Raw genomic sequence first — 56,628 nt, forward strand, 5'->3', positions numbered from 1 at the left:
CGTTTGGCGGCATGGGCATAGGCGGCGCGGGGCGAATGCCCCTCTTGCAGGCGGCGGTCGGCAAGTTCGGTGGTCACGATGGCCCCGTCCACCAGCATCCCCACCACGAGGATGAGCGAAAAGAGCACGACGAGGTTCATCGTATAGCCCATGACCCAAAGCGCCGTGACCCCGGCCAAGAAGGCCCCCGGAATGGCCAAGCCCACCAGCAGGGCCGAGCGGACGCCCAAGGCCCAGACAATCACGATCATCACAAGGATTACCGCCGCGATGACATTGGCCTCGAGATCGCTGAGCATGTCTTGGACCTGCTCGGATTCGTCTTGGGTGTATTTGACGGTGATGCTGTCGGGCCATTCCGCGCGCATCTCGTCAATCAATTCGCGCACCGCCGCGACTGTCTCGATGATATTCGCGCCCGAGCGTTTCTTGATCTCAAGCGCCAGCGCGGGCTGGCCGTCGATCCGGGCGAAGCCAGTCGGGTCTTTGAAGGTTCGGCGGATCGTGGCTACATCGGCAAAGGTCACCACCGTATCGCCGCGTACCTTGATCGGCAGCGACATGACATCTTCGACATTCTCGATCAGCCCCGGCACCTTGAGCACCAGCCGCCCCGCGCCGCTTTCAATCGCCCCCGCCGCGATCAGGCGGTTGTTGCGGTTGATCTGGCTGATCAGCTCTTCGAAAGAGATATTATAGGTCTCAAAGACCGTAGGGTCGATCAGCACCTCCAAAAGCTCGGTCCGCTCCCCCCCGACATCGACTTCAAGCACGCCGGACAGCCCTTCGATCGCGTCCTTCAACTCTTCGGAAATGGAGTTGAGCGTCCTTTCCGGCACCGGGCCCGAGAGGATCGCGGTCAGGATCGGGAAGAGCGCCGTGTTGATCTCGGTCACGACCGGGTCGGTGGCGTCTTCGGGCAGGTCCGACTTGGCCCGGTCCACGCCCTCGCGCACCTTGTCGAGCGCCTCATCGGAATCGAACCCCGGCTCGAACTCCAATTGCACCGAGGCATGGCCCTCGGCCCCGTTCGAGGTGATCTGTTTCAACCCGGTGATGGCGCTGAGTTCGGTCTCAAGCGGCTCAACGAGCAGCCGCTCGCTGTCCTCGGGCGAGATGCCTTCGAGAGAGGTGGAGACATAGAGCGTCGGGATCGGAATCTCGGGCGAGCTTTCCTTGGGGATGCCAACATAGGCATAGGCCCCGACCGCCAAGATCATCACCAAGCTCAGGATCACCACGCGGGCGCGGCTGAAAGCGGCGTCGATCAGCGTGTTCATTCCACTTGCTCCGGCTGGGCGGCTTCGGCGCTGCCGGTGATCTGGCCGTTGCCGGTTGGCTGGTCTTCCAACTCGTCAATCTCGGGCACACCCGTCATGGGCTGCGCTTCCCCTTCATTGTCGCCGCCGGTTTCGGGCTGCGGATTGACCGTTTCCCCGTTGTTGACGAAGCCCTGCCCGATGGTGATGATCTGGGCCTCATCCGGCAGGCCCGCGATCCAGATGCCATCGGTCTGCGCGCGCACAATGGCGATCTTGTTAAAGACAACCTTATCGTCATCATTAACGGTTTTGACGCCCAAGGTGCCATTGGTGTCCAAGGACAGGATCGCCGGAGAGACGAAATGCGCGCGGGTCTCGCCCGTGGGGATGCGCACGCGGGCCGAAATGCCCGCGGGGATCGCTCCATCCGCGTTTTCGACCCTGACTTCGGCGGTAAAGGTCCGGGTTTCGGCGCTGGCACTGCTTGAGACGAATTGCACCTTGCCCTGCGCCTCTGTCCCGGTGATGAAGACGACCTCGGCCTCTTGCCCCTCTTCAATATCTTTGAGCGACTGCTGGGGCACCTGCACTTGGATCGTCAGTGGCGTGTTGTCGACCAGACGCGCGATTTCTTCACCGGTAGAGACGAACTCTCCCGCCGAGATATCGAGCATCTCTAACCGCCCGGGAAAGGGGGCGCGGATTTCGGTGTTGTTCAGCGCCTCTTCGGCGGCGGTGACCGAGGCCTGAGCGGCGGCCAACGTCGCGCGGGCTTGGCTCACGCGGTCCACGGTCGAGACGCCCCGGTCCAGCAGGGCTTGGGCGTTGTCGTATTCGCGCTGTGCGCGGCTCAATTCCTCACGCGCGCGGGCCAAATCGGAATCGCGCGCCGTGGTGCTGAGCCGCGCGATCAACGCGCCCGCTTCGACCGCATCGCCCTTGGCGACCAAAACTTCGGCAATCTCACCACCCGCTTCGGCGCGGACCATCGTATCGCGATCCGGCAGGGCCTGCCCTTCGGCCACGAAGACCTGCGTCACGCTTTCAGCTTGAGAGCCGCGCACCGCCACTGTCACCGCTTCGGGAGCAATGGGCGCAGGCGCGGCCTCCTCGGTCTCTTCGGAGGGGATGATATAGCCGCTGCCCATCCAAAGAGCGATCAACAGCGCTATCCCACCGGCGATGAACTTCGACCGTTTCGAGCCGGCATCGCTGTCGAATGAAAGCGTCTGGCGCTCTTGAGATGTGTCACTCATTGATCGAACTCCATCACCGCGACCCCGTGATCGGGCCGCGCGTCAATTCTTGGGCTTGCTCACCCGGGTTGCTACGTCATCAAGCGCGGCGCTGATCGTGTCATAGAAGGCGGCGAAATTATCGAGCCTTCGGCGCACCCCTTCGGCCTCTTCGGGCAGCTTGCGGATCGTATCGTTAATCTCGGATTTGGCGTGGCGGGTCCCTGCCAGCGCATATTTCGTCATCGCGGCATAGGCGTCATCGGCGAGTTGGAAGTAATCCTGCCGGTCGCCCGTCTTGTTCACACGCCGGATCAACCCCCGCTCTTCGAGCAGACGAATGGAGGTGCTGATCGTGGCGCGGCTGACGGAAAGGCGGCGCGACAGCGCGCCAAAGGCGATCGGCTCGCCCTCGAAAACCAGCATGGCAAAGACCTGCCCCGCCATGCGCGGCAACCCCTCGCCCATGGCAACGACGCCCATGCGGGTGATGAAGTCATCGCGGACTTGGTCGATTTGGTCAGTGCTATCCATCATTCCCCGTCCACGGCAGGCGCGTTGACGGTAGATAGACAAGGCGAGGCACAAATCAAGACTATTCAGAATTTTCCGAACAGACGGAACAACGCGCGTCGCCGGTAGACTTCCGGCGCTCGACCCTACTTCAACCCGTTCTGGGCGATATAGTGGGCCAGATCAAGGACGAGTTGCCCCCGCGCCGCGGCGATGGCGTTTGCGCCACCTTCGGGATTGAACGGCACGCTGAGGTCGAACAGGCCCGACCGCTCCCGCCGGTCATCGGGGACGGCCACGAAATACTGACCGGAGGCGCGGAACTCCCCCGCTTCTGTGGCCACCAGTTCGGCAAAGCGCACTTCGAGGCTGGCATCGGGGAAAGCCTCGAACGGCCAAGGCTCAGACGCGATGCGCCGCTCCGTCATCCGCGCAAGGTTCTGGCTAAGCTCCAGCGCCACGGCCCGTTCGGGCGCATCGGCCCAAAGCACATCGGTCGAACTGACCAGACGGCCATCGGCCAGTTGCACCGAAATCTCTTCGGCGGCGGCGTAGGTCGGCAAAGACACGTCGCGCACTTCGACAGAACTGAAGGCGATGGAGGTCTTCTCTGTCACCGCCGGGGCGCGGACGGGGAAACGTTCAGCCGTGCCGCCACAGGCGGCCAAGGCTGCCAGCAGGCCGAGGGTGATCAAGGGTCTTGCAAATGTCATCCGTTACCGTCCCAGCAATAGAGAATTGGGGTTACGTTCGATTGTCCGCGCCAAAGATGCAAGGGCATCGGCGGCTTTCTGAATGTCGCGCAGGGTGCGTTCGGCGCTGCGGCTGAGTTGTTCACCTTGGTTATAGCCTTCGATGGTGCGGCTGGCTTGGGCAAAAAGGGCGGTCAAACGCTCGACCACCTGCGGCAGGTCTTGGGCCGAGAGGGCGATATTATCCGCCGCGTTGCGGGCCGAGGCCAAGGTGCGGTTCACATTCTCGACCGCGCCGCCTTCGCGCAGTTCTTCCAACGTGGCGTTCAATTCGTCCAAGGCGCGTTTCAATGCGCCCGGCAGGGCCACCGCATCTTCGGTGCCGATCACCGCATCGGCGGATTCGGTGAGGTCGGTGAGTGCGACGACCAGTTCTTCGACCTCAAGCGTTTCGGCCTTGGCCGCCACCGCTTGAATGCGCTCCACCAACTCCGGCACGCCTTCGACCGAGGAGGACACCGCATTGGCCGCATCCGATGCGCCCTCAAGCGCGGCGGAAAGCCGTTCGGCAATCCGCTCTTCCTCAAGCTGGGCCACCAATTCTTCGATCCGCACCAGCGTGCCGTTCAGGGCGACAGGCACGTTCTTGACCTCTTCGGAAGAGACCAGCCCGGTCAACTCGCCCAAAAGGGTGCGCACGTCCTGCGGGGTTTCGCGTAGGTCTTCGTCCGATACGAAAGCCTCTGCCGAATTGAGGAAGGTGATCGCGCTGTTGAGCAACTCTTCAATCGGCAGGCTGTTAATGCGGGTAAAGACCCCTTCGACCGTGGCCGCCGCATCAGAGACATCGCTTTCCGTGGTCGGCATCAGCGCAAGGCCATTCTCCATCTCGTTCAACGAGGCCTCGGGCGCGTCTTCGACGGCCACGAATTCAACCTTCAAACCACCCGTCAACAGGCTGGCCGAGGCCAGCCGCGCGCGCAGGCCGTTTTCCACACGTTCTTTCAAGAACGCCAGCGCGGCTTCGGCGGTGACGTCATCCTGCATCCCCAGATGCGCCGGTTGGATCGACAGGATGGCGTTCAGCCGGACGCGGCTGTCGCCGAACCGTTCGAAGTCTACCAGCCCCGAGAGGGTCTCGACCTCACCGATCTCCAGCCCGCTCATCTCAACCGGGGCGCCGACGATCAGACCCGAGATATTGTCGTCGAACACGACGCTCAGCTTCAGCGGATCGACCTCGGAGGCGTTAAAGACAGAGTTCCGCGCGGTTTCCTTGTCGGGGTAAATCTCAAACACCGTCCCGTCAGACACCTGCGCCCCGCCCGAGACGAAAGTGTCAAAGGTGATGCCGCCGCCGACGAGGGTCGCCAACGAGGAAAAGTCGATCTCGGCCCCCGCGGGGCCAATGTTGACGCTAAAGCCCGATGCGTCCCAAAAGCGGGTGGATTCATTGATCAACTGACGGTGCTCTTCGAAAATCAGCGCCTCGACAATGGCGTAGTTGCCGCGCGGGGCGATCTTGGCATAGCCGACGCGGCCCACCTCGATGCCCTTGTAAAGGATCGGCGCATTGTCGGTCAGATGCCCGTTCGCGGTGGAGCGGAAGGCAATCTCAAGCCCGCCTTGGCCGCCGCGGATCAACGGCTCGGTCGACGATCCCTGAAAGCGCTCTGCCGCGGGGCCGACCTGTTGGTCCCACGACCCTTCGATATAGACACCGCTCAGCACCGTGCTGAGACCGGTGATGCCCTGTGCGGTGACTTCGGGCTGCACGACCCAGAAGACCGCGCCATTGTCGATGTAAGGGGCCACGTCCTTGTCGACGCGGATATGCGCCGTCACCCGGTCCAAACCCGAGGTAAAGCCGACCTTCTCGACCACCCCGACCGTCACATCGCGAAAGCGCAATTCGGTCTCTCCGGCAGAGATGCCCGCGCCCTCTTCGAATTCCACGACGATCACCGGGCCGCGCTCGCTGTAAGACCGATAGGCCACGAAAAGCGCCACGATCAGGGCGAGGATCGGGATGATCCAGATCACCGAGGCCCCGCTGAGAAACATCTTGCGGGTCGGGGAAATCGGTACGTCGGGAGGCGTCTTAGTCATTGGTTTTCAGGCCCTCGTCCTTGGTCTGAGCGTCCCAGATCATGCGGGTGTCGAACGCTTGTGCCGCCAGCATGGTAAAGATCACGGAGAGGGCAAAAAAGATGCTCGCGGTACCGGGATTGATGGCGGCCAGTGTCTTGAGTTGCACCAGAGCAGACAAAATCGCAACCACAAAGATATCGATCATCGACCAGCGTCCGATGTACTCAACCACTTCGTAAAGGTAATGCCGCTGGCGCTGCGAGGTGACAGAGCGCCGTTTGACGCTGATCGCAAGAAAGGCCACGGCCATGAATTTGGCCACCGGAATGGCGACAGAGGCGAAGAGGATGATCAAGGCGATCCCCCAGTTGCCATATTGCGCCAGTTCCACCGCGCCGCCGATGATCGTGCTTTCCTCGACCTGAAACAGCGTGCGGGTCTTGAGCATCGGATAGGTATTCGCGGGGATGTAGCACATCAGCCCCACCGTCCAGAATGCCCAGACACGCTGAAGGCTCATCCGATCGCGCGAGACCAGCTTGCTGCCACAACGGCTGCAAATCTCCGTGCCCATCGGCGCGGGCTTGTTACAGCGGGTGCAGGCCACGATGCCCAACTCCCGTGCGCTCACGATGTCTTGGGATGTTCCAGAGAGTTCCATACGGACCATTTGCATAAGAATCTGTCCTGCGCGATGACGAGGATCACCAGCGCGCCGAACATGTAAAACGCGGGGCCAAAGCCCACATCGGCCAGATCGGCCACTTTGACCAGCGCCACGGCACAGCCGATGGCAAAAACCTCGGCCATCGACCAAGGGCGCAGTTCCTCCGACAGGCGAAAGGCGGCGACGGCATGGCGCGCGGGCGGGCGATCCAGCACCACGGGGATCAGCACATAGAGCGTCAGCAGCACTCGCAAGAGCGGGATGAAAAAGATCAGCGCCGCCGTGGCCAGCGACAAGAGGATCATCGGCCCGCCGGAAAAGGCAAGTGCTGCATCCAGCACCGACACCGCGTTGCTGGCCCCCGCCGCGTCGATGGTGAGAAAAGGAAAGACCGCCGCCCCGATGATCAAGACCATGACCGCCACCGCCACGGCGATGATCTGCAACCCGGCGTTTCTGCGGGGCGTGATCAGGGCGGTATGGCACCGCTCACAACTCGCCCGCTCCCCATGCGCGGGGCGGCGCAGCCGATAGACGGCGTCGCATTGCGGACAGACGATCAATTCGTCCATGGGCAATTCGGCAAGGGGGGTGTCGGGGCGATCCATTCTGAACGCATATATGACGCCGCCCTTTGACGTATCAACAAATATTCACCGCCCTGTGGCGCATCTGCACCGGCGGATCATCGCCCTCGCGCGAATGTGAGGGGAACAGGCGGCCATGCAGACCGTTGGTCTAGCAGAAATGACAAAGGAGAAAGCAATGACCGATATCACCAATGCAAAGATCCTGATCCTCGCCACCAATGGCTTTGAGCAGTCCGAACTGGAAAAACCCCTGAACGATCTGCGCGACCGCGGCGCCACCGTCCATGTGGCCACGCCCGACGGCAATGAGATCAAGGGTTGGGACGAAGATGACTGGGGCAACACCGTGCCCGCAGACCTCGCCCTTCGGGACGTGAATGTCGACGACTACCAAGGCATCGTGCTGCCCGGTGGCCAGATCAACCCCGACCTGCTGCGCGCCAACGAAGACGCGGTGGCTCTGATCCGCAAGTTCCACGACAGCGGCAAAACCGTCGCCGCTATCTGCCACGCCCCGTGGCTGCTGATCGAGGCGGGCATCATCAAGGGCCGCAAGGCGACCTCCTTTTCCTCCATCGCGACGGATGTGAAGAACGCCGGTGCGCATTACGAAGACAGCGAAGTGGTGGCCGACCAAGGCATCGTGACCAGCCGCTCGCCCGAGGATCTCGACGCTTTCGTCGCCAAGATCGTCGAGGAAATTGAAGAGGGCAAACACGACCGCAAAGCGGCCTGAGCCTTGCCTCTGTGACGAGATTTACCCCCGGTCCTGTGGCCGGGGGTTTTTCATGCGCGGTCGCGCGGCAGACCAAGTTCGGCCAGCACCGCATCGGTATCCGCGCCGATGGCCCGTGGGGGGCTGGGCATCTGTGGCGCGGCACCGTCAAACCGCGGCGCTTGGCCTGATTGCAACACGCCATCGACCCTCATCACATTGCCCCGCGCCGCCATCTGCGGATGATCCGGCGCTTCGGAAAAGCTGAGCACTGGGGCCACGCAGGCATCTGAACCGTCGAAATGCGCCGCCCAGTCGTCCCGGGCGCGGGTGGCAAAGATCGCGGAGAACTCGGCGATACGCGCCTCCCATGTCGTCCTGTCGTTCTGGCTCTCGGCAAGCTCCGCAGGCAGGCCCAACTTCTCTAACAGGATCGCGTAGAACTGCGGCTCCAAAGCCCCGACCGAGATGAATTTCCCATCCGCACAGGTGTAGCAACGGTAAAACGGCGCGGCCCCGTCAAGCCAATTGGCGGCACGCTCTTCGGTCCACGCGCCTTGGGCCAGCATGCCATGGATCAGCCCCATCATCGCAGGCACCCCATCGACCATCGCGGCGTCGACGACTTGGCCCTTGCCTGTCACACCGCGTTCGATCACAGCCGCAAGGATGCCGAACAGCAAGAACATCGTTCCGCCGCCGTAATCCGCCACCATGTTCAAGGGCGGCACCGGGGGCGTATCGGCGCGGCCCATGGCATGGAGTGCCCCTGTTAGAGCCAGATAGTTGATGTCATGCCCCGCCGTCTGCGCCCATGGGCCGGTCTGGCCCCAGCCGGTCATGCGGCCATAGATCAGGGCCTCGGGGCAGTCGTCGGGGCCAAGGCCCAAACGTTCCATCACGCCGGGGCGAAACCCTTCGATCAGCACATCGGCAGAAGCAATCAGCGCCTTCGCCGCGGCGATCCCTTCGGCCGCTTTCAGGTTCAACACCACCGACCGCTTGCCGCGCCGGTTGATGTCCGACGGCTCCGCCGGGGCGGCTTTGCGGTCAACCGTGATGACATCCGCGCCTAGATCGGCCAGCAGTTGCCCCGCCAGCGGCGCGGGGCCAAGGCCGGAAAACTCCACCACCCTGAGCGAGGCCAGCGGCCCTTTGCGCGCCGCCCCGCTCATGCCGCCCCCGGCACCAAGACCTGCCGCGCCCCTTCGGTGAAATCCGTCAGCGACAGCGCCCATGTCGTGCCGGGCCAGCGCAACTCCATCTCGCGTTTGCGCGGACGGTAGACGGCGGTGTAAAGCGTGCCAAACCCGGCGTTGAAGGCCGTGGAATAGAGCGGCGGCTTGAGGAAGGCGCCGATGAACTTCTCCTCCGGGTCGCGGTGCAGACGCAGACGTTGCAACAGGTAGCGCTCACGCTCGACCGTGGCGGTAAAGCGGGCGTGGCTGATCCACTCCACATTCTCTTGATGATTGGTCGCCACCGCGGCGCGGGTGATGACAGCGGGGCGATCAGGGGCCATCATGGCTGTCAGGTAACTGCGCTTTCGGTCGAGTACGGTGACGTTGTAGCTCATATGCGTGGGCACCCGCGCCAGCACCTCGCCCGCCTCCTGCGCGGTTTCGCAGGTCTGCAAGACATAGCGCAGGATCAGCGGCACGCCGAAGCCTTCGCCCACCACACGCCGCCCGCCAAAGGTGAGCGAGATCGACAGCCCTGCATCATTCACCCCGTCGACCAGCCCCCAAAGCCCATCGGAGGTGCCCATGACCTGCCGCCCCTGCCAGCCCGTGCGTAGCACCATCGCGTCAAAGGCATTGGGGTTATAGTCATAGTTGCGCACCATGACCGGCTCTTTCCCCGCCCAGATCGCCTGCGAACAGGCCGACAGATAGGGCGGCGGGCAATAGAAACTAAGGAAGCGCGCCGCGTGATCGCCGCCGCCTGCAAGACTGCAAAGCTGGTCATAAAGCGGCAGCATCTCAGGCATATGCTGGGCCAGCGCACGGCGGCATTGGGCATAGGTCGGGCGCGCGGCCTCCCCTTCCTTCAGCCACCATGCGTGGTAATCAGGCCAATAGGCCGCGAAGAGACCGGCCCATTTGGGGCCGGGCTCGTCTTCGGACAATGCGCGCCAGTACATCGCGGCCTTTCATCTCGTTACAGGATCTTGAACGCCGGATCAGAAAGCTCTGGACCGGCCGAGGCGGTGGGCAAGGGTTTGCCATCCACACTGCGTTTGATCCCATGAATCCACTTTTTCGCGCGTTCGTTCAACTGGAAAGACTTGGTCATCGACCGACCCCGCGTCACGAGGATGCCGATATCGGCCCCTTCGTAGCGATAGTCCCCCGGTTGCAGGATGCGCAGGAAGAAGGCCTCGTTCTCGCTTTCGACCGCGCGGCGGTGATAGTCGAAACGATCAAAGACGACGGTGCCGTCCTCCTTCATCTTATAGATCCCGGTCTCGGGCGCCTCGGTGCAGATGTCGACACTGTCTTCGGTGTGTTTGATGACCATCTGGCTCCAGCCGTCGATATTGTCCGGATCGGCCCAGCGGGCATTCAACTCATCCACGTCGAGGGTGAACTTCTTGCGGCTGAACTCCAGCAGATGGAACAGGAACAGCGGCGCGTCGGCATGGGCGAAGGCCGCGTGGTTGGTCATGGAACTCGCGCCGGTGATCCGCGGGTTCAACTCGCCCAGCCACAAGTCGCCGGTCTTCTTGTCGATTAGGAAATCGAGCTCGAAATAGCCGCGATAGCCCTCTTTCCGCAACTGCTCGCCGAACTTGAAGGTCAGATCGCGCGCCTTCTCGCGGACCTTGGGCGGGAAGGCGGTGGCGAGGATCTCGTTGCCGCACCAGCCGCCGCGATAGGGGGTCAATTCCTTGAAGCCGACCAGTTCGGTCATCAGCGGGCCGACGATGGTGCCCTCCTTGGTGGCGCAGGCCTCGATCGCGGCACCGCGACAGTCGATCCGCTTCATGATCTTAATCTCGCCCTCGCCCACGATCTCGCTCTCGTGGCGGCGGAAATCGGCCTCGGACTTGATGAAGAAGGTGGTATGCCCGCTGTCGCCATAGGCCGATTGCAGCACGAGGTCATGGCCCAGATCGGCTTTCTCGCAGATCTCGCGCAGGTGGTCGTAGCTTTTCACCTCGCTCAGCGTGTTGGGCACGGAAGGCACGCCGGCCTTGTTGCCGATGCGCACCGTCTCGATCTTGTTGTCCATCGACTGGCGCAGCTTGGCTTTCGGGAACCAGACCTCGGCGCCCAGCTCCTTGCTCAGGCGCTCGGTCTCTTCGTCGAACATCAGGAAGACGAACTTGGGCTTGCCCCCGCGGCGCTTGATGAAGTCGATGACCTCCTTGTGCTGCAGCAGGTAGTTGTTGATGTCCTCGATGCTCTGGAACTCCGCATGGGGCTGTTCCGAGGGGCAAAAGACGTTGGGATGCTTGCCGCCGTAGCAGTCGATGTAGCAGATGTACTTGAAATTCTTTACCCATTCATCGAGGCCCAGCAGATTGAAGTTGGTGGCCGAGATGAAATAGACCGGGTCCTCGTTTCGGTGAAAGAACCGGCGGATTTCGGAGATATTCTTGAGAATTTTTGCCATGTCGTAGGTCCTTTTGGTCAAACGGGTGAAGAAGAAAGGTCTTTGCGGCGCACGCGTTTCAATGCCTCCGCGGTAAAGACGCGCAGGCCCAGATCGGGCCGGTATCCGTGGATCTCGCTCACATCGAGCGCGCGCATGAAGTCGAGAATTTCCTGACTGACGACCTGTCCGGGGACGAGGATCGGAAAGCCGGGCGGATAGGGGATGATGAAGCTGGCCGAGACCACCGTGTCGCCCGCGTCCATGACCTCTTGCAAGGATCCGTTCAGGTCGAGGTAGTCACAGTTCTTCTCATCATAGGCGAGGAAGAAGGGCGTGCGAATGTCGCCCTCGGGCGTGTCAGCGGCGCGGAAGGCTTCGTGGAAGCAACTGAAATCCGGCAGCGGCGGGTAGTTCTCCATCAGATTGGTGACGCGCCGGTCGAATGACAGCCGCTCCATCCGGCTGGCATCGTCCAAAAGATCGTCGAGCGATTTGGCGATCTCCACCAGCACTTCGATCAGATAGGCCACGGACGAGCGCGTGGTGCCGATGTTGGTCATGAACAGAACGGTATTGCGCGAGGTCTTGTTGATCTGGATGCCGTATTTGTCCATCAGGATCTGGGTCTTGAAGGTATCGCCATCCCAGCCTGTGCCGCCCACGGCGAGGGTCACGCGGGTCGCGTCGAGCACGAATTCATCCTGCTCCCAACAATCCCACATGTCGGTCCAACCCTGCTCAACGTCATAGTAGCTGGTGACGCCGCTTTCGCGGTGCTGTTCGGGGATCATGTCCCCGGCGGAGAGCACTTTGAAATACTTGCGTAAGAGAGGGTGTTCGCTGATCGCGCGGCGCATCGACATTGCCGCTTCGACCTGCCGTTGGACAAACTCGAACCCTTCGAGTTCGACCTGACGCCGCCCCACGTCGAGCGAGGCGATGATCTGATAGTTCGGCGAGGTCGAAGTGTGGGTCATATAGGCTTCGTGGAAGCTCTGCTCGACCTCGCCTTTGAAATCCTGATCGTTGACATGAATCATCGAGCCCTGCCGCAGCGAGGTCAGCGTCTTGTGGGTCGATTGCGTGGCATAGGCCCGCACCCGCGCCTGCGGCGGGGGGATCAGCCGGGTGTTGAGCAGGGTCTCATCATCCGCGTCCTTCAGGGTCTTTTGCTGGGCCTCATAGGCGGCGGCATGGGCCTCGGACTTGAACTTCGCCCGCAGGGTATTGGCCGCGTTCATCGCGGTGCGCTGGCGATATGTGGGACTAAACCGTGCAAAAGCGAACCATGCCTCGTCCCAGAGGAAGATGAGGTCGGGCTTGATCGCCAGACATTCCTCCATCACCCGCTCGACGTTGTAGACCAGACCATCGAAGGTGCAGTTGGTCAGCAAGAGCATCCGCACCCGGTCGAGCTTGCCCGCCGCCTTCAGCTCCAGCAACCGCTCCTTGATCTCGCGCAGCGGCACCGCGCCGTACATCGAGTATTCGTTGAGCGGATAGCTGTCGAGGTAGCTGACCTGCGCGCCCGCGAGCACCATGCCGTAGTGGTGGCTCTTGTGGCAGTCGCGGTCGACCAACACGATGTCGCCGGGCCGCACCAGTGCCTGCACCACGATCTTGTTGCAGGTCGAGGTGCCATTGGTGGCGAAAAACGTCTGTTTAGAGCCAAAGGCGCGGCTAGCCAGTTCCTGCGCCTCTTTGATCGGTCCATGTGGCTCTAGCAGGCTGTCGAGGCCGCCCGAGGTCGCCGAGGTCTCTGCAAGAAAGATATTCGGCCCGTAGAACGCCCCCATGTCCTGAATCCAGTGACTCCGGGTGATCGACTTGCCACGGCTGATCGGCATGGCATGGAAGACGCCGGTGGGCTGTTTGGAATATTCCACCAGCGCGGTGAAGAAGGGCGACTTGTTGCGCGCCTGCACCCCGCGCAGGATATTGAGGTGCAACTCCATGAAGTCTTCCTGATTGTAGAAGACCCGCCGACAAATCCCCAGATCGAGCCCGGCGATATCCTCGACCGAGCGTTCGGTGACCAGATAGGCATCAAGCTCGGGCCGGACCTTGGCGATCATCCGGCAAAGCTCTGGGCCATAGCTCTCAGGCTGAAGCGCGTCGATCTCATCCTGCCCGCCCGCGCGGGCGAGGTAGCGGGTCAGGATCTGTTGATCGACTTTCGATTTCAGCGTCAGGCCGGGGCGGACGACGATGGCTTGAATATTGTGGTTGAACATCACCGCGATCAGCGCGTCTTCGAGGCTGGGCACCACGACGGCTTCGTAGATGAACGGGTCTTCGGTCCGGCGCATGCGGGTGACATTGCTGCGCAGCCAGCGTTCTTGCTGTTCATTCACATTGTCGACGATCAGCACTTCGAAATAGGGTTTCGCCAGCGCTCGCGCCTCGGGCGGCAGCATCGCCTCGTCGTCATGCTCGTCCTGATCCAGACTGTCGCGTTCCAACGGGATGGTGCGGCGGCGGTAAGCGCCGGTGGTCAGCGCACGAGTCACCCGGTTCACGGCAAAGGCCAGATCCTCGAAATTGCCATGGGCGAACTGGCGACGCATGTGGTCAAAAGCGGACATGCCCGGAAAGGCCCAATAGGGCTCAATCAGGGCCAGTGACTCAAACAGCGCCTCGATTTCCTTGCGCCCCTGCGCCGCGTTCTTGCCTTTCGGATCGCGCGACATGGCGGCGGCGGCGGCGCGCAGGGCGCTCCACCGATCCGACCGCAGTTGAATGGCCGAGGAATAGTCGTTCATAGAATGCATCAGTCGTCCTCTGCTGGAGGGCCGACCGATGCGTCAGGTAGCGCTTTGCGCGAACCTAACCCCGGCCTAGCCGCTGGTATTGTCGTTCTGCCCGGGTGTGTCGGGCGTTGTCTGTGGGTCGGGCGTGCCCGCAGCCGGGGCCACGGGCGCCGGTGTCTGGGCCACCTCGGGCGCCGTCCCGGCGGTGGGGCTGGCAAGCGGCTCAGGCGGGAAACCGTTCTTGCCCTTATAGGTCGGGATCTCGGCAGGCACCTGCTGGGCGGGCACATCGACATGCAGCCCCGCGCGGCTGCCCTGTTGCGGGATTTCAAGCGGGCCAAGGGTGTGCAGGAAGGCATCCGCGCCGCTGTCACGGTCATAGACCGGGAAGTCTGTCGGGCGGTCGCGGAAGGATTTGAGCAGTTGGCCCAAGCCCTTCATCCCCGTCTCACGCTGACGGCGCACCATGTTGAGGTCGATCTCGATCGGGAACATATCCTCTTGCCCCGCCGATTGGTGCAGCACCATCGAAGTCGGGTCGACCACGCAGGAGCGGCCCACGCCCCCGGCGCCGAGGCCATTCACGTCGAAGATATAGCACTGGAACTGCGCCGCCGTGGCGCGCGCGATGGCAAGTTCCGCATCGCGGTCGGTGGTGCCGGTCAGCACCGGGTGCAGCAGCACCTCGACCCCTTGCGAGGTCAACTGCCGCGTCGTTTCGGGGAACCACATGTCATAGCAGATCGACAGGCCAAAGCGGCCCACGTCCGGTACGTCGAAGATGCAGAACTCGTTGCCCGCCGCGATCCCGGCCTCATAGGGCCGGAAGGGGAACATCTTGGCATAGCGGCGGACCACTTCGCCTTCGGGGTTGATGACGACCGAGGTGTTATACACGCGGCCATCCTCGGGATGCTTGAGGAACATCGAACCGGGGATCAGCCAGACCCGGTGCCGCCGCGCAGCGGCCTGAAACTGTTCGATCGTCTCATTCTCGGGCGGCAGGGCAAACCGGTCAAGCGGGCCGAAGGGCGCCAGTTCGGAGAACAGCACCATCTGCGTCCAAGGGAAACGCGCCATCAGAATGTCGAGCCGCTGGATCATACCCTCGACATTGGGCTGCAAGGCATTGACGTACATCTGCACGCCGGCAATCGCGAAAGGGGTCATGCGTGAATACTCCGAACTACGCGGCGCAATGGACCATTTCCTTGCCTATCTCCGCGAAGCACCTGTCTTACGCCCTCACGACCAGAACGGAAACAGGGGAACGACGCACAATGCGGTCGGCGTTGGAGCCGACGAGGAATTCGCGCAGGCTGTCGGGGTGCTCGGACCCCATGACCACCAGATCGGCGTTTGATTTCTTTATCGTTTTCAGCGCCTCGCGGTGGATCTTGCCGAATTTCAGGTGCTGCTTCACCTTTACGTCATCAGGCACCTCACGCTCGACCAGCTGTTCAAGCGCCTTGGCCGCGCGGCCCGTGGCCTGTTTCTCGTAATCCGCGGGAAAGAACCCTTCGACCAGCGGCGTGCCCATATCCGGCACGACCGAGAGGATATGCAGCGTGCCTTTGGAGAGGCGGATCATATCAATCGCCTGCGGCAGCGCCTTTTCCCATGATTTCGGGTCGCTCAGATCAACTGTCAGCAGAATGTTATCGAACATGATGCGCCCTCCTCAGGCTGTCGCGGGCTTACGGGGGGCCTGCGCGGCACGGCCCCGTTGCAAGAAGACCACCAGCGCCAGAAGTAGCAGGGCGGGGATGAACATCCAGTACTTGCTGGGTTGCGGCATCGGTTTCAGCACCCGCAGTACCTCTTGATCCCAATCGAGGCCCGCGCCCTGCGCCGGGCTGTCATAGAGGACATCGTCGATGATCATCTTGTCGCCATCCTCGCGGAACATGAGACCCGCGGCCTCCAGCTTCTCGGCCCCAGTCTCACCTTCGCCGATGGGCAGCAGCGCCACGAACTCCAGCGGATCGCCCAGATCGTTCACGCCCGAGATGCGCAGCCGCAGCCGTTCGCCCGCGGGGGTCTCTTCAGCGGCCTGAACGATCTCGGTCGGGGCTTCCTCGCTATAGGGGGGATAGATCATGTCCATCCAAAAGCCCGGGCGGAACAGGGTAAAGGCGATGAGCAGCAGCGCGATAGTCTCGTAGAAACGGTTGCGGGCCAGAAAGAAGCCTTGGGTCGCCGCCGCGAAAAGCAGCATGGCCACGGTCGCCACCACAAAGATGAACAACCCCTGCCCCCATGTGACCCCGATCAGCAGCAATTCCGTGTTGAAGATAAACAGGAACGGCAACGCCGCGGTGCGCAGAGAGTAGAAGAAGGCGACAAGCCCAGTGCGGATCGGATCACCGCCCGAAACGGCGGCGGCGGCGAAACTCGCCAGACCCACGGGCGGGGTCACATCCGCCATGATGCCGAAGTAGAAGACGAAGAGATGCACCGCGATCAGCGGCACGATCAGCCCGTTCTGCTGGCCCAGCGTCACGATCACCGGCGCCAGTAGGGCCGAGACGACGATATAGTTCGCCGTGGTGGGCAGCCCCATGCCAAGGATCAGCGACAGCACCGCGGTCAGGAACAGGATGGCAAGGATATTGCCGCCCGAAAGCACTTCGACCACATCCGCCAGCGCCGAGCCGACACCGGTCTGGCTAACCGCGCCGACGATGATGCCCGCCGTGGCGGTGGCGATGCCGATACCGATCATGTTGCGCGCGCCGGTGACCAGACCGTCGATCAGGTCAAGGAACCCGGCTTTGACATCGTTGACGAACTGGCTTTCACCCCGGAACATCGCCATCAGCGGGCGCTGCGTCAGCAGGATGAAGATCATATAGGCCGCCGCCCAAAAGGCCGAGAGGCCGGGCGACAGGCGGTCGACCATCAGCGCCCAGACCAGCACCACGACAGGCAGGATGAAATGCAGACCGGACCGCGCAGTTGGCCCCGGCATCGGCAGAGTGGTCACCTCGGCGTTGGGGTCTTCCATCTCAAGGGGTTCTTCCTTGCTCGCCACATAAAGCAGGCCGACATAGACCGCCGTGAGGAAGACAAAGATGATATAACCCGCCGTTTCGGGGAAGGCCGGGCGGATCCAGCCCATCAGGTAGTAAACCGCGAAGGACAGCGCGCAGATCGCGATGATTGCAAAGGCGATGCCGATAAGCTGCTGCACCAGCGGCTTGGGCGTATAGGCCCGCGGCAGACCCTGCATCCCGGCTTTCATCGCCTCAAGATGCACGATGTAGACCAGCGCGATGTAAGAGATCACCGCAGGCAGGAAGGCGTGTTTGACCACGTCGAAATAGGGAATGCCGACATATTCGACCATCAGGAAGGCCGCAGCCCCCATGACGGGCGGCATGATCTGGCCGTTGACCGACGAAGCCACCTCGACCGCGCCTGCTTTTTCGGAGTTGAAGCCCACCTTCTTCATCAGCGGGATGGTGAAGGTGCCCGTGGTCACGACGTTGGCGATCGAGGAGCCCGAAATCAGGCCGGTCATGGCCGAGGCCACGACCGCCGCCTTGGCCGGGCCGCCGCGCATGTGGCCCATGAGGCTGAAGGCGACTTGAATGAAGTAGTTACCCGCCCCCGCACGGTCCAAAAGAGAGCCGAAAAGCACGAAGAGGAACACGAAAGAGGTCGACACACCAAGCGCGATGCCAAAGACGCCTTCGGTCGTGATCCACTGGTGGTTCACGATCTCCGACAGGCTGTTGCCCTTATGGGCGATGATGCTGGGCATATAGGGGCCAAGCACGGTGTAGAAGAGAAAGACGCTCGCCACGATCATCAGCGCGGGACCGAGGGCGCGGCGGGTCGCTTCGAGCAGGATTAACAGGCCGGTCACCCCTGCGATATAATCCGGCAGGATCGGCGCGCCGACGCGGTTGGCGATGTCACGGTAAAAGATAAAGAGATAGAGCGCGCAGAAGGTGCCGACGATGGCCAAGGCCCATTCCCAGATCGGAATGCGGTTCTTGGGCGACCCGAGCAGCACTGTCGCGACCACAAAGGCCGCCGGGATCGGGATCCACCAGACCGCGGTGGAATCCTTCGTACTGACCATAAAGAGCGCGGCAAGAACGATGGGAACGATGACGCCAAGCGCCACCTGAAAACTGGTGCGCGTGGCCGGAAACACCATGATGCCAAGGAATACGGCAAAGCCAAGGTGAATGGAGCGGGCCAGCGTATCGTTGAAAAGGCCGATGGGCGAGGCGATGTAGAGTTGGAATAGGGACCAAGCCAAGGCCACCAGCAGCAGCAAGGTGCCCATCAACCCGCTGACAGAACGCCCACCCGTATCAGAAGAAGCGACAAGTTCGTCCAGCTCCGCTTGGCTCAATCCGCCCCGGTCACCGGTCGCGGCGGTTTCAACAGCCGCCGCCTTTTGCTGGTCCTTCTCAGACATATCGTCCCCCTGTCGGCTCCACCTTGGGGCGGATGCGCATATTGTTCTTCGGGCCTCTGACGGCAGCGTACCGCCGCCAGAGCTATCATGTCACGGATAGATTACTCGAGCCAACCTTGCTCTTTGTAATACTTCTCGGCGCCGGGGTGCAGCGGCGCGGAAAGACCGCCCGAGATCATTTCCTCTTGGGTCAGGTTCTCAAAGGCAGGGTGCAGACGCTTGAAACGGTCGAAGTTGTCAAAGACCGCCTTGACCACCTGATAGACGACTTCGTCGTCAACATCGGCGGAGGTCACGAAGGTGGCTTTCACACCAAAGGTTTTCACGTCTTCGTCGGTGCCCTTATACATGCCGCCCGGCACGGTGGCCTCGGCATAATAGGGGTTGTCGTCGATCAGACCTTGGATCGCGTCACCGTCCACGGGGATCAGCTTGGCGTCGACGGTCGACACGGCTTCTTGGATCGAACCGTTGGGGTGGCCCACGGTGTAGATGATCGCGTCCACCTTGTTGTCGCCCAGAGCGGCGGCTTGCTCAGCCGGTTTCAGCTCGGAAGCCAGTGCGAAATCGTCCAGCGTCCAGCCTTTGGCGTCCATCACGACTTCCATGGTGGCGCGCTGACCGGAACCGGGGTTGCCAATGTTCACGCGCTTGCCTTTGAGGTCGTCGAAGGACTCGATGCCGCTGTCGGCACGGGCGATGACGTTGAAGGGCTCACCATGCACGGAGAAGACCGCGCGCAGGTTGTCGAACTTGTCACCCTCGAACTGGGAAGAGCCGTTGTAGGCGTGGAACTGCCAGTCGGACTGGGCCACGCCCATGTCCATGTCGCCCGCTTTAATCGCGTTGATGTTGGCGATGGACCCGCCGGTCGACGGCGCGGTGCATTTCAGGTTGTGATCCGCGGTGCCGCGGTTCACCAGACGGCAGATCGACTGACCGACGACAAAGTAAACGCCTGTCTGACCACCGGTGCCGATGGTGATGAACTTTTCCTGAGCCATGGCCGCAGTGCCGGCCACCATGGCACCGGTCATCGCGAGCATTTTGAACATTTTCATAAGATGTCTCCCATTGTTATAATTGGCGGACCACCCTTTAGGCCTCCGCCATTGCATGCACAAGTAGAGCGCCGCAGCCTTCAGGCAATTGACTGGGCAGGGAAATTTCAAACGCGCCGTTCGGGCCGCGAGCAGACATGCCCCTGTGGCGGGAATCCCCGATTTCACGTTAGGTCGGTTTTTCATCGCAATCAATGCGGCTGACACGAAGGGCCGCGAAGCCTACCCGACGGGCTGGGGCAGGTCAGGCAGAACCGGCGCGGCGGCGATCAGCGATTTAGTATAAGCATGCTGCGGCGCGTCAAAGACCTGCGCGGTCTCTCCGGCCTCGACGATCTTGCCAGACTGCATCACCAACACCCGATCCGTCACCGTGCGCACCACCGACAGGTCATGCGAGATGAAAAGATAGGTCAGGTCATAATGGCTGCAAAGATCGGCCAGCAGATCAAGGATCTGCGCCCGGACCGAGACATCAAGCGCGCTGACGGCCTCATCGAACAGGATCAACTCAGGCCGGATGATCAGCGCCCGGGCAATGGCGATCCGCTGGCGCTGACCGCCGGAGAATTCGTGAATGTATTTCCGCGCATCCGCCGGGCGCAGTCCCACGGCGGTCAAGGCTTCGTCGATCGCGCGGGATCGGTCGGCCCCCTGCGGCGGGTTGTCGAGCAGGTGAAACGGCTCGGTCACCAAACGGTCGACCCTGTGGCGCGGGTTGAAGCTGCCGAAAGGGTCTTGAAACACCACCTGCATCTTGCGGCGCACGGCGAGGTTCGGCTGCGTCCCGGTAAAGACCGGCTGGCCATCGACAGTGATACTGCCCTCTTGCACCGGCTCCAGACCCAAAATCGCCCGCGTCAGGGTCGATTTCCCGCAACCGGATTCCCCGACCAGCCCCAAACGCTCCCCCCGGTTCAGGGTAAAGCTGAGGTGGTCCACCGCGCGGAACGTGCCGGGCGCGCCGAAGAGTGTCTTGCGCGGCAGATGGTAGTCGCGGCAGACGCCTTTGACCTCTAACAGAGGCTGAGGCGCGGGCGTGCGGGCAGGTTCACCTCATGGCGTGAGGCGTCGAAAAGCATTTTGGTATAGGGATGCTGCATGTTGTGCAGCAGGGCCTGCGTCTCCCCCTGTTCGACGATCTGCCCCTTGCGCATGACGATGATCCGGTCGGCCATATCCGCCACGACGGCAAGGTCGTGGGTAATCATCAACAGCCCCATGCCGTCTTCGCGCGCCAAACGGGTCAGCAGGGCGAGGATCTGCGCCTGTGTGGTGACATCCAGCGCGGTGGTCGGCTCATCGGCAATTAGCAGACGGGGGCGCAGGGCGATGGCGATGGCGATCACCACCCGCTGGCGCTGCCCACCGCTCAGCTCATGCGGATAGCGCGACAGGGGGAAGCGGTCTTGGGGCAGGCCGACGCGGGTCAGCGTATCGGCGGCACGGGCCTCGGCCTCGGCCCGGGAGACGCTGGGTTCATGCACCCGGATGGTCTCAGCCACTTGGCGACCGATGCTCTGCACCGGGTTGAGCGCGGTCATCGGCTCTTGGAACACCATGCCGATGTCATTGCCGCGCATATCGCAAAGCGCTGCCTCGTCCATCTGGGTCAGATCGTCCTCGCCCAGCATGATATGCCCGGTCGTCGTCGCGCCCTTGGGCAAGAGTTGCATCGCCGCCAGCGCGGTCATCGACTTGCCCGAGCCGCTTTCCCCGGTCACGGCCACAATCTCTCCCGGTGCGACGGAAAAAGTCACCCCGTCTAGGATGCGCAGCCCGTGGATCGAGAGCGAAAGATTGGAAACGGTCAGAAGCGTCATGTGCGTGCCACCCTCAGACGGGGATCAAGCAGATCGCGCAGCCCGTCACCCATCAGGTTCAGCCCCAGCACCGTCAGGATGATCGCGAACCCCGGCATCAGGGCCATATGCGGCGCAATGCTGACCATGGTCTGCGCATCGGCCAGCATCCGGCCCCAAGACGGCACCGGCGGCTGCGCGCCGAGGCCGACATAGCTCAGCCCCGCCTCGGCGAGGATGCCGAGAGAGAATTGGATGGTCCCCTGCACGATCAGCAGATTGGCGACATTGGGCAGGATATGCTCGAACGAGATCCGCGCCGCGGATTTGCCCGCCACCCGTGCCGCCATGATGAACTCCCGCTGCCACAGCGACAGCGCCGCACCACGGGTGATCCGAGCGAAAACGGGAATGTTGAAGATGCCGATGGCGATAATGGCATTGATCGCCCCCGCCCCGAAAACCGCCGTGATCAGAATGGCGATGACGATGGCCGGAAAGGCAAAGACCAGATCATTGCCGCGCATGATGACCTCATCCACAAGGCTGCCGCGCCGCGCCGCGGCCCAAAGCCCCAACGGCACACCCACGCCCATGCCAATGCCCACCGCCACCAGCGCCACGGCGATAGAGGTGCGCGCACCGACCATGATCATGCTCAGAATATCGCGGCCAAAGTGATCCGTGCCCATCGGATGCGCCAGCGACGGGCTGCGCAGCTTGTTCGCAATATCAAGCCCGGCATAGTCATAGGGCGTCCAGACAAAGGAGATCAGCGCGGCCAGCAGAAAGACCGAGGTCAGCACGGCCCCAAGAAACAGGTTGCGGTTCATGTGCGGGCCCTCAACCGGGGATCGACGGCGGCATAGGCCAGATCGACAAGGAAGTTCACCAAGATCACCGAAAAGACCAAGAGCATCACGACCGACTCGACCACGATCAAATCCCGCGCCGAGATCGACTGAAACACCAGTCGCCCCAACCCCGGCAGGTAAAAGACCTGTTCGATAATGATCGACCCGGCCAGCAGGAAGGAGAATTGCAAGCCGATGATGGTCAGCACCGGGATCAGCGCATTGCGCAGCCCGTGCCGCCAAAGCGCCTGCCGCGCCGTCAGCCCCTTGGCCCGCGCGGTGCGCATGAAATCTTCGCCCAGCACATCCAACAGGGCCGAGCGCATGACCCGCGCAAGGATCGCCGCCTGCGGCAAGGCCAGCGCGATGGCGGGCAGGGTCAGCGCGTGCAGCCCGACGAAAAGCCCCTTGTCCCATCCGACGAAACCGCCTGCCGAAAACCAGCGCAGGTTGATCGAAAAGATCAGCACGAGGATCATTGCGAACCAGAAGTTCGGCACCGCCACGCCCAATTGCGTCGCCCCCATCACGCCCACATCCCCCGCCCGACCGCGGCGCGAGGCGGCATAGATGCCCGCCGGAAAGGCCACGATGACAGAGAGGAAAAGCGCATAAAGCGCCAAGGGTACAGAGACCCAAAGCCGGTCGCCGATCATCTCGGTCACCGGGGTGCGATAGGTGTAGGAGGTGCCGAAATCCCCCTGCAACATGCCACCGACCCATTCCAGATAACGCTCTGGCCGGGACTGATCGAGCCCCAGTTCACTGCGCAACGCGGCCAGTGTTTCGGGCTGGGCATTCAAGCCCAGCATAAAGGAGGCCGGATCGCCGGGGGCGACCTCGATCACCATGAAAATCACCAGCGACGCGACTGCGAGACTGATGAGCAAGGAGAGAAATCTTTTCAACGCATAGCGCAACATAGCGCGGAGGTTAGGCGGCACGCTCGGGAGGGTCCAGAGCCCGCGTGCAGTTTCCCCCGCGAGAAAGAAAAAAATGATCATTTTTTGGATGTTCGGCAAGCTGCGCCCCGAATGATCGCCGAAAGAATCCAGTCAAGGCATGCCCTTAGCCACTCTGGGAGCGGTTTTCGCGGGGCTTATTGCTATGCGCTGGAACCATATCGGTTATGCGGTGTTGTTTTCGGGAGAACAGACAAAACTGGAGAATGAAAATGAAGACGACTTTGAAAACACTTGCGATCGCCGGCCTTTTGGGCACCGTTTCCGCACCCGCTTTTGCCGCCGCTCACATGGACATGGCCACCATGACCTGCGCCCAGTACCAAGAACTGAGCGATGACGACAAAATGAAAGTCGCATCCATGGCAATCGCCGAGCTGGAAGATGGCGGCCACGGTGGCTCCCTGATCACCGAAACCAAGAGCGACGGTTCCGAGCCGAGCGACATCTCCGCTGAAGAAGCGACAGATTCCGAAGAGACCGAAGATTCCCTGATCGACAACACCAAAGCCGTTGAAGATTCCGAAGACGCCGACGTGATGGCCGACACGGACATGCAGCAGGAAATGGAAGACTTCATGGTCGTCTGCAACCAGAACCCTGACGCGCTGGTAAGCGAAGCCGCTGCTGGTATGCGCGGCAAAGACTAATAGGTCTTCGCATCTAATTATAAAGGGCGCGCCTCACGGCGCGCCCTTTTTGGTGTCTCAACATGATCCTTTCAGATCACTCCGCCCAGCTGACGCCGGTCAGATCGGTCGCCTGTGTCGGTGCGTTCACCCAAAGCCCTTCGACCCCAGCCTTGGCAATCGTCGGGAAGGCGAGCTGGAACAAGTAACCGTTCACATAGTCTTCGGCGATGATACGCTGCGCCTTGGCCAGCATCTCGCTCCGTGCGGCGGGGTCTGCCGTCTTGTTGAACTCGGTCATCAGCGACTGGAATTCGGCATTGTCATACTGGAAGTAATAGTCCGGGTTGGCATAGATGTTGATGTCCATCGGCTCGGTATGGCTGACGATCGACAGGCCGAAATCCTTGCCCTTGAACACGGTTTCCAACCACTGCGCCCATTCGACATTGGTGATCTGCGCCTTGATGCCAACCTCGGCCAGCTGCGCGGCGATGATCTCACCCCCGCGGCGGGCGTAGGAGGGGGGCGGCAGGTGCAATGTCGTCTCGAACCCATCGGGGAAACCGGCCTCGGCCAGCAGCGCCTTGGACTTTTCGGGATCGTAGCTGCTCATCTCCGTCAGGTCGACGTAGTCCGGGTTATGCGGTGCGAAATGGGTGCCGATGGGCGTGCCATAGCCGAACATCGCGCCGTCGATGATCGCTTGCCGGTCGATGGCATGGGCCACGGCCTCACGCACTTTGACGTTATCAAAAGGTTCGCGCTGGTTGTTGATCGACAGGATCGTTTCCCCTTCGGTCGAGCCGATCAGAACCTGAAACCGCGGGTCGGCTTCGAACTGGGGGATATTCTCGGGCGCAGGGAAGCCGGTGAAAACATCGACATCTTCAGCCATGACGGAGGCGAAAGCCGCTGTCGGGTCCGAGATGAATTTGAACGTCGCGCTGGCCAGCGCGGGCGCTTCGCCCCAATAATCTTCATTCCGAGTCAGGGTGATCTTGTCGCCTTGGTTCCAGTTCTCAAATTTGAAAGCGCCGGTGCCGATTGGGGTCTGTTTGATCGTCTCGACAGACTCTGGCGCCACGATCACCGCATCGCCCCAAGCGAGGTTGAAAAGCATGTTGCCGTTCGGCTCGCTCAGTTTGACCTCAACGGTCTGCGGGTCGATGACATTCACCTCGGAAATCGCGGAGTAAAGTGCCTTTTGCGCGTTGGCGCTGTCTTCGGCATTGATCCGGTCGAGGGTGAATTTCACATCCTCGGCATCCATCGTGGTGCCATCGTGAAAGGTTACCCCCTCGCGCAGCTTGAAGGTATAGGTGAGCCCGTCTTCGGAAATCTCCCAAGATTCCGCCAGCCCCGGCACGACAGAGCCGTCGCCCATGAAGCGGGTCAGCCCTTCGAAAACATTGGTATATAGCACCGAGTCGATGGCGCCCGCAGCGGCGGAAGTCGGATCGAGGTGCGGCGGCTCAAGCTGCATGGCGACGGTGATGTCGTCCTTGGCAAGGGCCGTTGTGGCGGCAGCGACCAATGCGGCGCTGGCCACACCGGTCATCAAGCGGTTCAAACGGTTCATGAAAGTCTCCCATATTGGTGTATTTTTTGCGAGGCTAGCCAAAAGCCACGCGGCACGCCAGCCTTCGTTGCCAAGCGCGCGCGAGAAGGGTATCGCGGGTGCTTTGCACGAGCGCGCCGCGCATCGGGGCGACCGTGAAAAGGCATCAGGAGAACATCATGGCCACGCTGGGGATTGATTTCGGAACCTCCAACACCGCGGCGGGCATTGCCGTTGACGGCACGCCGCGTCTGATCCCGCTGGAGGCTGAGGCGCAGACCCTTCCGACGGCGGTCTTCTTTGATTTCGAAGCGCGGGAAATGCGGATCGGTGCCGCGGCATCCGACGCGCTGCTGGCCGGGGCCGAGGGCCGCTATATGCGCGGGTTAAAAAGCCTGCTTGGCACCCGGCTGATGCGCGAACGAAGGGTGCTTTTGGGCGAAAGGCTCGACTTTATCGACATCGTGGCGCGGTTTCTGGCGCGGGTCAAAACGCAGGCCGAGGCCACCACGGGACTGCACTTCGACAGGGCGCTCTCGGGCCGTCCGGTGCGCTTTCATTCCGCCGATGATGCTCGCGATGCACAAGCCCTGACAGACCTGCGCGAGGCCTATGGTCGGGCGGGTTTCGATCATGTGGACTTTATGAACGAACCCGAAGCCGCCGCGATTGCCAATCGCGCGGCCTTGCGTCCCGGGGATCTGGGGCTGGTCATCGATATCGGCGGCGGCACCTCGGATTTCACGCTGTTCCGGCAGCGCGGGAATGATGAGATCGACATTCTGGAAAGCCACGGCATTCGGCTGGGCGGGACCGATTTCGACCGGTCCCTGTCGATCGGGCGGGTGATGCCGCAGCTTGGCATGGGCAGCGAAATTCGCCACGCTTTCGGGGGTGACACCCATATCGCGCCCAATGCGATCTTTAACGACCTGGCCACTTGGGCGAAGATTCCGTTTCTCTATGGGCCGGAGACCCGCAAGGCGGCGGCGGAACTCCATAAGTTCGCCGAACATCCCAAACATCTGGCTCGCTTGGTTAAAGTACTCGACGAAGAGCTTGGCCATGACCTCGCCTTTGCTGTCGAAGCGGGCAAAATCCGTGCCAACGGGGCGGGGGGCGCGGGGGATGCTGATCCGGTGATCGACGTGTCGATGCTCAAACCCCGCGCGACCTTGCCCCTGCCCCGCGATTGGATGCGCAAGCGGCTGTCGAAACTCGGCGTGCAGATGGGGGATGCGGCAGAGGCGACGGCGCAGAAGGCAGGCCTCGGGCCCGAGGCAGTGGACCGGCTGATCTTTGTCGGCGGGTCGAGCCTGATGGCGGTGGTCGAAGAGGAGATGCGGGCGCGCTTTCCACGGGCGGAACTGCATCGCGGGGCAGCGCTGACGGCGATTGTTGAGGGGTTGGCCTTGCGGGCCGGTGGGGATGAACACGGCTGATCCGGCAGGTTGAGAGTGCGGGATCGGTATTTGAGAAAGGATGAAGGTGAAGGGGGGCTCGAAAGGGCCGCTGGTGATGCGGCATGGGGCTGCGGTCTTTTTACTGTGCAGATGGTGGGGGCGGGCTATGTTCATCATGTCCATAGTTTTTAGGAAGAACGCGCATGGCCCCACTGATCCAGAAGAAACCCCCGACCTCTGCTGTGCAGGAGGAAGCGGAAGAACGCTCTGTCAGTGATGCGGCGGCGCTGTCGCCCAAGCTGATTTATGAGGTGATCCGCCGCGAGGGGCGCGATGAGTTGAACCGCACCAACCGGTCGCTGATCTGGTCGGGGATTTCCGCGGGGATGCTCATCAGTCTTTCTGTCTTGGGCGAGGCGATTTTCCGGACCTATCTGCCGGATGCGGAATGGCGGTTCCTGCTGGAGAACCTTGGCTATTCCTTGGGTTTCATCGCGGTCATCATGGGCCGGATGCAATTGTTTACCGAGAACACCATCACCACCGTCTTACCGCTGATGCAGGAGCGTAGTTTGGGTGTCTTATGCAGCCTATTGCGGCTTTGGGGTGTTGTATTGGGGGCGAATGTTGTCGGGGCTTTTGCGGCGGCCACGCTGTTTATTTATACGCCTGCGATTCCAGAAAACATTCTGCCCGCCATTATCAGCCTTTCGGAACATGCCACCGGGATGGGGGTGTCGGAGGCGTTCTGGCGGGGCATTCCGGCGGGCGTGATCGTGGCGCTGATCGTTTGGATGCTTCCGCAGGCGGATGAGGCGGCGTTTTTCCTGATCCTGACCTTTACTTGGCTGATCGCGGCGGGGGATTTCACCCATATTGTCGCCGGGTCGGTCGAGATGGCGGCGCTGCTTTTGCATGGCGGCTTGGGGGTCGGTCAGGCGATCTTTGGCTTCTTCCTGCCGGTGCTTGTGGGCAACATCATCGGCGGCACGGTGGTCTTCACCCTTGTTGCCTGGGGCCAGGTCCGCGACGATGTGGAGGACAGTTGAGGCAAAGCGGTCCCGATCAATGGCGGGGCCGAATTGAGAGGAATGGCATTCGTGTTGCGCAGACCCCCGACCCGACCGGCAATCTATTGGGATGCTTTCAAAGCGAGCCTGAAACAGGCGGCGGAGGACAACCTTGCGCTGATCTCGGCCGGGGTGGCGTTTTTCGCCATGTTGTCGCTGTTTCCGGCGCTGGCGGCATTGATCGCGCTTTTGGGGCTGATTTCAGACCCTGTCGTCGTCGTCGCCCAATTGGAGGAAGTGCGCGGGCTGCTGCCGGATGATGTCTATGACATCATTAATACGCAGGTGACCGGCTTGGTCACTGCGCGGGCCGATACGCTGGGTTGGGCCGGTATCGTGTCACTGCTGGTGGCGCTTTGGTCCGCCCGGGCCGGGGTGGGGGCGATGGTGATCGGATTGAACGCCGTTTACAACGAGCGCAACCGCAATGCCGCGAAACACTACCTTCATGCCCTGCTTCTGACGGTGAGCCTTGTGGCGGTGGGCATCGTGGCGCTGCTGGCGGTGGTGATCGCGCCGATCATTCTGGCCTTCATCCCGCTTGGCCCCTTTGGCAATGCGGTGGCCGACCTTTTGCGTTGGACCGTGGCAACGGTGGTTTTGTTTGCCGGGGTTGGGGTGCTTTACCGCTTTGGCCCGAACCGGCGGGCGGCGCGGCTGCCGTGGCTCAGCAGCGGGGCGATCTTGGCGGTGCTGTCTTGGGCGGTGCTTTCCATCGGTTTTTCCTATTATGTGGCCAATTTCGGCAACTACAATCAGGTCTATGGCTCGATCGGGGCGGTGATCGCGATGTTAATCTGGCTTTGGATCAGCAGCTTTCTGATCTTGTTTGGGGCCGCGTTGAACGCGCAGGTGGAGCGGCGGACGCGGCCTGACAGCACCGTTGGCCCGGCCAAGCCGCGCGGGCAGCGCGGGGCGGAGGCGGCGGATACCTATATCGATGTGGCGCAGGACTGACGGTTAGAGCAGCGGGCGTTTTTTGGCGGCTTTCCAGATCGGTCATCCCCTCTTTCGCCAAGGCGGCGAGATCGTTGATTTGCAGCACCCTGTCGGACCATGACAGCAACTGACGCTCTTTCAGGGCGCCGAGGGTCTTGTTGGTGTGCACCACCGAGAGGCCAAGCGCATCGGCCAGATCGCGTTGCGAATAGGGCAGCAGCATTTGGTTGTGGGTAACCATCCCGAGCGACTGGCCGCGTTCGAAAATCTTGACCATCGCCCAAGCGATGGCCTGCATCGCGCTGCGTTGGCCGATGGTTGCGAGGACTTCGCCCATGAAATGCTCTTCGATGGCCGCCAGCCAAGTGATGTCAAAGGCGCGTTCGGGGTGGGATCTGAAGAAATTCCAGAACTCACTGCGGTTAAAAACGCAGAGCCGCATATGGGTCCGGGCTTCGACGGAATGGCCCATTTCACCCATGATGCCAGCCTGTAGCCCGATGAAATCGCCGGGGAAGACAAAGCTGATGACCTGCCGGCTGCCGTTCTCTAGCGTCTTGTCGCGGATGCCCATTCCGGTGAGCGCCGTGTAAAGCTGGGGCGAGTTCGACCCTTCCAGCAGGATCGGCGTGCCCGGTTCGACGGTCAACTCACCTGACTTGAACTTCTCCATGAAGCTCACTTCTTCTTTCGACATCGGCAGGAAGGCATCCTTGCGCCGAAGGGGGCAATAGCGGCATTGTGTCGTCATTAGATAAAATTTGCCTTCATATGTCTTAGTTTAATGCGCGTGTTTTGCGCACCCCCTACACCGACGACTTTGCTTACCCGGGGGAAGACCATGTCGATCTTGATCTACGAACCGGACCCATTGGTCTGTTCAGACATAAATGAAACGCTTTCTGCCGCGTTTCCGCAATCTCAAATTGAAGTATTGGAAAGCTTTGATCTCAACGCCTTGGTGGACAACGTCAACGACACGGAATTCGCGGTCCTGTCGCTGCGGCGCGAACAGTTGCATCAGCATCTGTCGGAACTGTCGAACTTGCGGGAGTGGTTTCCGATCATCTGCATCATGAACGATACGCCACGGCTGGCAAAGGTAGGCGAGCGGCTGAAATTCATCACCCGCCCGTTTTCCAGCAGCAACCTGCTGGCGGCTGTTAACGGCGCGCTTTCTGACCCGCGGTTATGCCAGCCAGAAATGCCATGACCAGGTTCTTCAGGCCATCCTGATCGGAGGCGGCGGGATCTTCTTGCCGGGACGGCTGCGCAGCGGCCGCACCGTCTGATCCGGCGATGGCGAGCAAGAGAAAGCCCATCCCGAAATAGACAGCGCCGAGGATCAGCGCGGCGGTGAGCGCTGTGGTGACGGTGATGAGGTAAAGCCATGCCGCCAGCGTCAGAAACAGCAGGCCGATCAGCAGAAAAAGCGCGGCCCCGGCGCTGAGCATGGCGGTACGCAGCGCCCGTCGCAGGGAGCCGCGCAGATGTTGCATCACCGAAGACAGCATTTAGCGGCGGGCCGTCACAAGACCGACGAGGAAACCGATGCCTGCGGCAATCCCCAAAGCGGTTCCGGGCTGGGCCTTGAGGAATTCCTCGGCCTGTTGCTGAACTTCCATCGCCTTGAGGCGCCCCGTATCGGCGAAATCATTCGCCGCGTTGCGAGCATTGTCGCGCATCTCTTCCGACTTGGCCTTGCCATAGTCGCCCAGGGTTTCGGTCAGCGATGCGATGTCTTTTTTGAGAAGTGCGATCTGATCCGAAAGATCGTCAATCGTCACCTCTTTTGCGGCAGCGGTTGTGGTCTTGGCCATGCGGACCTCCTGAATGTTTGGGTGATGTTAGGCGGCACGCGCTTATAATGCAAAAGGTTCCCGGCGCGACGTTGCGCGCGGGGAACCCTGTTTTCGTGGCTCAGCTTCAGGCGTTGAGCGTTTCCGTGGAGGAAAAGAACATCGCTTGCGACACGGCCGAGACGACCTGATCCACCGAATAGGGTTTGGAGATCAGGAAGGCAGGCTCGGGCTTGTCGCCGGTCAGCAAACGTTCGGGGAAGGCGGTGATGAAGATCACCGGACGCATGCCCAGCTCGTTCAGCAGGTCGTTCACTGCGTCGATGCCCGAAGAGTTGTCGGCCAGCTGGATATCGGCGAGGATCAGGTCCGGCACATCGGCCTTGCCCAGTTTCACCGCCTCTTCACGGGTGCGGGCGATGCCGGTCACCCGGTGGCCCATCTCGGCCACGATAGATTCAATGTCCATCGCTATGATGGCTTCGTCCTCGATGATCATCACCGAACCCGAGGTGCTGTCGGCCATTTCGCGATGGGCGATCTGGATCAACTCACCCGCTTCGGCCTCATCCACACCGATGATCTTGGCGATTTCCCCGTGAGAGAAGCCTTCGATCGTGTGCAGCAAAAGCGCTTCACGGCTGTTGTTCGTGAGGCTGGAAAGATGGCGCTGTGCCTTGGCCCGTGGGCCGCTTTCGCCCTCTTCCACCGGGGCGCCTGCGCTGGCCCAAATACCGTACAAAACCTTGAAAAGACCCGTCTTTGTATCTACTCCATCGAGCACCGAGCGATCAACCAAGATGGCTTCGAGGGCTGCCGCGGCAAAGGTGTCGCCACTGGTCTGGCTGCCTGTCATCGCCCGCGCGAACCGGCGAAGGTAGGGGATGTTGGCTCCCAGTTCATCGCTGATGCTGGTCTTTTGTGTCGCATCGTTCATCTAGTCGAATCCTTTTTACTTTTCTTGGAACCAAACACGTCGACATTGTGTTTGGTTCCAGTATGCATGCATAATTATTCAAACGAGACGACGATGCCAGAGGTGATGTTAGTGAATTCAGGAAACAAGGACGAGCGCGAGCGCGTCATCGACGACAACCTCAAACGGGTCTTCGATGAGACGCTCGAAGAAGGCATCCCTGATCGTTTCAAGGATCTGCTTCAGAAGTTGAAGGAACAGGATTCAGAAAAAGGAACGTCATGATGACCCGTCCCGATCCGCGCGACGAGCTGGTAGAACATCTGCCGGCCATGCGGGCCTTTGCCATCAGCCTGACACGCAATGGTGCCACGGCAGACGACATGGTGCAGGACACCTTGGTCAAGGCGTGGACCAACATCGAAAAGTTCCAAGAAGGCACAAATATGCGTGCTTGGCTCTTCACGATCCTGCGTAACACCTACTATTCCTCGCGCCGCAAGGCGAAGCGCGAAGTCTCGGATGTGGATGGCGTGCTGACCGATGGGCTGGCCGAAAAGCCCGCGCACGATGGCCACATGCAGATGACCGACTTCCGCAAAGCGCTGGCCCTTTTGAAGGACGAACAACGCGAAGCGCTGCTTCTTGTCGGAGCCTCCGGTTTCTCTTACGAAGAGGCTGCGGAAATGTGTGGTGTCGCTGTTGGCACCATCAAAAGCCGCACCAACCGGGCGCGCGCCCGCCTTGCCGAACTGCTGGGTCACCATGACGACGAGTCGCTTGAAATGACCGATGACGCAACAATGTCTGTCCTATCCGCATCTAAAGTTTCCTCTTTTTAAATATGACATCTGGCTTCTTCAGCGGTGATCTGATGCGTGGGCTGACGATCCGTATCCTGCTGTTTCTGTCTCTCGCGCTTTTGCCCATCGGGCTGATCGCGGTTGTACAGACACGGCAGATCGCGGATCAGAGTCGCCAAAGCGCGGAGCTATCGCTGATCGCCGTGACGGAACAAGCCTCCGCGGCGGAACGCCGGGTGATCCAAGAGGCTTTTGGCGCGGCCGAAGCGCTCACCGCCATTGTGCGGCTCAGGCGGGAAGATCCCGAGGAATGCACGGCCTTCCTTAGGGAATACAAACAGGCGTCAGACATCTATTCGCTTGTGGGTTTCATCGGGCTAGACGGACAAATGACCTGCTCCTCCACGGGGCAGGATCATGACTTTTCGCAGGATGAGAATTTCCAGACCCTGCTGGAAAACCCGGTCCGCCGCGCGATGCCAGTGTTGCAGGGAGCGGTCAGCAACCAAGTGGTGACGCTGATCAACGCGCCGGTCTACGAAGAGCGCGAGTTGATCGGCTTCATGGCACTTAGCATCCCCGAGGATGCGATCAACGCGATCCGCGAGCCCAAGAGCAAACACAGAAGCGTCGCGATGATGACCCTCAATAAGATGGGTCATATTCTTACCACCGAAAACGGGCTAGAGGTGGCCAAGACAGAATATCCCAGCGATGTCGCCCTGTCGCTCTTGACCACCAAAGAGCCCAATGTCTTTCTTTCGCAAAATTCCGACGGCCAAGAACGCGCCTATGTGATCGTGCCGATCGTGCCCGACACGGTCTTCGCGCTTAGCGTTTGGCCCAGCAACACCCCGTTTTTGGACACCGGCGTTTCGACCCGCCTCAGCGCGCTTTTGCCCATCGTCATGTGGCTGGCGAGCCTTATCGTGGCCTTCTGGGCGCTGAACCGTCTGGCGATCAACCATATCCGCAAGCTCGGGCGGCAGATGCGGCGCTTCGCGCTGAACCGTACCCTGCCGCGTGGGACACTCGGCCCCTCGGTTCCCACCGAATTGGTCGAGATGGAGGCTGCTTTTGTCGGCATGGCGGAATCCATCCTACGGGACGAGGCGACGCTGGAAGACAGCCTTCGGCAGAAAAATATCCTGCTGAAAGAGGTGCACCACCGGGTCAAAAACAACCTGCAACTGATCTCTTCGATCATGAACATGCAAATCCGGCAGGCCAAAAGCGAAGATGCGCGTTTCGTGTTGCGCCGGTTGCAAGACCGTATCCTCAGCCTCGCCACGGTGCATAAGAACCTCTATCAGAATGATGATCTGGTCCGTGTCAACGCCAGTGAGTTGTTGACCGAGATCGTGGGCCAGATGCTCTCCGTCGGCCTGGCTTCCGGGTCTGGCGTGAAGGTGGAACAATCCTTTGAGCCGATCAAGATCGACGCCGACGATGCCGCGCCGCTGACCCTGCTGGTCTCTGAGGCGCTGACCAATGCGCTTAAATACGTCTCGACGGTCGAACATGGCAAAGGCTTCATTTCGCTCAAACTGATCCAAACCGGACCAGAGCAGGCGATGCTCGAAGTGCGCAACACCATCGGCAACCCCGAAGAGGTGAAGTCCGGCACCGGGCTAGGCTCGCGTCTAATCCTCGCCTTTACCCGCCAGTTGAACGGCCAGGTCGAGGTCGAAACCAACGACGACATCTATCAGATCAGGGTGAACTTTCACGTCCCGACGGACAGTAAAATGATCTACGATTACTGAGGCCCCAAAGCCCCAATGGAATCTGGCCCGAAACGTGGCGGACCGATCACAGACTCGTCATAGGCGAAAAATTTGTCGGAACCCTTTGGCCTGCGCGCGGTTGAGCACCTGAAACGCAGTGCTAAAAAGGAACACGGAGATGACCACGGAGCTTTTTCTCGGCGGTCTGACCATCCTGACCTTAGCGGCGGTCATCATCCTTGCCCTCACCACGGGCCGAAGGGAACTTCACCCGGATGAGGACCGCGCCGGGCGCGAAAAACAGCAACCGGAGACCCAAAGGTCGAACTACCGGTCAGACTACTAAGACCTGACACCCCCTATCGACCGCCCCGAGCAGAATGCTCGGGGCGGTCGATATTTATGGGGCACCTTTTCTAGAAACTGGGCGGGGTACAGGCGCTGACGATCTCACAACTCTCGGACCCGGTGTTGCGGAACCGATGCGGCAGGCGGCTGTCGAACAGATATCCATCCCCGGCATGAAGCAGGCTGACCGCGCAATCCACCGTCACTTCGATGCTCCCGCGCACCACGACCCCGGCCTCTTCGCCCTCATGGCTCAGAAACTCAGGTCCGGTATCTGCGCCGGGCTCATAGGTTTCATGCAACACCTGAAGCGCGTGATGCGCGGCACTGCCCAACTGGCGCAGGGACACGCCGCCCTGATGGCTTGGCGAGATTTCGGTCAACTCCTCCGCGCGGTAGAAGACTTTGGCGCTGTCGTCTTCTTCCAAAATCGCAAAAAACTCGGCCATGCTGATGGGAATCGCGTCCAACAGGCTTTTGAGCGAGGCTACCGAGGGGCTGGTTCGGTTCTTTTCGATCAGCGATATCGTGCCATTGGTCAGCCCGGCCTTGGCCGCAAGCTCCCGTTGGGAGAGCCCATGTTTCTTGCGGATCGCTCTGAGTTTATCGCCGACGTTCAATGGCTTGTCCTTTGTAGGCCCCCGCGCCGCCGCCACGGGGCACGGCCTTGGGTCAACCGGGGGTCACGGGAATTGTTAGATAGAGGCTGCGATCGCGATTGACAATTATATTAAACGGAATATGGATTTTTTAAACGACACGTCACTGCCCCCTCTCTTTCGCAATAAGGTATCTGTTCCATGCCCAGCACCGTCAAGAAATCACCCCGGAAATCCGCGGCCAAGGCCAAAGCCGCGCCGCAGATCTCCGTGGTCGAGACCAACCCCGCGACCCAGCCCGACGGTCAGACCAACGCCGATCTCATCGCGCGCCGCGATGCCGCCGTGCCGCGCGGCGTCGCCTCCGCCGCGCCGATCTACGCGAAATATGCCGAGAACGCCGAGCTGTGGGACGTGGAAGGCAACCGCTACATCGACTTCGTCGGCGGCATTGGCGTGCTGAACACCGGGCACCGTCACCCCAAGGTGGTCGAGGCCGCCAAGGCGCAGGAAGATCACTACACCCACACCAGCTTTCAGGTCGTGCCCTATGGGCCTTACGTCGACCTGGCCGAGAAGCTGAACGCGCTCGCCCCCGGTGACGCGCCCAAGAAGACGCTGCTGGTCACCACTGGTGCCGAAGCCGTCGAGAACGCGGTGAAAATCGCCCGCGCTGCCACCGGCCGCCCCGGCGTCATCGCCTTTACCGGCGGCTATCATGGCCGCACCCTGCTGACGCTTGGCATGACCGGCAAGGTCACGCCCTATAAGAAAGATGTCGGCCCCTTCCCCGCGGATGTCTTCCGCGCGCCTTTCCCTTCTGTGCGCGACGGGATCACCGTGCAGGACGCGCTGACCGGGCTGAAAAACCTCTTCCTCACCGATGCCCAGCCCGAACGTGTCGCCGCGATCATCATCGAACCGGTCCTTGGCGAAGGCGGCTACACCCCCGTGCCTTTCGAGATGATGCAAGAGCTGCGCGCGATCTGTGACCAGCATGGCATTCTCCTGATCGCTGACGAGGTGCAGGCGGGCTTTGGCCGCACCGGCACATGGTTCGCGATCGAGCATTCCGGCGTGGTGCCAGACCTGATCACCGTGGCGAAATCCATGGCAGGTGGCTATCCGCTGGCCGGTGTCATTGGCCGCGCCGATGTGATGGACGCGATGGCCCCCGGCGGCTTGGGCGGCACCTATGGCGGCAACCCTGTGGCCTGCGCTGCGGCACTGGCAGCCATCGAGGCGATCGAAGACGAAGGTCTGCTGGCCCGTTCGACCGCGATGGGCGACACGCTCAAAGCCCGCTTTGCCGAGATTGGCGAGCGTTCCGCGCCCTTCCGGTTCTGGGACATCCGCGGCCTTGGCGCCATGGTCGCCGTTGAATTCGTGACCGACTTCGACAGCGCCAAGCCCGATGCCGACTTCACCAAACGCGTCATCGCCCATGCGCTGAAGCGCGGCCTGCTGCTGCTGAGCTGTGGCATGTATGGCAACGCCGTGCGCGTGATGGTCCCGCTGACAGCTTCCGACGCCATCGTCGAAGAAGGGCTCGCTATCTTCGAAGAGGCCGTCGCCGCCGCTGTCGCCGAAGAGCAGAAGTAAACCAAGCGGTCACACCGGACGGATCCGGCGCGCGGGGCAATCTGCGCGCCCATTTTTATGGCGTGCCTCCGGCGGGGGCATCCTGTCCCACCTCGGCCCTTGGCATCCGCCGAGCAAGCGCGCAAACTCCGCCCGAAATCAACGCCGGAGTGACGATGCCCTTGTTAGCCCCCTGCCCCATGTGCACCCTTGCGGGGATGTTTCACGTGAAGAGCCTGCCATGAGCGCGCCGATGCGTCCCGGCCCGCGCAACCTGATCACCGATGTGGCGGGGCTGAAGGTGGGCAATGCGCAGGATGCGCGGTTGAAATCCGGCAGCACCGTGCTGATCGGCGATGCGCCCTTCACCGCCTCTGTCCACGTCATGGGCGGCGCGCCCGGCACGCGCGAGACAGACCTGCTGGCCCCCGACAAGACCGTCGCGGCGGTCGATGCGCTGGTGCTCTCGGGCGGCTCTGCTTATGGGCTGGATGCCTGTTCGGGCGTGGTCGATGCCCTGCGTGCACAGGGCCGCGGCTTCCGCGTGGGGGACGCGCTGATCCCGCTGGTGCCCGGCGCGATCCTCTTCGATCTGCTGAACGGCGGCGATAAGGATTGGGCGCAGACCCCCTATGCCGATCTTGGCCGCCAAGCCTTGGAAGCGGCGGGCGAAGATTTTCAGATCGGCTCGGTCGGCGCGGGCACCGGCGCGCTGAGCGCGATGGTCAAAGGGGGCCTCGGCTCCGCCAGTTTGCAATTGCCAGATGGCAGCACGGTCGGCGCGCTTGTCGGGGCCAATCCGGTGGGCGCCGTCACCACCCCCGGCGACCGCTACTTCCACGCCGCCCCCTTTGAGATCGACAAAGAGTTCGGCGGGCTGGGGCCGGACCCATCCGCCGGGCTGGGGCTAAGCTTCGAGAGCCGCAAAATGGCGGCCATGTCGGCCCGCGCCAATACCACCATCGCCATCGTCGCCACCGACGCCACGCTGACCAAGGCCGAATGCCAGCGCGTCGCCGTGGCGGCCCATGACGGCATCGCCCGCGCCGTGGTGCCTGCGCATATGCCCAATGACGGCGATCTGGTCTTCTCCCTCTCCACCGCAGCGCGGCCTGCGGGGGATGTGGCGATGATCGGCCATGCCGCGGCGCTCTGCCTGTCGCGCGCCATCGCCCGCGCCATCTATGCGGCCACCCCCGCCGATGGGGATCTTTTGCCTTGTTGGAGCACGTTGAATGCCTGATCTGCCCCTCTCCGATATTTCACTTCATTACGAGGTCGACGGGCGCGGCCCGCCGCTTTTGATGCTGGCCGGGATGCTGAGCGACAGCGCGAGTTGGGGCGCTCTCGCCCCTTTGCTGTCCGATCACTTCACCCTGATCCGACCCGACAACCGCAGCACCGGGCGCACGACCCCTTGGGATGCGGAAACCTCTGTCGCGCAGATGGCGCGGGATGCGCTGGCGCTGATGGATCATCTGGGGCATGACACCTTTCACGTCGTCGGCCATTCGATGGGTGGGCTGATGGCGATGGAGCTTTTTGGCCTCGCGCCGGGTCGCATCCAAGCGCTCAGCATCCTCGCCTCTGCCCCGGTTCGCGCCCCCCGGACCATGGCAGTCTTCGATGCGCTGCTCGCCGTGCGCCGCGCGCCGGAAGGGGAGCAGCTTTGGCTGCGCGCGCTCTACCCTTGGATCTTCGCCCCCGGTTTCTTCACTGATCCTGACAATACCGAGGCCGCCCTCGCCGCAGCGCTAGCCTATCCCCATGCGCAGAGCGCGGATGCTATGGCCCATCAACTCGAAACGCTGCGCGGGTTCCGCCCCACGGTACGGCCCTCTGATCTGACCTGCCCGACCAAGGTGCTCCACGGGGCCGAAGACCTGCTGATCCCCCGCGCCGCCGCCGAGAAGGCTTTTGCAGAAATTCCCGATGTGACCCAGACCACCCTGCCCGATGCGGGCCATTCGATCCATTGGGACGCAGCCCCTGCCGTTGCCCAACACCTGCGCCAGTTCCATGACACCGCCGGAGACCCGAGATGAAACAAGACCTTTACGGATTGGAAACTTCTACCGACCGCCCGGAAACCTTGCAGGCGATCAATGACTTCATCCACGGCTTCTTGTCCTACCAACCCAAGGCCGCGGGCATCATCGCCGCCGCCGATGCCGACCCCGACGGCCCGCTGGTCAATGCCTATGCGGCGCTCTTGTGGATGTTCCTCGAACACCCCATCGCCCCCGAGAAGGCCCGCCCCTATCTGGACCGCGCCAAGGCAGCCCCCGGCGCCAATGCTCGCGAACAAGAAGTGATCCGCGCCGTTGGGCATTGGATCGACGGCGATGTGCCCGCCCTCGTCGCCACCTGTGATGCCATCACCGATCAATGGCCGCGCGATCTGGCGATGCTGAAACTGGCGCAATACCACCTGTTTAACACCGGCGATGCCGCAGGCATGCTGCGCATGGCGTTGAAATCCCTGCCCGAGGCCGAAGACATCGCCTATACCCACGGCATGATCGCCTTTGGTTATGAACAATGTCATCTGCTCGACCGGGCCGAGGCTGCTGCCCGCCGGGCGATGGAATTGCGCCATGATGAGCCTTGGGCGCACCACGCCCTTGCTCATGTGATGCTAACGCAAGGCCGTGTCGCCGAAGGCGCGCGTTTCATGGAAAGCGTGGCCGAGACGTGGAGCGATCTGAACTCCTTCATGCGGAGCCACAATTGGTGGCATCTGGCGCTGTTCTACCTGTCGCAGGGCCGTCACGACGATGTGCGTGCCGCCTATGACCAGCATATCTGGGGGCTGGAAAAGGACTATTCCCAAGACCAAGTCGGCGCTGTGTCCCTGCTGGCGCGGATGGAATTCGCGGGTGTCGATGTGGGCGATCGTTGGGGCGATGTGGCCGACCATGTGGCGGCCCGGGGGGCGGATACGGTGAGCCCCTTCCTGACGCTTCAATATCTCTATGCCCTTTGCCGCACCGGGCGTCCCGAGGCGGCAGAGATGCTCAGCGCAATCGACGCCCGCGCGAGTGAGACTGCCGCCCATGACCATGCCGCATGGGCCGAGGTCGCACTGCCCGCCGCCCGGGGCATCGCCGCCCATGCCAAGGGGGAGTGGACTACGGCGATCCGCGAGCTTGGCATGGCCCTGCCGCGCATGGGCGAATGTGGCGGCAGCCATGCGCAGCGTGACCTGTTCGAGCAAATCCACCTCGACACGCTGGTGCGCGATGGACGGGCCTCTGCCGCGCAGCAGGTGCTTGAGATGCGCCGCACCTATGACCCCGATGGCGTGCCGCTGAACCTGATGCTGGGCGAGGTCTATGAAAAGACCGGCCTGCCGGATCTGGCGGCCCAAGCCCGCGCGCGGGCCGAACGCACGCTGGCCGGGGCCTAGACCGAGCCGCGCGCTTTAGGCGCGCGGGCCGACGGTGACTTCAAACTCGGAGATGCCGTCGACCCCCCCGGTGATCACATCGCCGGGCTGCACCGCCGCGACACCGGCAGGCGTGCCGGTCATGATGATGTCACCCGGCGCCAAGGTCACGGCCTGCGACAGGGTGGCGGTATGCTCCCGCACCGACCAGATCATCTGCGACAGATCGGCCTCCTGCTTCATCTCGCCGTTCACCGCGAGCCAAAGGCGGCCCTTCTCGACCGAGGGGACATCGGCCATGGGCAGGATTGGCGCGATCGGCGCGGAGTTGTCAAAGGCCTTGGACCAGTCCCACGGGCGGCCCATCTTCTTGGCCTGCGCCTGAAGATCGCGGCGGGTGAAATCGATGCCCACCGAGGCGCCCCAAATGTGATCCATCACATCGGCTTCCGCGATATTCGCGCCGCCCTTGCCGATGGCGATGACAAGCTCTGCCTCGAAGTGGAAATCCTCCGTCAGCGGCGGATAGGGCACGGTACAGGGTGTATCCAGCGTGGCATCGGCGGGCTTGGTGAAAAAGAACGGCGGGTCGCGCATGTCATTGCCCATCTCAAGCACATGCGCCTCATAGTTGCGGCCCACGCAAAAGACACGGCGCACCGGAAAACGGTCGCTGGTGCCTTGAACGGCAAGGCTGCTTTGCTTGGGGGGATCAATCACATACATCACGGGTGTTCCTTTTGGCATAATGCCGCCAAGGAACACCCGCGCTTTGTAACAGTCAATGACCCCTTGCGCTTATAAGCCTTTGAGCGGCCACTCTTTCACAGTTCGGCGCCTTTGCGGATGGCCTCTTGCACCTCGGCGATCTCCTCGGCGCTCAGACCATAATCCGCCGCCGCCACCTCGGCGCTGATGTAGCCGCGCAGAAAGTCGCGTTTGACCTGCGCCTTGGGGCGTTCCTCGGCGGGGCCGTAGCCGGCGCCGCCCGGGAAGGCCATCATCACCTTCGCCCCATGTGGCACGAACTGTTTGCCCTTGCCGCGCATCGGCGTGCCGTCATCGCGGGCGATGGTGGTGGGCGCGCCGGGCTTGCCGCCCTGTCGCCCGCGCGCCGGGTGATCGACGCGGTCAAACATGGCCTGCATGTCGAACTCATGCCCCTCGCGTGCGCCGACCACCATGTATTGCCCCAGCCCGCCGCGCTGGCGGCCCGCGCCGCCGCTGTCGGGGCGCAACTCCTTGCGCCAGATGACGACGGGACCGGCATGTTCCGTGGCCTCCACCGGCATGGTCATCACGCCCGAGGGGAAGGCCGTGGCATTGAGCCCGTCATGCTGCGGCCGCGCGCCCGAGCCGCCGGAGTTGAAGGTCAGCACCTCGGCCCGGCGCGCGCCTGCGGGCGCTTGCGCATCGGTGCGGGGGCGCAGGCTGACTTGGAAGTTGCACAGACACCCTGCCCCCTCGGCCGGCACGAGGTTCGGCAGGATCTGATCCAGCGCTGCATAGACCGTATCGGGCACGAAGTGACCCACGATATGCCGCAGCGCCACCGGCGCGGGGTGGACGGCGTTGACGATGGTATCTTCGGGCGCGGTGATCCGGAACGGCTCCAGCGAGGCGGCGTTATTAGGAATTTCCGGCGCGATGGCGCATTTCAGCGCGTAGCAGGCATAGGCCTTGGTATAGACCAGCGGGCAGTTGATGCCCTTCTTGTCGATCCCGCTGGTGCCCGCGAAATCCGATAGGATGTGATCCTCGGCGATGCTCACGGTGACCTTCAGCGTGATCGGCGTGTCGAACCCGTCAATGGTCATCTCGCCTGTCGCCCGCTGGCGCGGCAGGGCGGCGATGCGCTCCAGCGTGGCGCGGCGCGAGTTGTCGAGGATGAAGGCGGCGATGCCGGTGAGATCGTCGAGGGCGAACTCTTCCATCATGTCGATGAGGCGGCGATGGCCGATCTCGTTGCAGGTGGTCAACGCGTAGATGTCGCCGATCAGCTGATCCGGCTCGCGCACATTGCCACGGATGATCCGCACCAGCGTCTCGTCGACCTTGCCTGCATCGGCGAACTTCATGATCGGTAGATAGAGCCCTTCTTCGTAGACGCTCGCCGCATCCGCGCCGAACCCGCGCCCGCCGATGTCGACGATATGCGCGGTGCAAGCGAAGAACCCCACGAGTTTGCCGCGGTGGAAAGAGGGCGTGACCATGGTGATGTCATGCAGGTGGCCCGTCCCCTCCCAAGGGTCGTTGGTGATATAGACGTCGCCTTCGAGGATGTTCTGCCGCCCGATGCGTCGGATGAAATGCGCCACCGCGTCGGCCATGGCGTTGACATGGCCCGGCGTGCCGGTGACCGCCTGCGCCAGCATCCGGCCATCGGTGTCATAGACCCCGGCCGAAAGGTCGCCCGCCTCGCGCACCGAGGTCGAAAAGGCGGTGCGCACCAGCGCCTGCGCCTGCTCCTCGACCACCGAGATGAGGCGGTTCCACATGACCTGATAGGCGACGTTGGAATGTGTCTGTGCCATGGGCTTACCCTTTCACGGTGATGTCGATGCAGCCGTCGGGCTGGCAGATCGCCCGGCGCGAGGCGGGCAGGATGATCGTCGTCTCATCCTCGGTGATGGCGGCGGGGCCTTCGGCGGTCTGGCCCGGGGCCATCTGACCGCGCAACACGACGTCGGCCTCGCAGTATTCAGAAAGCGCCGGGTCGAAAATGCGCCGTGTTAGAGCCACATCCGCCGCATTCCCCGGCGTCTCTTCCGCGACCCGCGCGACTACTTCGGGCGGGGTGGTGGCATTGACCGACCAAACCGTGATCTCGATGTCCAAGCCCTCGACGGTGCGACCGAAAAGCTTGGCGTAATCGGCCTCAAACAAGACCTCGAAACGCGCGGCATCGGGGTTCAGCGCGTCCGCCTCGTCCAGCACGATGGGGATCTCCCAGCCCTGCCCGCTGTAGCGCATGTAGACCTTGTATTCCGACAGGATCTCGGCCCCGGCATCGCAGTTGCGGACAAAGCCCCTGGCCTCGTCGCGCAGTTCCGCCAGCAGCGTCTTGATGCGAGTCGCGTCGAAATCCGACAGCTTCATATAGACCGAGCGGTTGGCCTCGAAGCTGAAGGGCGCGCGCAGGAAACCGATGGCCGAGCCGACCCCGGCCCCGGGCGGCACCAGCAGGCGCTCGACGCCGAGCTTCTCGCACAGCCGCCCGGCATGCAGCGGGGCCGCGCCGCCGAAGGCGATCATTGTGTAGTCGCTGGGGTCCTCGCCGTTCTCCACCGCATGGACCCGCGCGGCATTGGCCATGTTCTCGTCCACCACCTCGGCCAGACCGAAGGCGGCGGTGGCAGCGTCCATGTCGAGTTCCTGCCCGATGACCTGATGCAGCGCAGTCTCTGATTTGGAGGTTTCGAGCCGGATCGAACCGCCGGCGAAATTGTCGGGATCGAGTTTGCCCAGCACCAGATCGGCATCGGTCACTGCGGGCTTCTGACCGCCGCGGCCATAACAGGCCGGTCCCGGCTCGGAGCCCGCGCTTTCCGGCCCCACGCGGATCTGCCGCATGGCGTCCACATGGGCAAGGCTGCCGCCGCCCGCGCCGATCTCCACCATGTCGATCACAGGGATCGAGATCGGCATGCCGGAGCCTTTCTTGAAGCGATAGGTCCGCGCCACCTCGAAGACCCGGCTGGTCTTGGGTGTCTGGTTCTTGATCAGGCAGATCTTGGCCGTGGTGCCGCCCATGTCGAAACTCAGCACTTTGTCGAGCCCATAGCGCGCGGCAATATTGGCGGCAAAGACCGCCCCCCCTGCCGGGCCGGATTCCACCAGCCGCACCGGGAATTCGGCGGCGCTTTCGATCGAGATGATGCCGCCGCCCGAATGCATCAGGAAGATGTTGCAAGAAACCCCCTCTTCCTGCAGCCGCCCTTCGAGCCGTCCGAGGTAGCTCTTCATCAACGGCTTGATATAGGCATTGGCGACCACGGTGTTGAACCGCTCATACTCGCGCATCTGCGGCGAGACCTCGGAGGAGATCGAGATCATGACGCCGGGCAGACGCTCTTCCAACACCTCGCGGACCATGCGCTCATGCGCGTCGTTCAGATAGCTATGGATCAGCCCGACCGCGACACTTTCATAGCCCGCTTCGGCAATGCGGTCCGCCAGCGCCTCGACCTCGGCACGGTCGAGCGGCAGCAGAACCGCCCCCGTGGCATCGACACGCTCGCTCACCGTGTAGCGCATCTGGCGCGGCAGCAGCGGTTCGGGGAGGTTGAGGTTCAGATCATATTGCTCGAACCGGCTTTCGGTGCGCATCTCGATCACGTCGCGGAAGCCCTGGGTGGTGATCAGCGCGGTCTTGGCCCCGCGCCGTTCGATCAGCGCGTTGGTCGCCAGCGTGGTGCCGTGGATGATCTGCGTGAGATCGGCGGGCGTGATCCCGGCCTTGGCGCAGACCTGATGCATCCCGTCGATGATCGCGTTCTCGGGCGCGGCATAGGTGGTCAGCACCTTGGTCGAGAAACTCTCGCCGCCCTTTTCCAGCACCACGTCGGTGAAGGTGCCGCCGATGTCTACGCCCAGTCGGATGGTTGATGCCATGTCTCACTCCTGTTTGGACGCAGGATAGGGGTGGGCACAGCATCGGTGCAAATTATTATATTCTATGGGTGTGAAAGATTTTTTCGATCCTCAACATCGAAGCTTCGGGCGCAATCCCGGGCCAGTTCGGCAGCGCGGGCGACATAGGCGGGGGTGCGATCCGCGTGATAACGCGCGGCGACTTGCAGCGGGCGCGGGTGCCATTCGGCGGGCAGAATCCGCAGCGCCCCATCGGCCAGCGCGGCTGCCACCATCACACGCGGCATCACCGCCACACCCATCCCGTCGAGCACCATGTTCATCGCCGCCGACAGGCTGCTGGAGGGCACCAAACGGGCCTTGGGGGCGGTCGTGCCGTCGAAATGGCCGATAAGATCGGAATGGGCCTGCGTGTGGCGCGCATGGCCTAGTACCGGATGGCGCAGCATCGCGGAAAAATCGGGTGCGGGGCCGATCTGGGCGGCCAATTCCGGCGCGGCCACCCAGATGTAGTCATAGGTCGCCAAGTCCAGCTGGCCACTCGCCGGGGTCGAGAAGGGTGCGGTTTGCAGGGTCAGGTCGAGCGCATGGGCGGCAAGCTCCTGATCCAGATCGCGCGACAGATCGACGGTAAGTTCGACAGTGAGATTGGGATAGACCTCAGCCAGAGCGCGCAGAAAGGGGCGCAGCCATGTGCTGGCAACCACTTCGGTCACCCCAAGGCGGAGGCTGTCGTCGATCAGGTCGGGCCGCGCGGCGGTCTCGACCAGCGCTTCGGCCTCGCGCAGGACACGGCGGGCTTGGGCCAGCAGGGCGGTGCCCTTTTCGGTGAGCCGGATCGACCCGGCATCGCGCTGCATCAGGGTGACGCCCAAGGTTGCCTCCAGCCCGGAAATCCGGGCCGAGATATTGGGCTGTGTCGTGTTCAGATGCGCGGCGGCGCGGCGGAAACTGCCGAGGTCTGCGACCCAGATCAGCGCTTCAAGCTGTTTCAGCGTGAAGAGATTGCCGATCATTCGCGCCAGTCAAAGAAACCCGGTCCGGCTTCGGCCAGTAGCTTGCGGGCCATCGCCTCACCCGCCGCGGCGCCGTCGGAAATGGCGCAGGTCACGTCATCGCCGATCGCATCAGACCCGTCGGGGCGCAGCACCTGCCCGCGCAGGCGCATCTCGCTGCCGTTGAGTTCGGCCAGACCGGCGATGGGCGTCTCGCAAGAGCCATCGAGCGTGGCGAGGAACGCGCGTTCGGCAGCAAGCTGTTCGCCAGTCTTGCGGTCATGGATCGCCGAGAGCATCTCGGCGGCGCGGCTGTCGTCCTCGCGCCGCTCAACCCCAATGGCCCCCTGCGCGATGGCGGGCAGCATGTCGTCGGGGTGCACGGCGGCCTGCGGCACGTCGTCCATTTGCAAGCGGTTCAGCCCGGCCATGGCGAGGAAGGTCGCCTCGGCCACACCGTCATCCAGCTTCTTCAACCGGGTTTGCAGGTTGCCACGGAATTCGACGACTTCCAGATCCGGGCGGCGCAGTTTCACCTGCGCGCGGCGGCGCAGGCTGGAGGTGCCGACGACCGCGCCTTCGGGCAACTCGCTAATGGATTTCAGATGTGGCGAGATGAAAGCATCGCGCCAATCCTCGCGCGGCAGATAGGTATCGATCAACAGCCCCTCGGGTTGGAGTGTCGGCATGTCCTTCATCGAATGCACCGCGATGTCGATGGAGCCGTCCAGCAGCGCGGCCTCGATCTCGCGGGTGAACAGCCCCTTGCCGCCGATCTCTTTCAGCGGGCGGTCGATGATCTTGTCGCCCGTGGTCTTGATCACAACGATGGTGAAAGCCTCGAACGGCAGATCGAAGGCGGCGGCGAGCCGGTCGCGCACCTCATTCGCCTGCGCGAGCGCCAGAAGCGATCCGCGTGTGCCGATGTTGAGGGGCCGGGCCGGGGTGGGAAGCTGATACGTCATGACGCATCCCTACCCCCGTCGACATGAACTGACAACTGCTGTACCTGCGCTACCTACGGGTTTGCCACAAATAGGAACGCCATAATGACTGCGAACAAGACCATCCTGCGCGCCCTTGCGGGCGAAACCCTGCCGACGCCGCCGATCTGGATGATGCGGCAAGCCGGGCGCTACCTGCCCGAGTATCGCGCAACCCGGGCCGAGGCGGGCGATTTCCTGTCGCTGTGCTACAACCCGGAACTGGCCGCCGAGGTGACGTTGCAACCGATCCGCCGCTATGGTTTCGACGCTTCGATCCTTTTCGCCGACATCCTACTGGTGCCACAGGCGCTTGGCGCCGATCTGTGGTTCGTCACCGGAGAGGGGCCGCGTCTGTCGACGATCACCACCAAGGCCGAGATGGAAGCGCTGAAACCGGCGGACGCCATTCACGACCACCTTGCCCCGATTTACGAGACCGTGCGCATCCTGTCGCGCGAACTGCCCGAAGAGACGACGCTCATCGGTTTCGCAGGCGCGCCTTGGACGGTGGCGACCTATATGATCGCGGGCAAAGGCACGCCGGATCAAGGGCCAGCCCACGCGCTGAAGGACGAGAACCCCGAGGTATTCGATGCGCTGATGGAGCGGATCACGCTGGCGACGATCGAATACCTCGACATGCAGATCAAGGCGGGGGCCGAGGTGGTAAAGCTCTTCGACAGTTGGGCCGGATCGCTGGAAGGCACGGATTTCGACCGCTATTCGACAGAGCCGCTGCGCCAGATCATCAGCGCGCTGAAGGCGCGTCATCCGGGCGTGCCGGTGATCGCCTTTCCGCGTGGAGCCGGGGCGCGTTTCGCCAATTTGCATGCCGCCACCGGGGCCGATTGCATCGCCGTCGATGACGGGCTGAGCGCCGAGTGGGTGGCCGAACATGTGCAGCCGCATGGCTGTGTGCAGGGCAACCTGAAGTCCTCGCATATGGTGACGGGTGGGGATGCGCTGGTGCAGGAGACGCGGGCGATTTGCGATGCGCTGTCGAAGGGGCCGCATATCTTTAATCTGGGGCATGGGATCACGCCGGATGCGGATCCTGAGAATGTGCAGTTGATGATTGATACGGTGCGCGGGACGCGGGGGTAACTAGCCTCATTAGACAAGGGCCATCGCCTGCCCGCGGGTGGGCGATCTGACGGCTGGCATAGCCACTTTATGTTTCAGCCTTGATGTGCGCCCTCGAAGTCACGCCAAACCTTACCAAATCGCCTACCCGGTGGGGCGGGCAGGCGATGGCCCGGCGCCTGCGGCTTGACTCCGGGCCGGGATGGTAACCGTCACCGAAGGGTCAGCGCCTGACCGCGGGTTGGCGTACCGGAGGCTGTCAAAGCCACTTTATGGTTCAACCATGATGTGTGTCCGACACGGGGCGCCCAGCCTAACCAAATCGCCTACCCGTCCGGGCGGGCAGGCGATGGCCCGGCGCCTGCGGCTTGATTCCGGGCCAAGGTGGTAACCGTCACCGCTCGGTCTCGCCGAGACTTGGTTCCGGGACTAGGTTCTGCTTACACCCACTTCGCCATCGGCGGCAGGCTCATCAGAACCGCATCCGGATCATGCCCCGTCTCCAGACCAAACTTCGTCCCCCGGTCATAGACGAGGTTATACTCGGCATAGATCCCCCGGTGGCGCAGTTGCACGTCCTTGTCGTCCATGTCCCACGGAATCTCGCGCCGTTTGTCGACCACGGGCACATAGGCGGGCAGGAACGCGCGGCCCACATCCTGTGTCAGCGCGAAATCCGCCTCCCAATCGCCGCTGTTGCGGTCATCGTAAAAGATGCCACCCACACCCCGCGCGCGTTTGCGATGGGGGATGTAGAAATACTCATCCGCCCAAGCCTTCAACTCATCATAGAGCGTGGCCCCATGCGGATCGCAGGCGGCCTTCATCTCGGCATGGAAATGGTCGGTGTCCTCGTCATACTCGATACAAGGGTTCAAATCCGCACCGCCGCCAAACCACCATGCATGGGGGGTCCAGAACATGCGGGTGTTCATATGCACCGCTGGCACATGTGGGTTTTGCATATGCGCGACCAGACTGATGCCCGAGGCCCAAAAGCGCGGTTCTTCGGCCATGCCGGGCAACCCCTTGCGCGCGGCCATGGCGGCCTGCGCCCGCTCGCCCAACTCGCCGTAGACGGTGGAGATATTCACGCCCACCTTCTCGAACACACGCCCCCCGCGCATGACGGACATTTCACCGCCACCGGCGTCCGATCCATCGGGGGCAGTACGGGTGGTGTTGCTGACCACGAAACGCCCGGCCTCTTCCTCGCCCACATGACGCGCTTCGATGTGGTGAAACGCCTGAACGATGTCATCGCGAAGCTTGCGGAACCAATCCGCCGCGCGTGTCTTTTGATCTTGCATGTCGTCGGTCATCTCTGGCCCGCCTTTCTGTTATTCCATCGCCCCGCCGCCAAGGATCAGACCTTCGTGTTCGGCCATGTAAATCCGCAGCCAAGGCGTATATGCATCGGGGTGCTGCGCGAGGTCGGCATGTAGATCGCCGAGGGTGATCCAGCGCGTCGCCATCACCTCATCAGGATTTTCCATGATCGTCAGATCCGGCGCGGCATGGGCGAGATAGACCTCAACCACCTCATGCTCGATCAGCCCGCCGCCGACATCGGCACGGTATTCGACCCGGCCCCGGTGCTGCAAGGTCAGCCCGGTGATCCCCAACTCTTCGTCCAAACGCCGCGCGGCGCAGTCCTCGGACGGCTCATCCCAATGCGGATGCGTGCAGCAGGTGTTCGCCCAAAGACCGGGGGTGTGATATTTGCCAAGCGCGCGCTGCTGCATCAGCAGCTTGCCGTTGGAGATGACGAAAACGGAAACCGCCATATGCCGCAAACCGCGTTCATGCGCGGCGAGCTTTTCGACCGGTTGCAGGGTGCCGTCGACCCAGGCGGGGACCATGATCTCCATCAGATGCGGCTTACCGTTGTGTTCATCTCACCCTCGGCGCAGAAGAAATTCACCGGCAGTTATCGGGGGATTTCCCCCTAGTCTCAACCGCTAACCGGCCCGCCCTGCGCCCGTGCTACCTTTTGGCGCAGTGAGCATCCTTTACCCCTTCGCCCCAAACGCTAGTTTCAAGCCAGACAGACAAAGGAACTCACAATGAACATGCGTATCGCGTCGATCTTCGCCATCTACCTTGGGGCCACCCCCCTTTGGGCGGAAAGCCATGCCTCCGGTGACGCCGAAGCCGGGGAAAAGGTCTTTCGTAAATGCAAAAGCTGCCACATGATTTCGGATGATGAGGGCAACGATATCCAAAAAGGGGGCCGTACGGGGCCGAACCTTTATGGGATCTACAACCGCGTGGCGGGGTCCGTCGAAGACTACCGCTATGGCGATTCCATCGTGGCTGCGGGCGAGGCCGGGCTGACATGGGACGAAGAGAGTTTCACAGGCTACGTCGCCGACCCCAAGGGGTTTCTGGCCGAGTATCTTGATACGAAACGGGCCAAGTCGAAAATGTCTTATCGTCTGAGAGACGAGGAAGACGCGAAAGACGTATGGGCCTATCTGGTCTCCGTCGGGCCGGAAGTGACCGAGACTGAAGAAGCGGCAGAGCCGACCGAGTAATTCGCGCATTCAGCGCAATGCGAAAGGGGGGCCATCTGGCCCCCCTTTTTTGTTTTGGATCAGAAGCAGTCGCGCAGCAGTTGCGTGACGTTCTCTTTGTTAAGCTCAATGGGGTTGCCACCGCAGCTGGGGTCTTGCAGGGCCGAGGCCACCAGCGCGTCGATGTCGGGGTCGGTCACCCCAAGGGCAGTCAGCGAGCTGGGGATGTTCAACTCTTCGTTCAGCTTGCCGACGAAATCGTAGAACCCGTCAGAGCCGCCCACGATATCAAGATAGGCCGCCGCCTTGGCCAGCCGCTCCTCGATTGCGGGGCGGTTCATGCGCAGAACCGGCTGCATGACCACGGCGTTGGTGGTGCCGTGATGCGTGTGATGCACCGCGCCGATCGGGTGGCTGATGGCATGGATCGCACCCAGCCCCTTTTGGAACGCCGTAGCGCCCATGGCGGCTGCGGACATCATATGACCCCGCGCCTCAAGATCACTGCCATCGGCATAGGCGCGGGGCAGGTATTCCTTGACCAGACGCATCCCTTCCAGCGCCATGCCTTGGCTCATCGGGTGGTAATGCGGCGAGCAGAAGGCTTCGAGACAATGGGCGAAAGCATCCATCCCAGTGCCTGCCGTGATCATCGGCGGCATGCCGACGGTCAGTTCTGGGTCGCAGATCACGACGGCGGGGAGCATCTTGGGGTGGAAGATGATCTTTTTCTCATGGGTCTGGGAATTGGTGATGACGCTGGCACGCCCCACTTCCGAGCCTGTGCCGGCGGTCGTCGGCACGGCCACGATGGGCGCGATGCCGCCGGCGTCGGCGCGGGTCCACCAATCGCCGATATCCTCGAAATCCCACAGGGGGCGGGTTTGGCCCGCCATGAAGGCGATGACCTTGCCCAGATCGAGACCGGAGCCACCGCCAAAGGCGATCACACCGTCATGGCCGCCGTCGCGGTAGACCTTGATGCCCGCCTCGGCGTTCATCTCGGTCGGGTTCGGGTCAACGTCTGAGAACATCGCGCGGCCCAGACCTTCGGCCTCCATCAGGTCCAGCGTGGACTGGGTGATGGGCAGATAGGCCAGCCCCTTGTCGGTGACCAGCAGCGGCTTCTTGATACCCGCGGCGGCGCAGGCCTCGGCAATCTCTTTAATCCGGCCCGCGCCGAAACGGATGGCGGTAGGGTAAGACCAATTGGCAGTCAGGGACATGTCTCAGGCTTTCTTGAGGTGGTAGGATTTGGGGCGTGTCAGCGCGTGATAGCCCAGTTCAGACAGGCCCGCGCCGCGCCCGGTTTGCTTGCAGCCGGTCCAGCACAGCGCCGGGTCCAGATAGTCGGCACGGTTCATGAAGACGGTGCCGGTTTCCAACCGCTGGCCGATGGCCTCGGCGGCCTCGGCATCGGCGGTAAAGATCGCGGCGCTGAGGCCAAACTGGCTGTCGTTCATCAGCGCAATGGCTTCTTCGTCGTCCTTGACCGGCATGATGCCGACAACGGGGCCGAAGCTTTCGTCACGCATGACGCGCATCTCATGGGTCACATCGGTGAGCACCTGCGGGGTCAAATAGGCACCGCCATCGTCGGCGGGCATTCTATCGATGTGCGCCTTGGCACCAGCGGCGACGGCCTCATCAATCTGCGCGCGAACCTCATTGGCGAAACGCACATTGGCCATCGGGCCGAGCGTCGTGGCCTGATCCAGCGGATTGCCGAGGTTGAGGTTATTCACCCATGCCACGGCTTTCTCGACAAAGGCGTCATAGAGGCTTTCGTGCACATAGATCCGTTCGATCCCGCAGCAGCACTGGCCCGCGTTGAACATCGCCCCGTCCATCACGCCATCAACCGCCGCGTCGAGATTGGCATCGGCCCGGACATAGGCGGGGTCTTTGCCGCCCAACTCGGTCGCGACGCCGGTGAAAGTGCCCGCCGCCGCGCGCTCCATCGCCTGACCACCGCCGACAGAGCCGGTGAAGTTGACGAAATCAAAGGCGTTGTCGGCGATCAACGCCGAGGTGGTCTCATGGCTCAGCACGACGTTCTGAAACACATCCTCGGACACGCCGGCGGCGCGGTAGGCATCGGCGAGGTGTTCACCGACCAGAATGGTCTGCGAGGCATGCTTCAGGATCACCGAATTGCCCGCGATCAGCGCAGGCGCGATGGTGTTGTTCGCGGTCATATAGGGGTAGTTCCACGGTGCCACGACGAAAACCACGCCATGCGGCTCACGCATAATCTTGCGGCTGAAGGCGGCGCTGTCCTCGATCACCTTGGGCGCCAGCGCATCGGCGGCGATCTTGGCCATGTGGCTGGTGCGCTCCTGCAGCCCGCCGAACTCACCGCCGTAGCGCACCGGGCGGCCCATCTGATGGGCCAGTTCCTCGGTCATCCGGTCGGTGGAATTCTCAATCTCTTTCAGCGCGGCCATCACCAGATCGACACGCTCCTGCAAGGGGCGCGCAGCCCATGCCTTTTGCGCGCGGCGCGCGCGGGCGACAGCCTCTTGCGCTGCTTCCGTGCTCAGGGTTTCGCGCTCCGCATAGACCGAACCGTCAATCGGAGAGATACATTTTACCGTCGTCATTCTCAGGCCCTTTCAAAGCCGCGGGCGATTTCCCAATCGGTCACCACCCGGTCATATTCTTCCTGCTCCCATTCCGCCGCGCGGGTGTAATGGGTCACTACATCGTCGCCCAAGACCTCGCGCAGGAACGTCGAGCCGCGCAGGGTCTCGGTCGCTGCCCGCAGGGTCTGGGGGATATCGACAGCGTCGGACTCGCCATAAGCATCGCCGCGTGTGGGCGGGGCAAGCTCCATCTTGTCTTCGATCCCTTTGATTCCGGCAGCCAGCATGACCGTCTGCGCCAGATAAGGGTTTAGGTCCGATCCGCCAATACGGCATTCGACCCGCACGCCCTTTGTCCCTGCCCCGCAGAGGCGGAAACCCGCGGTGCGGTTGTCGACGGACCAGACGGTCTTGGTCGGGGCGAAGGTGCCTTTGGCGAAGCGCTTGTAGCTGTTCACATAGGGGGCGAGGAAATAGGTATATTCCGGCGCATAGGCGATCAGACCGGCCATATAGTGGCGCATCAGGTCGGACATGCCCAACTCGCCCTCGCTATCAAAGAAAGCCGCTTCGCCGTCTTTCCACAGCGACTGATGGACGTGGCTGGAAGAGCCGACGCGGTCCTTGTGCCACTTGGGCAGGAAGCTTGCCGCATGACCCTGCTGCCAAGCGATCTCCTTGACCGCATGTTTGGCAATCGTGTGATAATCGGCGCAATCAAGCGTCTTTGAATAGCGGATGTTGAGCTCTTCCTGACCGGCCTCGGCCTCGCCTTTGGAGTTCTCAATCGGCAGACCGGCGGCGAAGAGATGGTTGCGCAGCGGGCGCATCACGTTCTCTTCCTTGGTGGTCTGAAGGATGTTGTAGTCTTCGTTATAGCCGCTGATCGGCGTGAGGTCGCGGTAGCCGCCCTTGCGGATCGCGTCAAAGCTCTGCTCGAAAAGGAAAAACTCCAGCTCGGTCGCCATCATCGCGTCGAAACCCAGTTCCTTCAGCCGCGCGATCTGTTTCTTCAGCATGGCGCGCGGGGAATGCGGCACCGGCTGGTGGGTGTCGTGATCCAGCACGTCGCAGAGCACCATCACCGTGCCCTCGAGCCACGGCACCGGGCGGATCGTGTCGAGGTCCGGCTGCATCACATAGTCGCCGTAACCCGTCTCCCACGAGGTGGAGGCAAAGCCTTCGGGCGTGGCCATCTCAAGGTCGGTGGCCAGCAGGTAGTTGCAGCAATGGGTTTCTTTGTAAGAGGTCTCGACGAAGTTGACGGCATGGAAGCGCTTGCCCATCAACCGGCCTTGCATATCCACAAGGCAAGCAAGAACCGTATCGACGGATCCCTCTTTGACCAGTTTTTTCAGCGCGTCGAATGTCAGTGTGCCGGGCATGTTCTGTCCACTTCAGGGGGTAAGGCGGGGGCGCAGGCAGCGCGCCCCCGGTTGTCGGTTCAGCCGTTGGTGTAGGGCGGACCGGCTTTGTTGATGACTTCGTTATAGTCGCGGAAGATTTGCACAATCTTGGCGTGCACTTCGCCTTCTTCGGCGATCTCTGTCCAGAAGTCCTTGGCCGCGTTTTCAACCTCGGCCCATTCGTCGGCAGGCACGGTGCTGAGCTTGAGCTTGTCGCCCTGCGCCCGCAGACGCGCCTCGCCGCCCCAGTACCACTGGTTGCGGTAGGTGTGGCCTGCTTCGATCCCCGCCATGACCAACTGTTTGAGGTGATCCGGCAAATCGGCCCACTGCTGCTGGTTGACGAAGAACGACCCGATCCAAGCACCTGAGATGTTGTTGGTCAGGAAGTAGTCGGTCACATCGGCCCAGCCGACGGTGTAGTCCTCGGTGATGCCGGACCACGCCATGCCGTCGAGCTCGCCTGTTTGCACGGCGACCTCGGCGTCCTCGTAGGGAATGTTCACCGGCACCACGCCGAACTTCGACAGGAAGCGGCCCGCGGTGGGGAAGGTGTAGAGCTTCAGACCGTCCAGATCGGCGACCGATTTGATCTCTTTGGTGGTGTTGAAGTTGCAGGGGTCTTGGCCCGCAGCCGACAGCCATTCAACGCCGACCTTGGCGTATTCCTCTTTCCAGATTTCGGCCAAACCGTACTGGTTGAACAGCACCGGCACGTCGAGGATGTGCTTGGTGGCAAAGGGGAAGTAACCGCCGAATTGTTGCAGCGGCGTGGGCGAGGCCATGGAGTCGTCATCGGAATGCACCATGTCGATGGTGCCGCGCTGCATGGCTTGGAACAGCTCACCGGTGGGCACGATCTGGTCGGCGTAGAACAGTTCGATCTCCATCTCGCCATTGGCGGCGGCATTGATGTAATCGACCGCGGGTTTGGTCACCTGCTCACCCAGAGCGGCGCCGGCATAGGTCTGCATGCGCCATTTGATCGGCGCTTGGGCATGCACGATAGAGGGCGCGGCGAGGGCCGCAGGGGCGGCGACGGCGGCCCCGGATAGAAACTTTCTGCGAGTGGTCATACGTCTCTCCTTTGTTGAAATGTCAGGCCGTCTTTGCGCGGCTCTCATTGTTATTTGTCGTAGATGTAATCGGGCAGCCATGTCGCGATCTCGGGGAAGACCATGACAAGTATCAGCGCCAAGACCATCACCAGCACGAAGGGCGTGATCGACGCATAGATGTCGCGCAGGGTGATCTCGGGCGGGGCCATGGCGCGCATGAGGAACAGGTTATAGCCGAAGGGCGGCGTCATATAGGCGATCTGCGTGGTGATCGTGTAAAGGATACCATACCAGATCAGATCAAAGCCCAGCGCACCGACCAAGGGCACATAGAGCGGCGCCACGATCACCAGCATCGCCGTATCATCTAGGAAGGTGCCCATGATGATGAAGCTAAGCTGCATCATGATCAGGATCATCCAGGGGCTGAGGTTCATCTTTTCGGTGAACAGGCTCTCAATCGCCTTCACCGCGCCCAGCCCGTCAAAGACCGCGCCAAAGGCGAGGGCGGCGAGGATGATCCACATGAACATGCAGGTGATGCCCAAGGTGTTGCGCACGGAGTTCTCGAAAACTTCGCGGGTCATGCGGCCCTTGAGAACGGCAGCAAAAAATGCCGCCGCAGCCCCGATGGCCGAGCTTTCGACCAAGCTGGTCCACCCGTTGACGAAAGGCACCATCATCACCGCAAAGATCACCAGCGGCAGGATGCCCGCCCGCAGCAGACGCAGTTTCTCGGCACGGGGAATGTCGCGATCCTCGGCCGAGAGGATGGGACCAAGTTCGGGATTCATCCGGCAGCGGATGACGATATAGGCGATGAACATCGCTGCCATCATCAACCCCGGGATGACCCCGGCAAGCCACAACTGCCCCACCGGCTGCCGCGCGATCATCGCGTAGAGCACCAGCACCACCGAAGGCGGCACGAGGATGCCAAGGCTCGACCCCGCTTGGATCACCCCCGTGACCATCCTTTTGTCATAGCCGCGTTTCAGCAGTTCCGGCAGCGCGATGGTCGACCCAATCGCCATGCCCGCCACGCTGAGCCCATTCATCGCCGAGATCAGCACCATCAGGCCAATCGTGCCAATCGCCAGCCCGCCGCGCACCCCGCCCATCCAGACGTGGAACATGCGGTAAAGGTCATCGGCGATGCGGCTTTCGCTGAGGACATAGCCCATGAAGATGAACATCGGCAGCGTCAGCAGCGGATACCATTTCATCAGCTTCATCGCGGCGGCGAAACCGATGTCATAGCCGCCCTTGTCGCCCCAGAGCAGCAGCGCCGAAACCACGGCGATAAAGCCGATGGCGCCAAACACCCGCTGGCCGGTCAGTAGCATCAGCATCATTGACGAGAACATCAATGTCGCAATCATTTCATAGGACATCAGATGGCCTCACCCTTGAG

At 62.1% G+C, this 56,628-nt stretch carries 51 protein-coding genes and 2 pseudogenes (1 of these 53 cut by a window edge); 16 read left to right on the forward strand and 37 right to left on the reverse strand.

Annotated elements, in window-relative coordinates; translation table 11 throughout:
- The 7 genes from FCK22_RS05575 to FCK22_RS05605 form a co-directional block, all read right to left on the reverse strand.
- A partial coding sequence (locus FCK22_RS05575) for an efflux RND transporter permease subunit (RefSeq protein ID WP_136720288.1) occupies positions 1-1,280 on the reverse strand: 1,280 nt, incomplete at its 3' end.
- Positions 1,277-2,518, reverse strand: a complete 1,242-nt coding sequence (locus FCK22_RS05580) for an efflux RND transporter periplasmic adaptor subunit (protein ID WP_067268183.1) — start codon at positions 2,516-2,518, stop codon at positions 1,277-1,279. The genes FCK22_RS05575 and FCK22_RS05580, both read right to left, overlap by 4 nt.
- A gap of 42 nt (positions 2,519-2,560) precedes the next feature.
- The gene (locus FCK22_RS05585; protein WP_082852168.1) at positions 2,561-3,034 is read right to left on the reverse strand and encodes a MarR family transcriptional regulator; all 474 of its coding nucleotides are present in this window, start codon (positions 3,032-3,034) and stop codon (positions 2,561-2,563) included.
- Between the two features lie 122 nt (positions 3,035-3,156).
- Complete coding sequence (locus FCK22_RS05590; RefSeq protein WP_067268186.1) at positions 3,157-3,723, reverse strand: ABC-type transport auxiliary lipoprotein family protein; 567 nt, start codon at positions 3,721-3,723, stop codon at positions 3,157-3,159.
- A 3-nt stretch (positions 3,724-3,726) separates the two neighbouring features.
- Positions 3,727-5,811, reverse strand: a complete 2,085-nt coding sequence (locus tag FCK22_RS05595) for an MlaD family protein (protein WP_067268188.1) — start codon at positions 5,809-5,811, stop codon at positions 3,727-3,729.
- Positions 5,804-6,463: a paraquat-inducible protein A gene (locus FCK22_RS05600; RefSeq protein WP_197471026.1), complete on the reverse strand. Its 660-nt coding sequence runs from the start codon at positions 6,461-6,463 to the stop codon at positions 5,804-5,806. The genes FCK22_RS05595 and FCK22_RS05600 overlap by 8 nt, the downstream gene beginning before the upstream one ends.
- Complete coding sequence (locus tag FCK22_RS05605) at positions 6,421-7,068, reverse strand: paraquat-inducible protein A (protein WP_067268191.1); 648 nt, start codon at positions 7,066-7,068, stop codon at positions 6,421-6,423. The genes FCK22_RS05600 and FCK22_RS05605 overlap by 43 nt, the downstream gene beginning before the upstream one ends.
- A 157-nt stretch (positions 7,069-7,225) precedes the next feature.
- Here FCK22_RS05605 and FCK22_RS05610 point away from each other — a divergent pair, with 157 nt between their 5' ends.
- Positions 7,226-7,786 (forward strand): type 1 glutamine amidotransferase domain-containing protein, encoded by a 561-nt coding sequence (locus FCK22_RS05610; RefSeq protein ID WP_067268192.1) that lies wholly within the window; start codon positions 7,226-7,228, stop codon positions 7,784-7,786.
- Between the two features lie 50 nt (positions 7,787-7,836).
- On the opposite strand, the gene FCK22_RS05615 is transcribed toward FCK22_RS05610, so the two are convergent.
- From FCK22_RS05615 to FCK22_RS05665, 11 genes and pseudogenes are all read right to left on the reverse strand, one after another.
- Positions 7,837-8,940 carry a CaiB/BaiF CoA-transferase family protein gene (locus FCK22_RS05615; RefSeq protein WP_067268194.1) on the reverse strand — a complete coding sequence of 368 codons (1,104 nt, stop codon included), beginning with the start codon at positions 8,938-8,940 and terminating at the stop codon, positions 7,837-7,839.
- Positions 8,937-9,908 (reverse strand): C45 family peptidase, encoded by a 972-nt coding sequence (locus tag FCK22_RS05620; RefSeq protein WP_067268196.1) that lies wholly within the window; start codon positions 9,906-9,908, stop codon positions 8,937-8,939. The genes FCK22_RS05615 and FCK22_RS05620 overlap by 4 nt, the downstream gene beginning before the upstream one ends.
- Positions 9,909-9,925: 17 nt before the next feature.
- The gene (locus FCK22_RS05625) at positions 9,926-11,383 is read right to left on the reverse strand and encodes a biotin carboxylase (protein ID WP_067268197.1); all 1,458 of its coding nucleotides are present in this window, start codon (positions 11,381-11,383) and stop codon (positions 9,926-9,928) included.
- Between the two features lie 17 nt (positions 11,384-11,400).
- Entirely contained in the window at positions 11,401-14,136 is a 2,736-nt protein-coding gene (locus FCK22_RS05630) for an ornithine decarboxylase (protein WP_067268199.1), read from the reverse strand.
- 66 nt (positions 14,137-14,202) lie between these two features.
- Complete coding sequence (locus tag FCK22_RS05635) at positions 14,203-15,285, reverse strand: carbon-nitrogen hydrolase family protein (RefSeq protein ID WP_136720276.1); 1,083 nt, start codon at positions 15,283-15,285, stop codon at positions 14,203-14,205.
- Positions 15,286-15,352: 67 nt separating this feature from the next.
- A complete protein-coding gene (locus FCK22_RS05640) occupies positions 15,353-15,784 on the reverse strand; it encodes a universal stress protein (RefSeq protein ID WP_067268202.1) in 432 nt (143 codons plus the stop codon).
- Between the two features lie 12 nt (positions 15,785-15,796).
- Positions 15,797-18,550, reverse strand: a complete 2,754-nt coding sequence (locus tag FCK22_RS05645) for a TRAP transporter permease (protein ID WP_067268203.1) — start codon at positions 18,548-18,550, stop codon at positions 15,797-15,799.
- Between the two features lie 101 nt (positions 18,551-18,651).
- Complete coding sequence (locus FCK22_RS05650) at positions 18,652-19,611, reverse strand: TAXI family TRAP transporter solute-binding subunit (RefSeq protein ID WP_067268205.1); 960 nt, start codon at positions 19,609-19,611, stop codon at positions 18,652-18,654.
- A 222-nt stretch (positions 19,612-19,833) separates the two neighbouring features.
- Positions 19,834-21,434, reverse strand: a pseudogene (locus tag FCK22_RS05655) (dipeptide ABC transporter ATP-binding protein).
- Positions 21,431-22,246 (reverse strand): ABC transporter permease, encoded by an 816-nt coding sequence (locus FCK22_RS05660; RefSeq protein ID WP_067268208.1) that lies wholly within the window; start codon positions 22,244-22,246, stop codon positions 21,431-21,433. The pseudogene FCK22_RS05655 and the gene FCK22_RS05660 overlap by 4 nt, the downstream one beginning before the upstream one ends.
- Positions 22,243-23,190, reverse strand: coding sequence for an ABC transporter permease (locus tag FCK22_RS05665; protein WP_067268211.1), 948 nt, complete (start codon positions 23,188-23,190; stop codon positions 22,243-22,245). Before FCK22_RS05665 ends, FCK22_RS05660 begins: the two co-directional genes overlap by 4 nt.
- Positions 23,191-23,441: 251 nt before the next feature.
- Here FCK22_RS05665 and FCK22_RS05670 point away from each other — a divergent pair, with 251 nt between their 5' ends.
- The gene (locus tag FCK22_RS05670) at positions 23,442-23,879 is read left to right on the forward strand and encodes an HdeA/HdeB family chaperone (protein WP_067268212.1); all 438 of its coding nucleotides are present in this window, start codon (positions 23,442-23,444) and stop codon (positions 23,877-23,879) included.
- 76 nt (positions 23,880-23,955) lie between these two features.
- Here the strand turns inward: FCK22_RS05670 and FCK22_RS05675 are convergent, their stop codons facing one another.
- Entirely contained in the window at positions 23,956-25,440 is a 1,485-nt protein-coding gene (locus tag FCK22_RS05675; RefSeq protein ID WP_067268209.1) for an ABC transporter substrate-binding protein, read from the reverse strand.
- Between the two features lie 158 nt (positions 25,441-25,598).
- Between FCK22_RS05675 and FCK22_RS05680 the strand changes: the two genes are divergently transcribed.
- The 3 genes from FCK22_RS05680 to FCK22_RS05690 all read left to right on the forward strand — a co-directional run bounded on the left by FCK22_RS05680 (position 25,599) and on the right by FCK22_RS05690 (position 28,849).
- On the forward strand, positions 25,599-26,861 hold the full coding sequence (locus FCK22_RS05680; RefSeq protein WP_067268214.1) for an Hsp70 family protein: 1,263 nt from the start codon (positions 25,599-25,601) through the stop codon (positions 26,859-26,861).
- A 164-nt stretch (positions 26,862-27,025) separates the two neighbouring features.
- Positions 27,026-27,871 (forward strand): formate/nitrite transporter family protein, encoded by an 846-nt coding sequence (locus FCK22_RS05685; protein ID WP_067264141.1) that lies wholly within the window; start codon positions 27,026-27,028, stop codon positions 27,869-27,871.
- A gap of 42 nt (positions 27,872-27,913) precedes the next feature.
- On the forward strand, positions 27,914-28,849 hold the full coding sequence (locus FCK22_RS05690) for a YihY/virulence factor BrkB family protein (RefSeq protein ID WP_067264143.1): 936 nt from the start codon (positions 27,914-27,916) through the stop codon (positions 28,847-28,849).
- Positions 28,850-28,880: 31 nt separating this feature from the next.
- Here FCK22_RS05690 and FCK22_RS05695 read toward each other — a convergent pair.
- Positions 28,881-29,582: pseudogene (locus FCK22_RS05695) on the reverse strand (Crp/Fnr family transcriptional regulator); the annotation flags it as partial.
- Positions 29,583-29,672: 90 nt separating this feature from the next.
- Between FCK22_RS05695 and FCK22_RS05700 the strand changes: the two are divergent.
- Positions 29,673-30,044 (forward strand): hypothetical protein, encoded by a 372-nt coding sequence (locus tag FCK22_RS05700; RefSeq protein WP_136720277.1) that lies wholly within the window; start codon positions 29,673-29,675, stop codon positions 30,042-30,044.
- Here the strand turns inward: FCK22_RS05700 and FCK22_RS05705 are convergent.
- The 3 genes from FCK22_RS05705 to FCK22_RS05715 all read right to left on the reverse strand — a co-directional run bounded on the left by FCK22_RS05705 (position 29,995) and on the right by FCK22_RS05715 (position 31,567).
- On the reverse strand, positions 29,995-30,330 hold the full coding sequence (locus FCK22_RS05705) for a phage holin family protein (protein WP_169306059.1): 336 nt from the start codon (positions 30,328-30,330) through the stop codon (positions 29,995-29,997). The two genes, FCK22_RS05700 and FCK22_RS05705, sit on opposite strands and share 50 nt — an antisense overlap.
- Before the next feature lie 15 nt (positions 30,331-30,345).
- Entirely contained in the window at positions 30,346-30,651 is a 306-nt protein-coding gene (locus FCK22_RS05710; protein ID WP_067264153.1) for a DUF883 family protein, read from the reverse strand.
- Between the two features lie 106 nt (positions 30,652-30,757).
- On the reverse strand, positions 30,758-31,567 hold the full coding sequence (locus FCK22_RS05715) for a response regulator (RefSeq protein ID WP_067264155.1): 810 nt from the start codon (positions 31,565-31,567) through the stop codon (positions 30,758-30,760).
- A 93-nt stretch (positions 31,568-31,660) separates the two neighbouring features.
- Here FCK22_RS05715 and FCK22_RS05720 point away from each other — a divergent pair, with 93 nt between their 5' ends.
- The 4 genes from FCK22_RS05720 to FCK22_RS18850 all read left to right on the forward strand — a co-directional run bounded on the left by FCK22_RS05720 (position 31,661) and on the right by FCK22_RS18850 (position 34,422).
- A complete protein-coding gene (locus tag FCK22_RS05720) occupies positions 31,661-31,831 on the forward strand; it encodes a NepR family anti-sigma factor (protein WP_197470876.1) in 171 nt (56 codons plus the stop codon).
- On the forward strand, positions 31,831-32,388 hold the full coding sequence (locus FCK22_RS05725; RefSeq protein ID WP_067264157.1) for an RNA polymerase sigma factor: 558 nt from the start codon (positions 31,831-31,833) through the stop codon (positions 32,386-32,388). Before FCK22_RS05720 ends, FCK22_RS05725 begins: the two co-directional genes overlap by 1 nt.
- Before the next feature lie 2 nt (positions 32,389-32,390).
- Positions 32,391-34,115 (forward strand): histidine kinase dimerization/phosphoacceptor domain -containing protein, encoded by a 1,725-nt coding sequence (locus FCK22_RS05730; RefSeq protein ID WP_067264160.1) that lies wholly within the window; start codon positions 32,391-32,393, stop codon positions 34,113-34,115.
- A gap of 139 nt (positions 34,116-34,254) precedes the next feature.
- Complete coding sequence (locus tag FCK22_RS18850) at positions 34,255-34,422, forward strand: hypothetical protein (RefSeq protein WP_156505676.1); 168 nt, start codon at positions 34,255-34,257, stop codon at positions 34,420-34,422.
- Positions 34,423-34,492: 70 nt separating this feature from the next.
- On the opposite strand, the gene FCK22_RS05735 is transcribed toward FCK22_RS18850, so the two are convergent.
- A complete protein-coding gene (locus tag FCK22_RS05735; protein ID WP_067264163.1) occupies positions 34,493-35,044 on the reverse strand; it encodes a cupin domain-containing protein in 552 nt (183 codons plus the stop codon).
- A 180-nt stretch (positions 35,045-35,224) separates the two neighbouring features.
- Between FCK22_RS05735 and gabT the strand changes: the two genes are divergently transcribed.
- The 4 genes from gabT to FCK22_RS05755 all read left to right on the forward strand — a co-directional run bounded on the left by gabT (position 35,225) and on the right by FCK22_RS05755 (position 40,013).
- On the forward strand, positions 35,225-36,625 hold the full coding sequence (gene gabT, locus FCK22_RS05740) for a 4-aminobutyrate--2-oxoglutarate transaminase (protein WP_197470838.1): 1,401 nt from the start codon (positions 35,225-35,227) through the stop codon (positions 36,623-36,625).
- 232 nt (positions 36,626-36,857) lie between these two features.
- Positions 36,858-37,847, forward strand: a complete 990-nt coding sequence (locus FCK22_RS05745; protein ID WP_067262789.1) for a P1 family peptidase — start codon at positions 36,858-36,860, stop codon at positions 37,845-37,847.
- Positions 37,840-38,649, forward strand: coding sequence for an alpha/beta hydrolase (locus FCK22_RS05750; RefSeq protein ID WP_067262787.1), 810 nt, complete (start codon positions 37,840-37,842; stop codon positions 38,647-38,649). Before FCK22_RS05745 ends, FCK22_RS05750 begins: the two co-directional genes overlap by 8 nt.
- On the forward strand, positions 38,646-40,013 hold the full coding sequence (locus tag FCK22_RS05755; protein WP_067262783.1) for a tetratricopeptide repeat protein: 1,368 nt from the start codon (positions 38,646-38,648) through the stop codon (positions 40,011-40,013). The genes FCK22_RS05750 and FCK22_RS05755 overlap by 4 nt, the downstream gene beginning before the upstream one ends.
- Positions 40,014-40,028: 15 nt before the next feature.
- On the opposite strand, the gene FCK22_RS05760 is transcribed toward FCK22_RS05755, so the two are convergent.
- The 5 genes from FCK22_RS05760 to hemC form a co-directional block, all read right to left on the reverse strand.
- A complete protein-coding gene (locus FCK22_RS05760) occupies positions 40,029-40,718 on the reverse strand; it encodes a fumarylacetoacetate hydrolase family protein (protein WP_067262780.1) in 690 nt (229 codons plus the stop codon).
- A 98-nt stretch (positions 40,719-40,816) separates the two neighbouring features.
- Complete coding sequence (locus tag FCK22_RS05765) at positions 40,817-42,526, reverse strand: hydantoinase B/oxoprolinase family protein (protein ID WP_067262778.1); 1,710 nt, start codon at positions 42,524-42,526, stop codon at positions 40,817-40,819.
- A 4-nt stretch (positions 42,527-42,530) separates the two neighbouring features.
- Positions 42,531-44,606, reverse strand: a complete 2,076-nt coding sequence (locus FCK22_RS05770) for a hydantoinase/oxoprolinase family protein (protein WP_067262776.1) — start codon at positions 44,604-44,606, stop codon at positions 42,531-42,533.
- A 62-nt stretch (positions 44,607-44,668) separates the two neighbouring features.
- Positions 44,669-45,601: a LysR family transcriptional regulator gene (locus FCK22_RS05775; RefSeq protein WP_067262773.1), complete on the reverse strand. Its 933-nt coding sequence runs from the start codon at positions 45,599-45,601 to the stop codon at positions 44,669-44,671.
- On the reverse strand, positions 45,598-46,545 hold the full coding sequence (hemC, locus tag FCK22_RS05780; RefSeq protein WP_067262771.1) for a hydroxymethylbilane synthase: 948 nt from the start codon (positions 46,543-46,545) through the stop codon (positions 45,598-45,600). Before hemC ends, FCK22_RS05775 begins: the two co-directional genes overlap by 4 nt.
- 84 nt (positions 46,546-46,629) lie before the next feature.
- On the opposite strand from hemC, the gene hemE reads away from it, so the two are divergent.
- Positions 46,630-47,670, forward strand: a complete 1,041-nt coding sequence (gene hemE, locus FCK22_RS05785; protein ID WP_067262769.1) for a uroporphyrinogen decarboxylase — start codon at positions 46,630-46,632, stop codon at positions 47,668-47,670.
- Between the two features lie 419 nt (positions 47,671-48,089).
- Here the strand turns inward: hemE and hemF are convergent, their stop codons facing one another.
- Positions 48,090-48,971, reverse strand: coding sequence for an oxygen-dependent coproporphyrinogen oxidase (gene hemF / locus FCK22_RS05790; RefSeq protein ID WP_067262767.1), 882 nt, complete (start codon positions 48,969-48,971; stop codon positions 48,090-48,092).
- A gap of 18 nt (positions 48,972-48,989) precedes the next feature.
- Positions 48,990-49,520: an isopentenyl-diphosphate Delta-isomerase gene (gene idi / locus FCK22_RS05795; protein WP_067262764.1), complete on the reverse strand. Its 531-nt coding sequence runs from the start codon at positions 49,518-49,520 to the stop codon at positions 48,990-48,992.
- 195 nt (positions 49,521-49,715) lie between these two features.
- On the opposite strand from idi, the gene FCK22_RS05800 reads away from it, so the two are divergent.
- A complete protein-coding gene (locus FCK22_RS05800) occupies positions 49,716-50,186 on the forward strand; it encodes a c-type cytochrome (RefSeq protein WP_067262762.1) in 471 nt (156 codons plus the stop codon).
- 59 nt (positions 50,187-50,245) lie between these two features.
- On the opposite strand, the gene FCK22_RS05805 is transcribed toward FCK22_RS05800, so the two are convergent.
- The 6 genes in view from FCK22_RS05805 to FCK22_RS05830 are tightly spaced (at most 59 nt apart) and all read right to left on the reverse strand, a layout consistent with a single transcriptional unit that may run on beyond the window.
- Entirely contained in the window at positions 50,246-51,391 is a 1,146-nt protein-coding gene (locus tag FCK22_RS05805; protein WP_067262759.1) for an iron-containing alcohol dehydrogenase, read from the reverse strand.
- Between the two features lie 3 nt (positions 51,392-51,394).
- Positions 51,395-52,768 (reverse strand): aldehyde dehydrogenase family protein, encoded by a 1,374-nt coding sequence (locus FCK22_RS05810; protein WP_067262757.1) that lies wholly within the window; start codon positions 52,766-52,768, stop codon positions 51,395-51,397.
- A 2-nt stretch (positions 52,769-52,770) separates the two neighbouring features.
- Positions 52,771-54,135 carry a glutamine synthetase family protein gene (locus FCK22_RS05815; protein ID WP_067262754.1) on the reverse strand — a complete coding sequence of 455 codons (1,365 nt, stop codon included), beginning with the start codon at positions 54,133-54,135 and terminating at the stop codon, positions 52,771-52,773.
- A 59-nt stretch (positions 54,136-54,194) separates the two neighbouring features.
- Entirely contained in the window at positions 54,195-55,232 is a 1,038-nt protein-coding gene (locus tag FCK22_RS05820) for a TRAP transporter substrate-binding protein (protein WP_136720278.1), read from the reverse strand.
- A gap of 50 nt (positions 55,233-55,282) precedes the next feature.
- The gene (locus tag FCK22_RS05825) at positions 55,283-56,608 is read right to left on the reverse strand and encodes a TRAP transporter large permease subunit (RefSeq protein ID WP_067268276.1); all 1,326 of its coding nucleotides are present in this window, start codon (positions 56,606-56,608) and stop codon (positions 55,283-55,285) included.
- Positions 56,608-56,628 carry the final stretch of a TRAP transporter small permease subunit gene (locus FCK22_RS05830; protein ID WP_067268278.1) on the reverse strand. It continues 546 nt past the right edge of the window, so 21 of the gene's 567 nt are visible here — the last part of the coding sequence; its start codon lies beyond the right edge, outside the window; its stop codon occupies positions 56,608-56,610. Before FCK22_RS05830 ends, FCK22_RS05825 begins: the two co-directional genes overlap by 1 nt.

This window comes from Sulfitobacter sp. 15WGC, assembly GCF_005068605.1.
Classification (GTDB): domain Bacteria; phylum Pseudomonadota; class Alphaproteobacteria; order Rhodobacterales; family Rhodobacteraceae; genus Sulfitobacter; species Sulfitobacter faviae.

What these genes read in the sequence shown, in the direction of transcription:
- FCK22_RS05580 (WP_067268183.1), bottom strand. Translation starts at nt 2,518, where the DNA reads ATGAGTGACACATCTCAAGAGCGCCAGACGCTTTCATTCGACAGCGAT.
- FCK22_RS05585 (WP_082852168.1), bottom strand. Translation starts at nt 3,034, where the DNA reads ATGATGGATAGCACTGACCAAATCGACCAAGTCCGCGATGACTTCATC.
- FCK22_RS05590 (WP_067268186.1), bottom strand. Translation starts at nt 3,723, where the DNA reads ATGACATTTGCAAGACCCTTGATCACCCTCGGCCTGCTGGCAGCCTTG.
- FCK22_RS05595 (WP_067268188.1), bottom strand. Translation starts at nt 5,811, where the DNA reads ATGACTAAGACGCCTCCCGACGTACCGATTTCCCCGACCCGCAAGATG.
- FCK22_RS05600 (WP_197471026.1), bottom strand. Translation starts at nt 6,463, where the DNA reads ATGGTCCGTATGGAACTCTCTGGAACATCCCAAGACATCGTGAGCGCA.
- FCK22_RS05605 (WP_067268191.1), bottom strand. Translation starts at nt 7,068, where the DNA reads ATGGATCGCCCCGACACCCCCCTTGCCGAATTGCCCATGGACGAATTG.
- FCK22_RS05610 (WP_067268192.1), top strand. Translation starts at nt 7,226, where the DNA reads ATGACCGATATCACCAATGCAAAGATCCTGATCCTCGCCACCAATGGC.
- FCK22_RS05615 (WP_067268194.1), bottom strand. Translation starts at nt 8,940, where the DNA reads ATGAGCGGGGCGGCGCGCAAAGGGCCGCTGGCCTCGCTCAGGGTGGTG.
- FCK22_RS05620 (WP_067268196.1), bottom strand. Translation starts at nt 9,908, where the DNA reads ATGTACTGGCGCGCATTGTCCGAAGACGAGCCCGGCCCCAAATGGGCC.
- FCK22_RS05625 (WP_067268197.1), bottom strand. Translation starts at nt 11,383, where the DNA reads ATGGCAAAAATTCTCAAGAATATCTCCGAAATCCGCCGGTTCTTTCAC.
- FCK22_RS05630 (WP_067268199.1), bottom strand. Translation starts at nt 14,136, where the DNA reads ATGCATTCTATGAACGACTATTCCTCGGCCATTCAACTGCGGTCGGAT.
- FCK22_RS05635 (WP_136720276.1), bottom strand. Translation starts at nt 15,285, where the DNA reads ATGACCCCTTTCGCGATTGCCGGCGTGCAGATGTACGTCAATGCCTTG.
- FCK22_RS05640 (WP_067268202.1), bottom strand. Translation starts at nt 15,784, where the DNA reads ATGTTCGATAACATTCTGCTGACAGTTGATCTGAGCGACCCGAAATCA.
- FCK22_RS05645 (WP_067268203.1), bottom strand. Translation starts at nt 18,550, where the DNA reads ATGTCTGAGAAGGACCAGCAAAAGGCGGCGGCTGTTGAAACCGCCGCG.
- FCK22_RS05650 (WP_067268205.1), bottom strand. Translation starts at nt 19,611, where the DNA reads ATGAAAATGTTCAAAATGCTCGCGATGACCGGTGCCATGGTGGCCGGC.
- FCK22_RS05660 (WP_067268208.1), bottom strand. Translation starts at nt 22,246, where the DNA reads ATGAACCGCAACCTGTTTCTTGGGGCCGTGCTGACCTCGGTCTTTCTG.
- FCK22_RS05665 (WP_067268211.1), bottom strand. Translation starts at nt 23,190, where the DNA reads ATGTTGCGCTATGCGTTGAAAAGATTTCTCTCCTTGCTCATCAGTCTC.
- FCK22_RS05670 (WP_067268212.1), top strand. Translation starts at nt 23,442, where the DNA reads ATGAAGACGACTTTGAAAACACTTGCGATCGCCGGCCTTTTGGGCACC.
- FCK22_RS05675 (WP_067268209.1), bottom strand. Translation starts at nt 25,440, where the DNA reads ATGAACCGTTTGAACCGCTTGATGACCGGTGTGGCCAGCGCCGCATTG.
- FCK22_RS05680 (WP_067268214.1), top strand. Translation starts at nt 25,599, where the DNA reads ATGGCCACGCTGGGGATTGATTTCGGAACCTCCAACACCGCGGCGGGC.
- FCK22_RS05685 (WP_067264141.1), top strand. Translation starts at nt 27,026, where the DNA reads ATGGCCCCACTGATCCAGAAGAAACCCCCGACCTCTGCTGTGCAGGAG.
- FCK22_RS05690 (WP_067264143.1), top strand. Translation starts at nt 27,914, where the DNA reads ATGGCATTCGTGTTGCGCAGACCCCCGACCCGACCGGCAATCTATTGG.
- FCK22_RS05700 (WP_136720277.1), top strand. Translation starts at nt 29,673, where the DNA reads ATGTCGATCTTGATCTACGAACCGGACCCATTGGTCTGTTCAGACATA.
- FCK22_RS05705 (WP_169306059.1), bottom strand. Translation starts at nt 30,330, where the DNA reads ATGCAACATCTGCGCGGCTCCCTGCGACGGGCGCTGCGTACCGCCATG.
- FCK22_RS05710 (WP_067264153.1), bottom strand. Translation starts at nt 30,651, where the DNA reads ATGGCCAAGACCACAACCGCTGCCGCAAAAGAGGTGACGATTGACGAT.
- FCK22_RS05715 (WP_067264155.1), bottom strand. Translation starts at nt 31,567, where the DNA reads ATGAACGATGCGACACAAAAGACCAGCATCAGCGATGAACTGGGAGCC.
- FCK22_RS05720 (WP_197470876.1), top strand. Translation starts at nt 31,661, where the DNA reads ATGCCAGAGGTGATGTTAGTGAATTCAGGAAACAAGGACGAGCGCGAG.
- FCK22_RS05725 (WP_067264157.1), top strand. Translation starts at nt 31,831, where the DNA reads ATGACCCGTCCCGATCCGCGCGACGAGCTGGTAGAACATCTGCCGGCC.
- FCK22_RS05730 (WP_067264160.1), top strand. Translation starts at nt 32,391, where the DNA reads ATGACATCTGGCTTCTTCAGCGGTGATCTGATGCGTGGGCTGACGATC.
- FCK22_RS18850 (WP_156505676.1), top strand. Translation starts at nt 34,255, where the DNA reads ATGACCACGGAGCTTTTTCTCGGCGGTCTGACCATCCTGACCTTAGCG.
- gabT (WP_197470838.1), top strand. Translation starts at nt 35,225, where the DNA reads ATGCCCAGCACCGTCAAGAAATCACCCCGGAAATCCGCGGCCAAGGCC.
- FCK22_RS05745 (WP_067262789.1), top strand. Translation starts at nt 36,858, where the DNA reads ATGCGTCCCGGCCCGCGCAACCTGATCACCGATGTGGCGGGGCTGAAG.
- FCK22_RS05750 (WP_067262787.1), top strand. Translation starts at nt 37,840, where the DNA reads ATGCCTGATCTGCCCCTCTCCGATATTTCACTTCATTACGAGGTCGAC.
- FCK22_RS05755 (WP_067262783.1), top strand. Translation starts at nt 38,646, where the DNA reads ATGAAACAAGACCTTTACGGATTGGAAACTTCTACCGACCGCCCGGAA.
- FCK22_RS05760 (WP_067262780.1), bottom strand. Translation starts at nt 40,718, where the DNA reads ATGTATGTGATTGATCCCCCCAAGCAAAGCAGCCTTGCCGTTCAAGGC.
- FCK22_RS05765 (WP_067262778.1), bottom strand. Translation starts at nt 42,526, where the DNA reads ATGGCACAGACACATTCCAACGTCGCCTATCAGGTCATGTGGAACCGC.
- FCK22_RS05770 (WP_067262776.1), bottom strand. Translation starts at nt 44,606, where the DNA reads ATGGCATCAACCATCCGACTGGGCGTAGACATCGGCGGCACCTTCACC.
- FCK22_RS05775 (WP_067262773.1), bottom strand. Translation starts at nt 45,601, where the DNA reads ATGATCGGCAATCTCTTCACGCTGAAACAGCTTGAAGCGCTGATCTGG.
- hemC (WP_067262771.1), bottom strand. Translation starts at nt 46,545, where the DNA reads ATGACGTATCAGCTTCCCACCCCGGCCCGGCCCCTCAACATCGGCACA.
- hemE (WP_067262769.1), top strand. Translation starts at nt 46,630, where the DNA reads ATGACTGCGAACAAGACCATCCTGCGCGCCCTTGCGGGCGAAACCCTG.
- hemF (WP_067262767.1), bottom strand. Translation starts at nt 48,971, where the DNA reads ATGACCGACGACATGCAAGATCAAAAGACACGCGCGGCGGATTGGTTC.
- idi (WP_067262764.1), bottom strand. Translation starts at nt 49,520, where the DNA reads ATGGAGATCATGGTCCCCGCCTGGGTCGACGGCACCCTGCAACCGGTC.
- FCK22_RS05800 (WP_067262762.1), top strand. Translation starts at nt 49,716, where the DNA reads ATGAACATGCGTATCGCGTCGATCTTCGCCATCTACCTTGGGGCCACC.
- FCK22_RS05805 (WP_067262759.1), bottom strand. Translation starts at nt 51,391, where the DNA reads ATGTCCCTGACTGCCAATTGGTCTTACCCTACCGCCATCCGTTTCGGC.
- FCK22_RS05810 (WP_067262757.1), bottom strand. Translation starts at nt 52,768, where the DNA reads ATGACGACGGTAAAATGTATCTCTCCGATTGACGGTTCGGTCTATGCG.
- FCK22_RS05815 (WP_067262754.1), bottom strand. Translation starts at nt 54,135, where the DNA reads ATGCCCGGCACACTGACATTCGACGCGCTGAAAAAACTGGTCAAAGAG.
- FCK22_RS05820 (WP_136720278.1), bottom strand. Translation starts at nt 55,232, where the DNA reads ATGACCACTCGCAGAAAGTTTCTATCCGGGGCCGCCGTCGCCGCCCCT.
- FCK22_RS05825 (WP_067268276.1), bottom strand. Translation starts at nt 56,608, where the DNA reads ATGTCCTATGAAATGATTGCGACATTGATGTTCTCGTCAATGATGCTG.